We start from the raw sequence: 57,671 nt of genomic DNA on the forward strand, positions 1-57,671 counted from the left end.
TGCCTGCGAAGGGAGGAAGGTACGCCACAACTGGCAGGCGGAAGCCTGGCTGCAGGTTTGAAGACGTGACCTTCACGAAGAGACGGTCATTGGCGAGTGCGAGGCCGAACTCCAGAAAGCAGTCTTCGCCGCTCGTCACCCAATCGCATCGGATGCGCAGGGTGTAGCCATCCGGATCGCTCGACTCCTTCTGCGTCTTGAGATTGGTCCATAAATGCTTCAGGGACGGAACGGCTACAGGGCTGAACTCGTCGCCGCCAACGCCCAGTCCCTGCCTATTGCTGGACGCGAGAAATGTCTCGGCGCCCCGTTCCATCTCTATGGCGGTGCGGCAGAACTCCCATACCGCCAATGCGTGAAGCAAGCTCGACTTGCCGGAGTTGTTACCTCCTGCAATCAGAGTTATTCCTACGGGCAAGAGGTCAACGGTCTCCTCCCTGAACTGTTTGAATCGCCGCAGTGTTACACGGCGGATCATTCTTGCTCCCCAAGCATGTGCGCACCATAGGTCAAGCCGACAACAGATGCCTCACCTTGAGAGCTGACTGGCGCGATCATGCGGCGGCGTTGGCGTCGAGCGAAGCAGTCTTGCAACTGCATCCGTCTGTACGTGATCGATCCAATAGTCGGCGTGACCCCTCACGCGAAGGTCAGGGGAGGCGGGATCGTCTGGATCTGATGCCCAGGCACGTTGGTCGAGATCGGGTGACGACACGATCTGAGGTGTAGGTGGGTGAAGGCCTCCCCGGGTGTGGAGTGGAGCTGTTGAGGAAACCGCTCCGCCACCAAAGGAGGCCTTCATGTCCCACGCTACCCACACCAACGCCGCGCTGACGCCTCGTGCCCGGCTCAAGATGGCCAGACTTATCGTCGAGAAGGACTGGCCGCCAGCTCGCGCTGCGGAGCGGTTCGAGGTGTCGTGGAAGACCGCGAAGAAGTGGGCTGATCGCTACGAGGCCGAAGGCCCGGCCGGGATGCTCGACCGGTCCTCGCGCCCGCACCACCAGCCCAACCGCACCCCGCAGCCGGTGGTGCGCAAGATCGTGCACCTGCGGTGTAAGCGGCGACTCGGACCGGTCGAGATCGCCGACCGGCTCGGTATGCAGTCCTCGACCGTGTACGCGGTCCTGGTCCGGTGCCGGCTCAACCGCCTGACCCACATCGACCGCGCGACCGGCGCGCCGATTCGTCGCTACGAGCACGAGCACCCCGGTGTCCTGATCCACGTGGATGTGAAGAAGCTCGGCCGCGTCCCCGACGGCGGCGGTTGGCGCTACGTCGGACGACAGCAAGGCGAGAAGAACCGCGCCGCCACGGCCCTGCGAACGGCTGCACCCAAGAGCAAGTACCGCCAGCCGCTGGTCGGGACCTGGTACCTGCACACCGTCATCGACGACCACTCGCGCGTCGCCTACGTCGAGGCCCACGACGACGGAACCAAGGAGACCGCCGTGGCCGTGCTGCGCAACGCCGTGGACTGGTTCGCCGCACGTGGCGTGACGGTGCAGCGGGTGCTGTCCGACAACGGCGGTGCCTACCGCTCCCACCTGTGGCGCGATACCTGCACGGAACTTCAGATCACTCCGAAGCGGACCCGCCTCTACCGTCCCCAGACCAACGGCAAGATCGAGCGCTTCCACCGCACTCTTGTCGAGGGCTGGGCGTTCAAGAAGTTCTACAACTCCGAATCCGCACGGCTCGCTGCTCTGCCAGCATGGGTTCACGAGTACAACCAACACCTGACCCACTCAGCAATCGGGAAGGCCGCACCCATCACCAGGTTGGACAACCTGGCTGGGCATCACACCTAGCACTACTTGCGGGACAGCACAGCCCGGCCGCCCCTCATTCGAGCCGTACTGTGCCTTTCCAGCCGCGCAACCACACGAACGGCACGGTGGCGGTGGCCCGTCGGGTCGCCTGACCGAGCTCGTTGGGGTCGCGGAAGTGCACCACCGGGACCTCGTAGATGCTGACCTTCGGGTAGACGTAGAGGGCCTGCGTTCGGCCGCGCGGCGCGCCCGGGATTGTGCCGGTGACGTTGAACGTGCGGGTCTGGCCCTCGGTGAAGGTCCGTGACTGCGAAGCCGTGGTGCTGAGCTGACGGGCCAGCGACTCGCTCCATTTCATCCCTGTAGTCACCGAGGTGCCGAGCTTCTGCCCGAGACTGAACTGCTTATCGATCCCGAATCCGATCGAGAGCTCGGAGGTGTTGGTGGTGGACTGCGCCTTCTCGGTGGCACGCGTCAACGTCGTACTGGACTGGACCTGCAGCGCGCTAGCGCGAGCGTCGCTCACCGACGTCTGCATGCTGACCTGGTAGGTCACTGGAGTCGGCTGACTGTTCCCCCACAAGAAGTGCCAGTACTCGCGGTACTTCGTGTGGTCGGACAGGGAACGCTGCTCCGTTTCACGGGCGCGGCTCAGGAGGGGCTCGACCGGATCCATCAGACAGAAGCCGAGACTGGTGGTGTTGTAGAACCAGACGTCTCCGGTCTCCCGCCAGTGGTACTCGACGTCGAGCCAGCGCAACGGCTGGTCGGGCGAGTGGGCCTTCCCACGGGTCTCCACGTCTAGGTAGAGCTCGATGAGGCGGGAGGACTCGTCGGGAAGCTCCGCGCTGCGAAAGCTTCTCCATGCTGCCTGGCCCTGACCGGCCAGCGGAATGGTCACTGACTGGCCCGGCCCGGTCCGGGCCCGCAACCTGACCTTGACCACTGGGTCCTGGAAGTTCAGGTGGTCGTTAGTATTTGTCACCCGGAGCCGGAACTTCGACGGCCCCCCGCCGGGGCGGTCCGGACGTGAGGTAGTACAGGTGCGGCCGTCCATCACCGCCCGGCACCAGATTCAGCTCCTGCCACTCCAGCCGCGCAGCGGTGCTGCGCATGGGCGTCGTCGCCTCGGTGAGTTCGTCCTCACCATCCCACTTGACCACCTCGTCGCCTTCGTCCCACTCGGCAATGCCGTCCCCCTCGTGCACGTCTTTCGCGTCCATGGGTGCCCGGTGCCCCTCCGGGGTCCACACCTCGGCGGTCTTGCCGGAGACATCGAACCCGAGGAGTAGGTCCTCCTTCGCGAGGGTTCCGGCCTTGGGTACGTGCCAGCGCCACGACTTCCCCGGGGTGCCGCCGACGGTCCTCAGTCCGAACACGGCACCCTGTAGGTGTACCCGACTCTCCCGCGCTACGTCGCTTTGGTCCGCGGAATAGTCTTGGCCGTAGTAGCCGCCCTCGAGGAAGCTGAGCACGTTCGCGAACACCCATCCGCGGTAGCTTGGCGCCCCGGCCAGCGCCGGGTCGGACAGTTGCCGTTCTACGTCACGAAGTGCATCACCGAGCACGCCGGCATACACCGAGGGCGACACGCTGCTACCCCGGTCCTCCTCGTCTCGTCGTCCGCGGGACCCTCCACGGCTCTCGGCGCCCAGGTCGCCAGTGCTGCCGTAAGCAGTCATGGTGGCGGTGACGAAGTAGTGGTACCAGTCGCCGGGATCGTGGGTGCCGAACGTCTTCGCGTCGAACAAGAGGTAGAAGATCGAGGTAACGGTCTTCTTCTTGCCTTGGTGGTAGTAGGTCAGCCGTCCGGCTGGGTGGATGAGCTTGGCGATGTGCGTCTTCTGGCCATCGGTGTACTCCCCCTCCTTGCCAGCGCCCTTCCAAAACACGGCGGTTCCCTCGCGGACGAACGCTTTGGTGACGTTGTGGCACAGCAGGGCCGCGTTGCCCGCATCCCCGGCGAGCTCGAAGGCCATTTCGTAGAGCCTCATCGGGGTCAGCGGCGACCGACCCCCGCGCCAGCTGCCAAGCACCCGGTCCCGCAGGGACCGGCCCGCGCCGACCAGCGCAGGATCGGTGAGGAATCGCTTGGTCACATCTGCGGCGACCCGCTGGTCGTTCTCGTACTGGCTGAGGAAGGTCGCTAGTTCCACGGGGTCGACCTTGCCCTGCGGAAGGCGGCGCCGGATCGCCGCGCGGACCTCGCCGTCTCGGATCGCTTGCCATTCTCGAGCTAGCGCGGTGCCGGGCCGCAGCACGGCGCCGGTGCTCTTCGGGTGGCGGGCGTAGAAGACCGCGTTTGTGATCTGGTTCTCAGAGAGCCCGGCGTTGACCATCGGTGTGATCTCATCGGACTCCGCTGGCTCCCACTCACCGAATCTCAGCTCCGCGGCGCCGGACAGCGGTCGGAGCAGCAGTTGGCCGGCGGGCATCCTGGCCCGCTGATCAAGTACCCGACATACCATCGAGACACCCGGCCCTCGCCCATCGAGGGGCAGCGCGGTGGCGTAGTAGCCCGCTTTGCGGGGCCTGGCCCGCCCGCCGCCGGCGAGCGTGAGGTGACCGGCGAGCATGGCGTCGGACAGCAGTGCGATCCGGCCATGGCCAGGCACTCCTAGCACGACCCGGACGAGTCGGTCGCCCGGCTGCGGCCGGGAACGCGGCAGTTCCCCTGGAAGCGCGACCAGGTCGTAGCCAGGGACGACGGTGCCGGGGTCGGCGCCAGCGTAGGCGAGGGCCTCGTAGACGCTGTCTGCGTCCCAGGCTTCGGTGCTGGGCATGCGGTCGGTGGTCATGACGGGCCCTCCTTGAGCGGTTTGGTGGGAGTGCGACGGCCCGGTGACTGCCGCGAGCAGCGCCGGCAGGTCGAGGCGACCGGCGCCGTACTGATAGGGATCGGCGTCGCTGGTGGCGACCGCCATGGCCGTGTCCAGGACGAGCGCGCGCATCTGAGCCGCGGACAGCGGCACCGGAGACGCCTGTGCGCAGAGCGCGACCGCACCTGCGACGAAGGGGCTGGCCATGCTCGTGCCGGATTTGCGCAGGCACCCAGTCGGGGCCCGTGCGCCGAGCACATCAATTCCCGGAGCGACGAGGTCCGGCTTGACCCTGCCGTCACGGGTCGGTCCACGGCTGCTGAACCGGGCGGCCGCGCCGTCGGCCGTGTGCCCGTCGTACGCCCCGACAACCAGCGGCAGCCGGCTCGACGCCATCGTGCCAAGGGTGACGTCCCGGCTCAGGCCCCTACCTGTGAACCTAGCCTGGCAGTGCCCACAGGCCTCGTCCCGCTCGACCCAGGCGTGGAACACGCCATCGCTGACCCGAACGCCGCGGAGCTCGATCGTCCACGGGCCGGCGGGTGCCCACGGGTCGAGAAAAAGCTCGATGTGCATGTCGCTATTGGCGGGTTCTCGGCGGTGGTACAGCCGACCGACCGACGCACCGTCGACGTCCAGGCTGGTCCGACGCTCGGGCGCCAGCCACTTCGAGCCCCAACCGTCCGGGCTCAGCACTCGGACCTCGAACACGTCCGCACCGGAGTACCACACCTCGAACTCGTTAATAGTCGAGTCGTCCTCGTGCGTGCATGCCGTCACCGCGACTCGTCCGGCAGGAGGCACCCGGTCAGTGACGTGCACGGACTTGTCGGCGTAGTTTCCGCAGGACTGGACGATGTACGCGTTCGGCGCCGCGCTCAGCACATTGTCGAAAGCACGCTCGACCAAGGTGGAGCCGTCGTGCGGGCCGCCGTGCCTGCCAACACTGAGGTTGACCACCCACGGCCTTCCGGCGGCGGTCCGGCGGATGAAGTCCACGCCCTCCAGAATCCGCACCGAGTCGCCGAGGTTGTTCAGCCCGCCAGTCTCCCGATCTGCGACGTGCACGAACGCTAGGTCTGCCTCCGGCGCGACCCCGGTGGGGCAATCGGCGCCGGTTCCAGCCGCGATGCTTAGAACGTGGGTTCCGTGGCCGGCCCCCCGGGGCCGGTAGTCGAGCTCCGCGTATGGGTCGCGCTCCCGCAGGGCCCTGTCGATCCGGGCCGCCGGGAAGCACCGACCATACCCGTACGGCCCTGGCGAGTCGGTCGTGCGATGGCCGCGCTGATCCCACAACGCCAACAGGCGGGTGTGCCGCGCACCGTCCGCGCCGCCTTTCGGCACGAGCAGGTCTGGGTGCGCGAACGCGCAGTCCCAGTCCACGACGCCAATCAGGATGCCGGCGCCCGTGGGGACGGTTCCTGCCGGGCGGCGCGCGTCGGAGACCCGTTCCTCGCGAGCTGTGGCGGCGATCTCGGACCAGGCTGGCTCGGGTCCCAGCGGCCGCGGCGCCTTCAGGCTCACGCAGCCTGGGTCGGCGCGCACGCGGCCCACCGCCGCCGCAGGTAGCCGGCAGGTGACCACGTCGCCGAAGCGGGCGACCACGCGCACGCCGGGCACCGTGACGCCCGGGTGCGCGAGCCGCATGATCGCCTCGACCTCGCTGTCGCGCCGCCTGCCGGAGCGGAGCAGCTCCCACAAGCCGGGATCCATGGCTACCCGACGTTGATAACGTAGGAGGCCGACTTGCCGCCGGCGGACGCGGTGAATGTCGCGGTGGTGTTCGCAGCTCCGAGCGTGAACGTGCCGTTGCCCGCGTCGTTGGCGCCAGTGGCCGCGATCGTCGGCGTGATGGTGCGCAGTACCTGGCCGCGCCAGCCCAGCGCCTCAGCCTTGAACGCGACCGTGTTGCCGGACTTGTCCCCGGTGCCCTGCTGGGTAATCCGGACGTCGTAGACGTCCCCGGGGCCGAAGACCTCCTTGCCGGCGAAGATGCCCGCTACCAGCACCGGCGTAACGACCTGAGGGTTCCTCCAGAGCGCCCCGCCGCGCGGCCGGCGCAGGAACAACAGCGGGGTCAATGGCAGCCCGATCTTGGCCACCGTGTTGTTCAAGGGCCCGGTTGTTCCGAACGCGTTCTGTAATTGGGTCACCACGATGCTCGCGGCCATCGCGTTCTCCGCGCCGGCCGAGCGTCGGCTCCCCGCCCGGATGGCGTCGGCGACCGAGTCCGACTGCACCTTATTGCGCAGGTCGACCTCGCGTACGGCGGCCTGGGTCTGCTGCACTGCGGTCGAGACGCTCTTTGGCCCGGTGGTGCGCCCCGCCCCCGTTCGTCGGCCGCGCCTCAACGCCTCGAGCTTGCGACGGCGCGCGGCCGCGCGACGGTCTCGCTCCCGCGACTGCCGGCTCTCGCTGTCTTCGTACTCACTTGAGTCGTCGAAGAAATCGTCACCCTCGTCGAAGTCGAGGTCGGACTCACCGTCGAGGCTGAAGTCCATGTCCGCGCCGTAGTCCTCGGTGGACATACTTGTCATCTCATGCTCCCTTCATCGCTTCCAGTGCCGGCGCGACGAAGACGTCGAACGCGGCGGGGTCGGGGGGCCGCCAACCGGAGAGGCCCGCGCCGGAGCAAACCGGACAGGCCGGGTCGTCGCCCCAGCAATCACACGCGCCCAGCGCTGCGGCGAGCAGCAGGCTGCGCTCCAGCGCGAGTTCGTACTTCGCATCTTCGAGGGCAGTGCCGTTGAACGCGCCGAGTACCTTCACGATGAGGGCTCGAGTGTCCGCATCGTCGCCAAGAACGAGGACGGCCGCCTGCTCAAGCAGGCCGGAGACGGCTGCGCCGGGATCATCGATGAGCTCGCCGACGACCGCACGAAGGTCAAGCTGTTCGGTCATGACCAGACCTCCTCGAGGTCGAGGGCCTCGGCGGCGACCAGGGACGCGTACACCGCGTCGTCGGGTTCCGTCCACGCGTCAAGCTCCTCCGCGTCGGCGATGTAGCCGGCACCCGGCCCGGGGTCGGATCCCGAGGACCTGGCGAGCTGGTCCGCCTCGGCGGCTGCCTGCCCGTAGAGCGAACTCAGGGTGTTCAGCAACGCGGCGACCGGGACACCGTTGACCGCCTGCCGACCTGCTGGGCCCAGGGCCGCGGCCAGCAACCCATTGAGCACCGCGTTGTTGTGAGTCAGTGTCAGGGCCTTCAGCGCTGCTGTCGGCTGAGGCGAGGTCACGGCCGTCGGCCCCACCGGCTGCTGCGGAGCCGAGCCCGGCGACGCCTGTGCTGGAGCTGGCAGCCGGCTCGCAGGCTGGCTCGTGGATGGCTGGAGAGCCGCCGGCACCGGTGGCGCAGGCTTCGGCGCACCCCGCAGGTTGGCCGCGGCGGCGCCACCGAGCTTGGAGCCGACTGTGGCGCCGATTGGCCCACCTACCATGGTGCCCGCGGCCCCGCCAGCGATCGGAAGCGCCACCTGCGCGATCTCACGTACGGTCGGGTCCGACAACGCTGCCGACGCACCCTTGGCAGCGGAGCCGAGGGCCTTGCCGAGGCTAAAGGACTCGCCGGACGTCAACGGGTCCAGGAGCGTCAACAGGGTCTCGTCCACCAAGTCGTCGCTCGCCGACTCCGCGAGGTCTTCGCGCATGGCTTCGATCAGTGGCGACTCCCACCCCAAGTCCGGCAATTCAGGACCGACGCCCTCGTGGCCGGATCTGTCGCGAGTCCTGCGCATCTCTGCCTCCGATCACCTTTCGAGGTACCGAGGATTTACCAACGGCGACCGCCTGCTGTCCGTCTCGCCGTCTGCTAGCCGTCACGGCGGCGTCAACGCGACCTCGGTCAGCCATAAACGAACCAGCTCCGCGACCGCGGTCGGACTGGCGGCGGTGCCGAGCAGGCGGTCCTCCCCCGAGCCGTGACCGACCTCCAGCACAGTCACCAGCAGCCCGCTTCCGAACGCCCCAACATGAACCCGCACCACCGCGACGCGGTAGTCCTCCCCGTGGTGGTCGATCTGCACCCAGCGAGGATCGGTCCTCTTCATCAACGCGGAGTCACGGCGCCATCACGTTGGAGTCCGGCGCCGATCAACGGCGCGACCAGTCGGGTCATCGCCGGCGACGGGGCGAGACCGAACTCGCGGGCGAGCATCGACTCGTACTGGCGGTACCCGCGGACCACCTCCGCGAGGTTTCCCTGCTCGAGCTGGGCCACCATGACGAGGCGGCGGGCCGACTCACGGAGCGGCTCCGAGAGCACGACCGCGCTGACCACAACGAGCGCGTCGGCGATGCGGTGCTGCTCGAGCAACTTGGTTGCCGCGCTCTCCAGCGCCTCCATCCGCAACAGCCTGTAGCGCTCGCGGTCGACCACCACCCACTCGTCCTCCCAGTCGGGGAGCACTTCGTCGCGCTCGAGCAGTGCAGGCAGCATCTCGAGCGCTTCATCTGAGACGGGCTCGCGGACCAACCGATGGGCCAGCCGGGACAGTTCGCTCACGTCTACAGACACCTCGGGTGTGAGCCCGACCCGGTCATCCTGCGCGGTCACGATGTCGCCGAACCGGTGCAGACGCCACAGTGCGGTGCGCAGGCTCTTGGCCGCCTGCGGTCTCAGGCTGTCGCACCAAAGCGTTCCGGCGAGCCGGGACCGTGTGACAGGTCTGCCCACTAGGGCTAGGAACGCCGCCACCCGCTCGACGCTGTGCGGGACCGCGACCGGTCGTCCGGACACCTGCAGCTCGAACGCTCCGGTCAGCCGTAGCGCCACGGTGTCCAGTTCGCTGGCGTGGCCCGAGCCAAGTCCTGAGTTCACGGGGCCTCCATAGCCTGCTTGTCGAAAACTGAACGTCCCGGCAAGCCACAACCATGGCGTCGGGGAATCAACGCACCGTCACGCCAGCGCCACCGTCGGGACCGGGCGCGTCGGGGTCATCAACTTGACGGGGAGAATCAGCGCTTGGAAGCCACTTTGATAGAGGCGGGGCCCCTTGAGGCCACCGGTCCCAAGTGCACGGGAGCCTCCTGCCCGGGCGGCCGATCGCAACCTCAGGACTTTGGGCGCCGGTGGCGGCAGCCCGTCGTCCGGGTTGCCGTTGGCGCCGGCCCACGCCCGGTGCGTTGAACGCGATGGCGATGGCGTCCCAGGACGATCGCTCGATTCTGGTGCACGGACATCGCGGCCGAATGAACGTGAGCCGGTGCTTGCGGATCATCCCGTGCCCCATCCCCGTTCGGTCCCCCGCCCGACGTGAGTAGGGCTGGGCCTCCCATCGTCTGGGACCTAGCCGAATCCGAACCTCAAACCGAGAATCCTGCGCAGCGGCTCGACTGTCAAGTGAACCGCCCCGGCGTGTCCGGAGACTCTGTGGCCTGCCCCGAGTTCCGCGAAGTCGAGATTCCTGGATCCTCATGCCGCGATGAGTGCGGCTTTGCGCCGCGAGGCGGTGCCGTTCCCACTCATCGGATCCTCGACGCCACTGACACGGCACCCCTCGCGCTCTAGTCTGATCGGGTGCTCACAAACCGTTCGGCACCGCACGCGCGAGTGACTCCGGTACTCATCGTGGCCGACGTCAGATCAGCCGTCGCCTGGTACACCGAGGTCTTCGGCTTCGTCGAGCACGTCCGCATAGGCGAGGGGCATCGCTCGCAGCTCGGCTTGCCGGAGGGACCGCCGGCCGAGCTGGTGATCGCAGAGGTTCGGCCGGGACGGCGAACGCCCGAGCGCCAACGCTCGCACCAAGTGATGTTGAAGGTCGCCGACGTGGCGAAGGTTGTGGCGGCTGCGGTGGCCAGGGGCGCTCAGCTGGTCGATGAGATCCAAGACTGGGAGTACGGCGAGCGGCAGGCCGCCATCGATGACCCGTTCGGCCACCAGTGGGTCCTCAACCAGACGCTGAACGACGTCGAACCCGAGCAGTGGGGCGGGAACACCGTGACTCCACGGTCGCCGTACCGGTAAGTGGCTGCGTCAAACCGCCGCGGATGACCAGGACCCTCAGCTTGCGTGGTGCTGAACGACGTTGAGCACGTTGCCATCGGGAGCGCGGACGAAGAAGCGAGTCACGCCCCATGCCTCGGTTGTCAGGGGGTGCACGATGTCGTACCCGCGCTCCTGTGCTTGGCGGTAGGCGGCTTCGACGTCGTCGACCATGATCGAGACCACGGGGTCCACGGGCGCGGTGGCATCGCTGGTCATCACCTGGAGCGTCGCCCTGGATGCCGGCGAGGTGTGGCGGGCCACCCAGCCCAGGTTGAACTCCTCTTCGGCCAACCCGAGGTAGTCGCTGTAGAAGCTCCTGGAGGCGGGGAGGTCGGGTACGTGGAGGTCGGCGATGATCTGCGTGACGCGGATGCGCGACGTGGCGGCTCTCCCAGTTGGGCCGGTCTCGCCCGACGTCTCCGGCGCGGCGCCCAGGAGGTGGATCCAGCGCGGATCCTGCTGGCCCGACCGGCGCTCAAGCTCGCACACCAGCGGTTGCGGGCGGCTCGCCATCCGGCGCAGGCACTCCTCGACCTGGCCCCGGTCGGCGAATCCGTGCAACCGCTCGGTGCGGGTGCGCAGCTCACCAGGCGACTGGGCGCCGCGGAGCAGCAGCACCGTGAGCAGCGCCCGCTCGTCGGGCTCGAGGGCGAGGCGCTCGTCGAGGATCTGGTGGTACTTCAGTGTCCGGCGCCCGGTGTCGGACCACACGATCCGCAGCAGCCCACGTTCCTTGAGCGACTTCGCGGTCCGCTCGACGGTCTGCTGGTCGAGGTCGGTGACGGGGTCGCGGCTGCTCTTCTGGTTGCACGCCGACACCAGCGCGTTCGCGGAGAGGGGATAGGTGGCCGGCACGGTCGCCTGCTTCTCCAGCAGGCTGCCGAGGATGCGCTGGTCAGTCGCATCGAGGACGGGGAGTTCGCTCACGCCACGACCCTAAGTCTGCCTTGGCACGATGCCGGATCGAACAGCGTCCTTTCGCCGCGAGGTGGTCTATGCAGCACAAGTTTCTGGGCCGGTTGAACTAGACAAGCTCCCAGTGTTTTCACCCATGCTCGGTGGCATGACGGACACTTGGACGATGCTCGAGTTGCAACATGCGCTGCGCGAGTTCGAGAGCGATCTACGACGAGCCGGGAAGAGCGATAGCACGGTGCACACTTACGTCGATCGCGCCGACCGATTCCTACGCTACCTATGCGGCGACTATCGACCCGAGTGAGCGGGAGCGGAGGGCCTTCCCTAAATGACCGGGTGGCTACGAGCTCGAGCGCGTTGCGCACCCCGGATTGCACCCAATGTCTGGCGGAACGGGGAATCGTTGTTCTGATCCAAGTTCAGGGGAAAACGTACTGCTGGAGCAGCTCATGCTCGAGGAGCCAGGGTTCGGGAGTCTCCAGCCAGCACACACGGGCGTGCCGACCCATCCAGCTGGAGAGTTCGGCTTCGCCGGATGCGAAGGTAAGGCGGTTTCCGCTTCCGACAAGCCGGAGCTCGATACCAAGGTCGTCGGCTAGTAGCGAGCCGAGTGTGAGGCGCAGGGTCGATCCGTAGGCGTTCCCTCGGTAGTGATAGCGCAGACGAGAACGCACCGTCTGACGGCTGGGTCCGCGGCCGTTGGCTGAGGGCTTGGCCGGCGAGATGCCGACATAGAGCAAGGTGTGGATCGCCGTGCTTCACAGCACCGTCGGCGGGCACACCTGCAGGGACCTTGTCGAAGTACCACGCGTAAACGCCGGGTGCGGCCGGGACCGGACAGGGGCGCGCAAGCACCTCATCACGAGTGAACAGACGATCTGGTCGCAGCAACATCGCAGTTGCTTCCTGAGGCGGGTTCGCGTCCATTCGCGAACCATCCCACGGAGACGGTCGAGCCGTCTTCCGTGCCCCATTCCGCCGCCTGACGGCGCCCTCGCAAACACCCCGGTCATGCGATGTCCGGACGACATAAGGCAGGTCTCAATGCCTTCGGCGGCTTCGATCTGGGCCTCCCGTCTGCCGAGCCACCGCGACCACGTTCTCGGCGGCAGTTCCTTGCGAAGATGCTCGGAGCCGCCGCCGCGATATCGTCGTCACAAGGTCATGCGCCTACTCAGGTTCGTCCTGCTGCCTGTGTTCGTCTTCGCGGCCATGCTGGTGACTGTGGGCCCAGGGCCGGCGTACGCGTGTTCATGCGCGTACCAGCACACCGCCGACTTCGTGGAAGGTGCTGACGAGATCTTCGCGGGCACCCTGGTCAGCATGGCGGACCCACCGGAGCACGACGTCAGGAGCAGCGCCGACCCGATCACCTACACCGTGGCAGTCGACGCGGTCTATCAAGGCGATGTCGCCTCTACCACCCTGTTCGAGTCACCCATATCCGGTGCTTCGTGCGGTCTGGAGGGAATGGTTGTCGACCGTCGCTACCTAGTTTTCGTGAGCACGGATGGCTCGGGCCGGACTGCGAGCCTTTGTGGCGGCACGGCGCCTGCTACGCCTGGACGGGTGAACGCCGTCGAACGGCTGACCGGAGCACCCGCGCAACCCGCGGTCGGGATGGGCGATGCAGCAGCGGCGTCGGGAGGTGTGGCTGGAGCCACCGATGACGATGAGCCGGCACAGCCGGCCATCTCGCGGTGGACCATCAGCACCGCCGGCATCATCGGGGTTGCTGCGCTGCTGGGCGCAGGTCTCCAACTGCGTCGCCGCGCGACCCAAGGCGGAGCGCGCCAACGCTGATGCCCTGGGTTGGGCCCAGCGGGCGGGGGTCATGGACTTGCGAATCTCCCGCGACGATTGCGTCTTATCGCCGTCTGTACCGGTGGTTCTCTGCGTCTGGGCGACATCACGACTCGAGGACAGAAGCGGGTCTAATCGAGGGACTCCCACAGGCCGTTCTCGACCTCGCCACGGGAAACGACTCTGCCCAACCCGCCCGGTGCGCGGCGTTGGCCTGGAACCGAGCCGGCAACTGGTTCTGCAGGTTGTACACGTCGCCCCTGGCGAAGATGTCGTCCGCGGCCGCGTTGACCTCCGAGCTCGTGCCCGTCAGGGCCGTCAAGAAGCCCTTGGGCTGGCCAGTGCCGGACCCGGTGGACGCGGTCGCCTGCAGCTGGTCGGCGGCGTCTCGCAGGACGGCTGACAGCTCTTCGGTGAACCGGGCCGGGTCCATGCCGACTTCGAAGCTGTAGGGCACGAACACGTCACCGAAGTGCACCGGGATCGGCTGGTCGTCGATCGTCGGGGATTCGTCCGCGGCTGGGCGGCCTCGGCCTTCCACTCCGCGGTCGCGCCGGCCGACGTGATGCCCGTCCAGCCCTCGGTCGCGGTCTGCACCACCCGGGCGACCTGCCGCAGCGGGTTGATGCTTCCCGACCAAGGGCCCGGTTCGCGACTACCGGCCTGACGCCGGGCGGGTCCGTCGGCCGTGATCCGCGGGCCTTGACCATGACCTTGAGCTCGGCATGGACCTCTTCATCGTCATTCGTCCGCGACCAGATCGGCGGCGGTGCTTCTAGCTCTGGGTCAGGTGCTTGACGGCGACGCGGATGGAGTCGGCGATGGCGTGCCAGCTCGGACGCAGTGATCGCGTGGAACCTCCAGCGAGCTCCACGGTGTCGATCGCTCCGGCTCGCTCGGCCATGAACCTCGATACGACCTACATCATCCCAGCCTCTTATCCGACCGGACCCCGATTCGCCGCCGCTGCTCAGCTCGCGATCTGAACAGCGGCGGCGACTTCGGCCACAACAGCATCCCGGCGTCAGTCCGAGAGCCGCCCGGCGGCGTGGTTGGCGGCGATGTAGCCAAACACCAGACCTTGGGCGATCGTCGCACCCGGTCCGGGGTAGACCCGGCCGAAGGCGTTGCCGGCCGCGTTGCCGGCGGCGTACAGGCCCTCGATGACCGATCCGTCTGGGCGCAGGGCGCGGGCGAACTCGTCGGCCTTCACGCCGCCGCAGGTGCCCAGGTCGCCAGGGACGACCTTGACCGCGTAGAACGGGCCCTGGTCGATCGGACCCAGGCACGGGTTCGGCTTGACAGCGGGGTCGCCGTAGTAGCGGTCATAGGCGCTGTCGCCGCGGCCGAAGTCGTCATCGTGCCCAGTGGCGCACAGGGTATTGAAGCGTTGGACGCTCTGGGGCAGCGCCGGCATGCCCATCTCCGCGGCCAATTTCTCCAATGAGTCGGCCTTCTTGACAACGCCGGCGTCGTACCACTCCTGCGGGAAGGACTGGCGCGGGAAGATCGAGCCGCCGAAGACGTACCGGTTGCGGTAGCGCTGGTCGAAGACCATCCACACCGGCAGGTCCTGGCGGAGCAGTTCCTTGCCGGCCGACATGTAGTTGACGGCCTCATTCATGAAGCGCTCGCCCGCCTGGTTGACGATGATCTGGCCCGGCAGTGAACGCTCGGCCAGCAGCGTGCCGGGCATGGGGCCGGGAATCGGCACCGCCGGGAACCACCAGGCCTCCTCCATGAAGGCCAGGTCCGCGCCCACATCCTGGGCGGCGATGGTGATCGCGTCGCCGGTGTTCGCCGGGTTGCCCAACGCCCAGTCGGTGTCGAGCTTCTCGGACTGGTACGCGTGTCGCATCGCCTCATTGCGGTCGAAACCGCCCGCCGACAGGATCACGCCGCGCTTCGCCCGGACACTGATGTCCTTGCCGTCACGATGCACCACCACGCCGACGACGCGGTCGTCCTCGACGAGCAGTTCCTTCAGGGGCGAGTCAAGCCACACCGGGATGTTCCGGTCCCGGACCCCGGCGTACAGCCCTGCGGCCAAAGCACCGCCACCGGCGATGTACTCCCGGCGAATGGCCAGGCCGCCGACGCCCATGCCCAGTAGGCGCGCCGCGACGGCGATGCCGCGCGGGGTCCGGGCGACCAGGTTGAGCCACTTGTAACTGCTGCCGGTCACCGGCATCGGGAACGGCGCTTCCAGCGCGGGCGGACGCAACTTGTCACGGTCGGCACCCAGCTTGCGGGCGTTGAAGGGTTTTGGCTCCATGGCCCGCCCGACGGCCGACCCTCCCGGGAGCTCCGGGAAGTAGTCGGCGTAGTTGGCCATGTGGCCGAACTTCAGCGGCGTCAAGCGGCGCAACGCATTCACCGCCTCGGCCCCATGAGACAGGAACGACTTCCAGCGCGCTTCGGGTGCTTCCCCGCCCGTGACCGCAGTGAGGTACTCAGTCGCCTGAGACATCGAGTCCGGCGCTCCGGCCTCGGCCAGCATCGAGTTGCACGGCACCCAGAAACCACCCCCCGACAGGGCAGTCGACCCGCCCACATACTCCGACTTCTCCACGAGCAGCACCGACATGCCTGCCTCGGCCGCCGCCAGCGCGGCGAGCATCCCTGTTCCCGTCCCAACGACCACGATGTCGAACGACTTGTTGTCCATCTCACACTCCCTTGTTTCGCAAATCTAACCACATGGCAGGTTTTCGCAGCGCCGAACCCGCCCTACATCCCGCGAGTGGCGTGGCCGTGAGAGATAGTGGAGCCGTGACGAGGGTGGTGCGCGGGCCGTACAAGGTCGGATTGGCGAAACGAGCCGCGATCCTCGACGCGGCGCTGGAGGAGTTCTCGCGAGCGGGTTTCGAGGTCGCTTCACTACGGGCCATCGCCGCTCGGGTCGGGATCACCCACGCCGGCCTGCAGCACCACTTCGCGTCCAAGGACGACCTTCTGCTGGGCGTGCTCATCGCTCAGGAGGACGCCGACCGCCAGTTCTTCGACGAGGGCGCCCTGCTAGACATTGACGACCTCATCAGTGCGTACGCACGCGTCGCTGAGCGCCGCCGCTCCACCCCTGCCTGGACCCGGCTATGGATCAGCCTCAAGCTGAACGTCGCTGCGCAACCCGACCACGTCGCTGCCGACTTCGTCCGTCAGCGCGTCGCGGCATGGGATCAGGAACTGACCGAAGTGCTGAGTCGGGCTCAGAGCACCGGTGTCATCGCAGCCGACGTCGACTGCGTCGAGGCCGCCCGCGGCCTGCTCACCCTCCACGAGGGCCTGATGATCCGACAGATGCTCGACCCGAGCACCGACGTGGACAGCCCACTGCTCTGGACGCTGACCCAACTCCGCGCAAGCGCCCGTGAGTAGGCGGGTCTGCTGTACGAACCGCTGTCAGCTCGACGAAGGAGCCTGAGTGCCAGCCGTCTGGGGACCGCGACGCCAACATCGGGTGGGTGCGCTCCCCCGCTCAAAGCGCCCCTCAAAGCGGTCGCCGGCCAACATGCAATAGGGAGCGTGCAGGCAACTCGCGCACGCGGCGCCCGCCGGCGCGGTCAACCGGCCCGAGGCAGCCTGTCACCGGATCGCGCAGCAGACCCGAACGGCCGAACGGGCGTCCTCGAACTAGGTGAGTGACTCGGCGACCGCCCCGGTCTGGACGCCATGCAACTGTGCTGATCATGGACCCAGCTCCGAGTCACACCGAGCGCCGCCCGGCACACGGGACCCTTCGCTCGCACAGGACGACGACGGCAAGGACCGGCAGCCAGAGGTAGCCCGGCCAGAACGCCAGCCGCTCGAACAGACCACCGAGCTCGGCGCTGCCGGTGCGCGCCAGAAACGCGACCAGTCCGACGAGCGAGACCGCCCCGGCCACCAGCGCCGACCCCGACACCCCGCGTCGGTGGCGCAGGACGTAGGCGGTGACGAGCAGGGCCAACGACTGCGCCACGAACGCTGGCAGCGCCACGAGACTGTGCAGGTCCAGGTCCTGGTCGAGCGGTACCAGCCCGGTCGCGACCGAGCTGAGCCCCGTGATGACCCACAACCCCACCGAGGTTGTAGCCGCAGCGCCCTTGGGGAGCCACCCTCGCAGCAGCACCGCACCAATAGCGAGCAGCAGGCCGAATACGATGAACGCACCGTTCACCAGCGGGTGCAGCGGTGAGCACACCGGGACGTCGCCGTAGGGGTAGGCGATGGTGGTGCACGTGGTCGCACCGAGGTCACTGATGGTGTTGTCGAGCAGGCTGTATGGAGCCGTGGCGGCCGCGGCGGCGATGAGCTCACAGACCACGTACAGAGGCTGAGGCACCCACATCAGTGCCCCGGCCGGGGCACGAGTCGATGAGGTGGCCGGCATCGTGGGAGTTGCGGTCATGGTGTGCGTCCTCCTGACGGGACGGTCCGATCGGCGCGAAGGACCTGGATGGTCAGCTGGTCGGCGTGCGTCGTCTGCGTCGCCACGCGAGCAGAACGACGAGACCGTAGGTCACCACGCCGGCGGTGACCGCCGCAACGACCCATCCGATCTCCGACGCAGACCCGGTTCATGTCCGCACTCGCGCGTGAGGCGTTCCCCTCAGCGGGGGGGCGCCACTGCTAGCCCAGGAGGACGGTTGGGCCAGCAGTGGAGAAGGCGCGCACCGAGCGCACGTCCGCACAACCGTTGAACGGGGCACGGGCACAGGGCGCAGGTGTGAGTGACGACCATGGTCGGACCCGAGATGTGCCCCGGCACGTATGTCGGGACGCCGAGCGTGTCACCGCGGGGGCGCATAACGGCGGACGCCTAGACGGTATGGATTGACCGGCTCGTCCTGAGTTGGTCGTTGAACGCAGCCGGGATCCGCCGCGAGGTCGTGGCGCCGTCGAAGCTGCAACGGCCCAGCGGCGACAGGGTCAAGACCGACGCCAAGGACATCACCGCGGTGAGCGTTCCCAGCGTCGGCCAAGAGGCCGCACGTGACCTGGTCCGCGCCCGCGAGGACGCCCGGGGTGACCTGATGCCGGCCCGGCACCGGTCGTCGAAGCTCTTGCTGCGCCAGGGTTACGTCTACTCCGGCGCGAAGGCGTGAACCGGCGCCCACGACGTGTGGCTGCGCCGCGCCGGCGCCCAACTGGACTCCGCCGCGACCAGGCTGACCTTCGAGTCCGACTACGACGCCGTGCTCCACGTGAAGGCATGCCGCGACCGCCTCGACGACGCGATCACCACCACGGCCGCAGACTGCGAAGCTCACCCCGGTGCTGCGGCGGCTGGGCTGCCTGCGCGGAATCGGGCCCCTGACCGGGCTCGCGTTGGCGGGCGAGGTCGGCGACTGGGACCGATTCACCGGCAAGACCATCGGCTCGTTCATCGGGCTGGTGCCCAGCGAGTACTCCTCGGGCCAGTCACGGGTCCAGGGGTCGATCACCAAGACCGGCAACACCCACCTGCGGCGCCTGCTGGTCGAAGCCGCGTGGCACCACCGGCCCGCCTACCGCATCGGCAAGACCATGCGGGACCGGTGGGAGCTTGCCGGGCCTGCTGCTCGCGCCCGCTGCGACGAGGGCAACCGGCGACTCCACCACCGCTGGAGCACCATGCGCGCACGACCCAAGAGGCACACGATCGCCAACGTCGCGATCGCCCGCGAGCTGGCCGGCTGGTGCTGGTCGCTGGCCGTCCTCGAAGAATGAGGACCGATCCCTGAACTGCTTCGTCGACCCAGGCCCGCTGGCAGCAGCGCGAGGAGCGACCCGCGACACAGCTATGAGCAGCACCGAGAGCCACACCAGTGATCGGCGCGACGCTCGACCCTAGACACGCGATCCGCTCCAGCCGAACAGCCCGTCCTGCGGTAACCAACCCGCGCATATCAGCCTGACCGTGCGTCGCCAACGACACGCGACCAGCCGCCACACCCCGACGAAGCACGAGGCGCCCGCCCCACCATCAGTGGGACGGGCGCCTCAACCTGCCCTTGACAAGAGGTGCCTACATATCAGCTGACCGCCTGCCTTGCATTGGCCCCTGCGCGTGCGGGTGCCTACCTCTGGGTGCTGCACGTCACCCAGGATGCCGCAAGACGCGAGCGGAGGTGCTGGCACCGACGGTGTCAGCTCGGGACGAGTCAAGCGCTTGGCGTCTTGGAACGTAGGAACGAGGTCCGCGGTAGCCCGTCCGAGCCCCGAGTCGGGTATTCGCAGACCGGCGCACTCCCGAGGATCGTCGTCCTGCCAGCGCCGCTGGGTCCAATGATGCCGAAGATCTCCCTTCGTCAACGGTGAAGGAGACGTCGTTGACGGCAACGTGCTGTCCGTACAGCTTGTACAGATTTCGGACTTCCAAATGCCATCATGCGCGAAGTTGAGGGCCACCGAACCCCGTCACATCGACTGCAGCCTCTGAGCTTGGGTTGGTTCGTGCCTCCACCGTTCGGTGGGTGGGGCTGCATCGCAGTCCCGGGTCATCTCTTAGGCGAGCAGGGCGTAAAGCGCTGCGCGGTGGGCCCGGTAGGCACGATCGCCTGGGCGCGTCATGGTGTACGTCGTGGCCGAGCCCGGTCCGCGCCCGCGCTTGTTGACTTTGACGTAACCAGCCGACTCCAGCGCAGACATTTGTTTGGACAGGTCCGAGTCGGTCAGGTCGAGTTGTTCTTTGAGGAACCGGAATGTGGCGTACTCGGTGTTCGCCAGCACGGCCATCGCTATGAGCCGCTTCGGTGCGTGTAAGACAGGGTCGAGGTCGCCCAGGCTCATGGCAGCCGCTCCCGCACGACGGCCGCCGCACGCTCATAGCGGGCTTGGAACAGCCGCAGGCCCACGGTCACCAGAGCGAACGCGGCACCGGACGCTGCCGGGACCCCGGCCAACCACATCACGCCCGCCACAAGGACGGCGATGCCCACCGCTCCGATGGCGTAGCACCGGTACTCCCGCCGGATCTCCGGCGGAGGAGTGCCACGACCGGGCATGGGGAAGGCATCGTACCGCCGGGCACACCACCCCACGAACGCGCCGACGCCGGCGGCGAGCGTGATCATCGCCAAAACGAAGGCGAACTCGCTCTCGCTCCAGAACGCGAATGCTCCCACATAGGCGGCGAACCACACGCCAAAGAGTGGTGGCACCCACCAAGGCGAAGGCCGCATCCGGATGTAGGGCGCCGCCTCGCCGCGCTCCAGCTCACGGATGCGCTCGAACGGCCCCAAAGAACTTTCCATAGGCGCAAGCATAAGAGAAGTTGCCATTTATGCAAGTAACATTCCGGGAGTCGCCCCCGGATGCGAGGGCGAGCCCGGGGGCGCGGCTAGCAGCTCAGCGCTCCGCTGGGTCTTGCTGTCACCAGAGGATGCAGCAGTCCCTCCGGCCTACTACCGGCGGTTCGGTTTCGTGCCGGCGAGTGAACTTGGACTGGCCCCCCAGACGTCGGCTACGGCGACGAGTTCCAGGTCGGTCCTCAAATGGGGCCTACATCCGCGGGCGCTCCCAGTTCACGGCCCCCCGCTCGCCTCTAATGACCAACGGTGCCGCCGGTCATCGAGTCGCTGGTCGCGCCGCGGTCCGCGACGGGTCGGGCGCGCGCGCGGGGCCTTCAATGTGCGTTGCTCCTGAACGGGCCGCATGCGCCGAGCCAACGTGGGCGGCTCCGCACCGTGACGCTGCGGCCGAGCGTCCCGGTCGGGAGGCGCTGGTGACAAGAAGTTCGGCTGTTGTTGCATACACCGCACACCCGGGGGGTACCCCCCGCTGTCCCCAACAGCCCAGCAACGGCGATCACGGGGCATCCAAATCAGGACACCAACATGTCGCACCACGTCTCCTTGTTCCATTTCGCCGGTCCCGATCACCTCATCGCACCCGCTGAGCTGGACCTAGCCGCTGTCCCCGACCTCGTGCGCTCCGTCCAGCAGGCGCATCGCAACGCCACCGGTCGGTGCCTGACCGTAGATCTGTCCGGGGTCGTGCGGATGGACCCACGCCTGGTCCGCTCGCTCACCTGGGCCAGCCGATTCACACGATGCCACGGAGGACGGATGCGGATCGTCCCACCCCGAACCGGTGTCCTGACCCCGCTTGCAACACTGGCGTTGCTACGCCACTGCGCGCCCACAGTCGTACCTCGGCACGCCCAGGTGCTCGACGTCGCTTAGCGCGTCACGCGGACCAGACAGCACAGACTGGCGAAGAGGCTTGACTGACCTCTTCGGAGTGCTTCCTCCGCTTGAAGAACGGCTTCTCCCTGAGCCTGGTGACCACCGAGTCCGGCCACCCATACATTGACCCCCCATAGGGCGCCGAGGCGACCGTGGCGGCACGACGAGCATCGCCCATGCGGCAACTCCGAAGATCGATCCTGCTGATACCGCCGCGAGTCGGCTCGACGGTTCAAGGCGCGGGTCTTCCTCGACGCAGGTCCCGGGGAATCACGGACCGATCCGTTGCAATCGCGTGCATGTGCTGTGCCAGCGCCGGGGTCAACGGTCGCGTAGTCTGGAGTCAGAACCGCCCACGGACCCGAGACCGTGGGCGGTTCTTTCATGCCCGGCGGAGAACTTCAGCATCCGTCCAGCACAGCGCCGCTTCAGGCAGGGCATCAGCTGTGCTCAGGGCACGCAGCGCCTCCCGCGACGCATCGGCAGGTGCGTCCTCACACCGCCGCCTTCGAGCTACTCGGCGGACGGCGCCGTGACCTATACCCGAGCCGCACGCGCTGGCACCTTGTCCCGCGGTCATACACCCACGCAGGTTGCAGCTCGAGCCCCAGTGCAGACCGACGCCTGACGGACCAACGGCGAGTAACGATGTCGATCTGGGCGCCGCCCGTTCGACGTACGGGTGACACCACTCTGGAGGAGCCATGCGCGACGTGACCCTGTACGCCCTGCTGTCCTTGGACGGAGTCGCGGAGGAGCCGGGCGACTGGATGTTCGAGGCGGACGAGACCGTGTTCCGCAACCTCGCTGACGTCATCGGGGTCCAGGACGACGTCGTCCTCGGTCGCGGTACGTACGACTACTGGGCCGACTACTGGCCGACGTCGGACGTGCAACCGTTCGCAGACTTCATCAACACGACCACCAAGCACGTCGTGACCTCACATCCCCTGGACAAGGGCTGGGAGCAGTCGGTCGTCGTCGACTCCCCGCTCCCGTCCTACTTCAGACGGCTGAAGGCAGGGTCGGGAGGCGACATCGGCGTCCATGGCAGCATCGCCGTCGCCCAGACTCTGCTGGCCGAGGACCTGGTGGATCGTCTCGAGCTCGTCGTCGTCCCGACGTTGGCCGGCACTGGGCGGCGTCTCTTCGAGGACGGCTCAGATCCCCTCAGACTGACCCTGACGCGGGCTGAATCGTCGCCGACCGGTTCCGTGTTCCTGAGCTACCGGCGTCCTTCGTCCGATTGAGCTCAGACGCGCTACCGGGAGATCACGACCTTCAGCGCCTTGGTCTCCGCCGCCCGGCCGAAGGTGTCGTAGGCGTCCATCATCTCGTCGAGCGTGAAGTGGTGGGTCGCGAACTTCTCGACCGCCAGCTTGTGCTGGGCCACCAGCTTCAGGAGCATCGGCGTGGTCGAGGTGCTGACCAGGCCCGTGGTGATGGTGAGGTCCATGATCCACAGGTCCTGCAGCTGCAGCTCCACGGGTGATCCGTGCACGCCCACGTTGGCGATGGAGCCACCGGGTCGGACGATCGTGGTGCAGGCGTCGAACGTCGCCGGGATGCCGACGGCCTCGATCGCCACGTCGACGCCGAGCCCGTCGGTCATCGCGAGCACCTGCTCACGCCAGTCCGCGCTGCCGCTGTCGACGGTGTCGGTCGCCCCGAAGCCCAACGCCTGTTCCAGCCGGTTGGCGTCGAGGTCGAGCGCGATGATCCGGGCCGCGCCGTAGAGCGTGGCGGTCATCATCGCGGCCAGGCCGATCGGCCCGGAGCCGACCACCGCGACCACGTCGCCGGGCTTCACCCGGCCATACCTGACACCGATCTCGAACGAGGTCGGGATGATGTCGGACAGCATGACCGCGGCCTCGTCGCTCACCCCGTCGGGCAGCTTGTAGACGGAGTTGTCCGCGAACGGCACCCGGACCAGCTCGGCCTGGGTGCCGTCGATCAGGTGACCGAAGATCCAACCGATGCCGCTGGCGCCCTCCTCGGCCAGGCAGTGCGCGTAGAGGCCCTGGTGACAGTACGAGCAGGCGCCGCACGCGCTGACGCACGAGAGCAGCACGCGGTCGCCGACGGCCACCGTGGACACCGCCGAGCCCACCTCGGTGACGGTGCCGACGCCCTCGTGGCCGAGGATCCGACCGTCGGTCACCGCCGGCACGTCCCCCTTGAGGATGTGCAGGTCCGTGCCGCAGATCGTGGTCGTGTCGATCCGCACGATGATGTCGGTGGGTTGCTGGATCTGGGGATCGGGAACGTCCTCCCAAGCCTTGTTGCCCGGACCGTGGTAGACCAGTGCCTTCATCTGTCCTCCTGATGTGCGTCGGCTGCCCGGTGGCGATCGCGAGCTCAGCTGCTCGATCCACGGGTGGTCGCTCCACTGGGGGCAGATCGCGGGGCTTCCGGCGATCGAGCGTGGATTTCGACGGTACGCCGCACCCGGACTCCGCGCACGAGGCGTATGGCCCCGGTCTTCCGCGCGCCGCCGCCGAGCCCTACCGGGTCAGCCCTCGCAGCGACTCCCTACGCGGACGGCGCGTCGGCGACCTCACGCGCTCCTCGACCCTGCCGCTCGGCGCGCCGCTGCGCGCGGCGCTCCTTGCGCCGCTCGACGAGCACGTAGAGGGCCGGCACCAGGAGGAGGGTCAGGAACGTCGAGGACAGCAGGCCGCCGATGACCACGACCGCGAGCGGCTGGGAGATGAAGGCGCTGCCGCCGGTGACGCCGAACGCCATCGGCGTGAGGGCGAGGATCGTGGCGAGCGCGGTCATCACGATGGGACGTACGCGCTTCCCGCCGCCGTCGGCCAGCGCCTCGGCGATGCTGGCCCCAGCCTCGCGGCGCTGGTTGACGAGGTCGATGAGCACGATGGCGTTGGTGACCACGATGCCCACCAGCATGAGCGCGCCGATGAGCGACGGGACGCCGAGCGGGATGCCCGTGAGGACCAGCAGCAGCATCGCACCGGTGGCCGCGAACGGCACCGAGACGAGCAGGATCAGCGGCTGCACGAGCGACTTGAAGGTCGCCACCATGACGACGTAGACGATCGCGATGGCGATGAGGAGCGCGAGGCCGAGCTGGCCGAACGCCTCGGCCTGGTCCTCCGACACGCCGCCGATGGAGACGTCGGTGCCCTCGGGGAGGTCGAGGTCGTCGACCAGGGCCTGGACGTCGGCCGTCACCGAGCCGAGGTCGTCGGCCGCGGGCTCGGCGGTGATGGTGACCGTGCGCTCGCCGTCGGAGCGGGTGATCGCGGTCGCGACGTCCTGCTCGACCAGCTCGGCGACCTGTCCCAGCGAGGTGCCGTCGCCGACGGGCAGCTGCCGCAGCTCGGCGATCGAGCTCGGCCGCGGGCCGCCGACCACGACGACGTCGAGCTGCTCGCCGTCGATGGTGGCCTGGCCGACGGGCGGCTGCGACAGGGCCTGGGCCAGCACGCCACCGAGGAACCCTGAGGTGAGGCCGGCGGCCTCGGCCTCGGGGCGGGCCCGGACCGACAGCACCGGCTGGGCCGCTGCGGCGTCCGAGGTCACCGTGCCGATGCCGTCGACGCCCTCCAGCTCGGTGGCCACGATCTCGGCGGCCTCGCCGAGTCGGGACTGGTCGGTCGCGGTCACCACGAGCTCGAGCGCCGAGGCGAAGCCGGCGTCGCCGGCGGTGACGGTGACGTCGCCGGTGGCGTCGGCCAGGGCCGCCTCGATCCGCTCAGCGGCCGCCTCGCTGTCGGCGTCCTCCGCCAGCGTGAGGGCGAAGGTCGTCGCGCCGCCGCCGAAGATGGCGGCCACGCCCTCCCCGGTGCCGACGGTGCTCTGGACCGTCTCGACCTCGTCGTCCTCGACGAGGACCGACTCGACCTCTCGCGCTGCGGCGTCCTGCCGGTCGAGCGTGGCGCCGGGCTCGAGCTCCTGGGTCACCGTGAGGGTGTTCTGGCCGCTGCTGCCCAGGAAGTTGGTCTTGATGAAGGGGGTCAGCCCCAGCGTCGCCACCAGGACGACGACGGCGACACCGACGGTGCGCCACGGGCGGCGGACCACCCAGCGCACGGTGGGGTCGTACGCGCGGCGCAGCCACGAGCGCTCCTCCTTGGCCTCGGCGTCCGCCTGCACCCGTGCCGGGTCGACGACCGTGTCGGGGCTCTTGAGGAACCAGTAGGCCAGCACCGGGATGATCGTGAGCGACACCAGGAGCGAGGCCAGCAGGGCGAGCGCCACGGTGACGGCGAAGGGGCGGAACAGCTCGCCGACCTGGCCGCCGACGACGCCGATCGGCAGGAACACCGCGGCCGTGGCGATCGTCGAGGAGGTGATGGCACCGCCGACCTCGCGCACCGCGGTGGTGATCGCGGCGACCTTGGACTCCCCGTAGGACAGGTGTCGCTTGATGTTCTCGATCACCACGATCGAGTCGTCGACCACGCGGCCGATCGCGACGGTCAGCGCGCCGAGGGTGAGGATGTTGAGCGTGTAGCCGCCCAGCCGCAGGCCGATCAGCGTCACCAGGAGCGACAGCGGGATCGACAGGGCCGTGACGAGCGTGGAGCGGACGGAGAAGAGGAACAGCAGGATCACCAGGACCGCGAAGAAGAGCCCGAGGGCGCCCTCGGTGGTCAGGTCCTCCACCGACTTCTCGATGAAGGGTGCTTGGTCGAAGGCGACGGAGAACTCGGCACCGTCGCCCAGGTCGTCCTCGAGCTCGGGGATGAGCTCGGCGACCGCGTGGGAGATGTCGACGGTGTTGCCGTCGGGCGTCTTGGTGATCGCGACGGCGAGGCTCGTCTCGCCGTTGGTGCGGGAGTACGACGTCGGCGTCGCCTGCGCGGTGCGCACCTCGGCCACCTCGCCGAGCGGTCGCGTACCGCCCTCGGGCAGCGACACCGGCACCCGGCGCAGCTCGGCGAGGGTCGTCGGCGTGGCGCCGACCTGGACCGACAGGCTCGACCCGGCGTCGTCGACGGTGCCGGCAGGCACGAGCGAGGCGTTGGTCGACAGCGCGTCGGACACGTCCGCGGCGCTCACTCCGAGCTGGCGGGCCCCGGGCGTCAGGGTGACCTCGACGCGGTCGGTGGGGGCACCGGTGACGTCGACCTGGCGGACGCCCTCGACGTCCTCGAGGGACGGCACGACGAGGCGGTCGATGCGCTCGGCGAGCTGCGCGGGGTCGGCGTCGGAGGTGACCGCGAGCTGCACCACGGGGAACTGGTCGAAGCTGCCGGCGAAGACGACCGGCTCGACGGACTCCGGCAGGCCCTGCGCACTGCTCATCGCGCTCTCGGCCTGCTGCTGGGCGCGCTGGAGGTCGGTGCCGTACTCGAGGGTGAGCAGGACCAGCGAGACGCCGCTCGACGACGTGGAGTCGACCTGCTCGAGCCCGTCGACCCCGGAGAGTGCCTGCTCGGCGGGCGCCGTGACCTCCTGCTCGACCGCCTCCGGGGAGGCGCCGGCGTAGGGCAGGACCACGCCAACGGCCGGGAACTCCAGGTTGGGGATCAGCTCCTGCTTCAGCGCCCCCGCGGACAGCACGCCGAAGATCGCCACCATGACCGTGGAGAGGGCGATGAGGGCTCGGTTGCGAAGCGAGAAGGACGCGAGATGACCCACGGGGTGCGGCTCCTGTGTCAGGGCGGACCGGAGGTCCACGAAATCGTTAGCGCGATGCTAACGATATGGTGGTGACCGTGAGCAATCGGGACGAGGACGTCCGCGAGGTGGAGGCGCTCTCCTGCCGGCTGCAGGAGGCCTTCGCCCACGTCCGGGTCGACGAGGTCGTCGCCACCGAGCTGTCGGTCCAGCAGCTCAAGGTGCTCATGCTCGTGCAGTACCGCGCCCCGATGACGGCCCATGCCGTCGCCGACGCCCTCTGCGTCAGCGCGGCGACCGTGTCGGGCCTCGTCTCGCGACTCGTGGCGGGCGGGTTCCTCGTCCAGGAGCCGGCCCCGGACGACCGGCGCGCCCTGCTCCTGCGTACGACCGCGGCGGGCAGCGAGGCGCTCGAGGACGTCGCCGCCATGCAGCTGCGGCACTGGCGCGACGTCGTGCCCGGGCTCACCGACGCCGAGGTCGCCGGCCTCCGGCTCGGGCTCGCCGGCATCGAGCGCGTGATGCGCGGCACCCCAGGCGGCACGCGCGAGGGGTGACGACCTCCTGACCGCGGGGACGCGTGCGTCAGGATGCGCCGCCTCGACCCCGAATGGGCGTCAGAACGCGCCGCCTCGACCCCCAAAGGCTGTCAGGACGCGCCGCCTCGACCCCTAAGAGGCGTCAGGACGCGCCGCCTCGCGGCGGCGGCGGACGAGCACCCAGCCGCCCACCCCGACCAGCACGATCAGGAGCAGGACGTCGGCCGCGAGCCCGATCTCGTGCTCGAGCGCGCGGTAGGACGCGCCGACCAGGTAGCCCCCGACCGCGACCGCGCTCGCCCAGAGGACGCCACCGACGACGTTGAAGACGGTGAACCTGAGCCGCGCCATCCCGATCGCGCCGGCGGCACCGGGCAGCAGCGCGCGCACGACCGCGATCCAGCGTCCCAGCGCCACCGCCAGGCCCCCGCGACGCCGGAGCAGGTCGTAGGTGCGGTCGATGTCCTCGGGCCGGACGACGTGGCCCAGCAGGCGTCCCGCGAGCCGACCACCGTGGCGCCGGCCGAGCTCGTACCCGGCCTGGTCGCCGATCAACGCGCCCGACGACGCGGTGAGGATCACCGCCCACAGCGGCAGCTCGCCCTCGTGGGCGACGACACCGCCGATGAGCACGGCGATCTCCCCCGGGATGAAGACCCCGACCATCAGACCGGCCTCCGCAGCGGGGAGCGCGAAGACCACGAGCAGCACCAGCCACGGCGGCAGTGCGACCAGTGCGTCGACGATGCCCGTCACGAGCCCCTCTCCCCTCACCCTGGCGCGAGGTCCGCGCGACCGCCGGGTACCGGGCACGCTACGAGCACCCCTGCCCCTCGGACAGTGCCGAAGGACCAGTGGGTTCCGGGGCCGGTGTGCTCCGCCGGCCGGCCCCCGCAGCGACGAGCATGGCGGTGTGCCGGCCCTGACCCCTCGCACCGCCTGGGCGATCGCCGTCGTGTCGGTGGCCTGCCGCCTGGCGCTGCGGGGCACCCACGGCGACCTCGTGCCCGACGTCATCGACCTCGCCGTCTACCGCGCCGAGGGCATGGCGCTCCGGCACGGGTGGGACCTCTACGGCGCCCTGCCGGGGGTGCGCGGCCTGATGACCTACCCGCCGTTCGCCGCGATCGTCTTCTCCCCGGTGAGCCTCCTGCCGATGGGCGTCCTCGCCCCGGCGTCCGTGCTGGCCAACGTGGCGCTGCTGGCGGTGGTGGGCCACCTCTCGCTCCGTCTCGCCGGCACCGCGGGCTACCGGCTGAGCACGGGCACGGCCGTCGTGACCGCGGTCGCCGTGTGGTGCGAGCCGGTGCAGTCCACGATCGCGCTCGGCCAGGTCGACCTGCTGGTCGTCGCCCTCGTCCTGGCCGACCTGACCGTGCTGCGCGGCACCCGGTGGGCCGGGGTGGGCACCGGCCTGGCCGCCGGGCTCAAGGTGACCCCCGCGATCGTCGTCGGCTACCTGCTGCTGGCCGGCCCCCGGCGGACCGGGGCGAGAGCCGCCGTGACGGCGCTCGGCACGGTGGCGCTCTCCGCGATCGTGGACCGGCAGGCGACGTGGGACTACTGGACGCGCCACCTCTACGACGACCGACGGGTCGGGAGTCCGGAGAGGATCACCAACCAGTCGGTCCGAGGATGGCTGGTCCGTGCCTTCGGTGAGCGCGATCTCGCGGGTTGGCAGCTCGCCACGACGATGGTGGCCGTCCTCGCCGTGCTGCTGGTCGGGACGTACGTGGCCGTCCGGGCCGGGCGCGCCGGCGACGACCTGGGCGGCCTGGTGGCCATCGCCGCCACCGGGCTGATGGTCTCGCCGATCTCGTGGACCCATCACTGGGTCTGGTGCGTGCCGATGCTGGTGCTGGGCTGGCAGCGCTCCCGGCTGCTGCTCGTCACCGTGCTGGCGACCACCGCGACGTACGTCGTCCGACGGATCGACGACGACCGACCGGAGCTGTCGTGGGACGCGCTCCAGGTGGCGGCCTCCGGTCCCTACGTCGTGCTCGGGCTCGTGGCCCTGGCCGTCGTCGCGCGGGGCGTGCCGCTGGCCCGTCGTACGGCCGGGACCTCGCCGGCTCGCGCGGCCTGACGTCGCCTCAGCCGGGCAGGACCGACCGGGCCGCGGTCACGCCGCGCCCGCCGCGACGGGGAGCCCGGACGTACGCCACTCCAGCATCCCGTCCTCGAGGCGCCGTGCCTCGACGCCGGCCCCGCCCAGGATGCGGACGGCGTCGTGCGCCATCACGCAGAAGCTGCCGCGGCAGTAGGCCACCACCGGCGGCGCGTGCCGCAAGGCGTCCGTCTCGCCGTCCAGCGTCTCGAGCGGCATGCTCCGGGCGCCCGGGATGTGGCCGGCGAGGTACTCCTCGGCGGGACGCACGTCGAGGAGGGTGACCTCGCCGGACGCCAGCAGCTGCTCGAGCTCGTCGCGCGTCACCAGGCCCACCTCCCCCGAGCCGGGCAGGTCGAGGTAGGCCTCGAGGGCCCGGCCGACGTCGGCGGAGCGGTCGCGGGCGACGGCGCGCATCGCGGCGTAGAGGTCGGCCACGTCGTCGCCCGCGAGGCGGTAGAACACCTTGGTCCCCTCGCGCCGGGTCAGCACCAGGTGGGCGAGCTTGAGGACCTGCAGGTGCGCCGAGACCGTGCTCACCCCCATCCCCGCGGCCCGGGCCAGCCCGTCGACCGTGCGCTCGCCCTGGGCGAGCAGGTCGACCAGCTCGAGCCGCTTGGCGCTGCCGAAGGCCTTGCCGACGACGGCGAGCTCGTCGAACAGGTGGTGGCGACGCTCTTCGTTCATCGTTCCTCCAATGATCTTTGGAAGATCGTAGGTTGTCTTGCTACGGTCCTCCCATACCCCCCAGGGTATCCATCGGACCTAGGAGGCCCCCATGCCCATCCCCGTCACCGTCGTCCCGATCGACACCCCCGGCCTCGGCGACCGCACGTACGTGGCCCACGACGGCGCCGTCGCGCTCGTCGTCGACCCGCAGCGCGACATCGACCGCGTCCTGGCCGCCGCCGACGAGGCGGGCGTGCGGATCACCCACGTCTTCGAGACCCACATCCACAACGACTACGTCACGGGCGGGCTGGCCCTGGCCGAGGCGGTCGGCGCCGCCTACCTCGTCAACGTCGACGACCCGGTCGCCTTCGAGCGCACCCCCGTCCGCGACGGCGACGTCGTCGCCGTCGGCGACACCATGCGGGTGCGCGTGGTCCACACCCCCGGCCACACCCACACCCACCTGTCCTTTGCGCTCTCGGCCGGCGACGAGCCCGTCGCGGTGTTCACCGGCGGGTCGCTGCTCCACGGCTCCACCGGCCGTCCCGACCTGCTCGGCCCCGACCACACCGGCGCCCTGGTCCACGCGCAGTGGCACTCCGCCCAACGCCTCGCCGACGAGCTGCCCGACGACACGTCGGTCTTCCCGACCCACGGCTTCGGCAGCTTCTGCTCGGCCACCCAGTCCGACGCGACCGCGAGCACCATCGGCGACGAGAAGCGGACCAACCCGGCACTGACCAAGGACGAGGCGGACTACGTCGACGGCCTGCTCGCGGGCCTCGAGGAGTTCCCCGCCTACTACGCCGAGATGGGCCCCGCGAACACCGCCGGCCCGCGGGCGGCCGACCTGTCCGACCCCGAGCTCGCCGACCCGGCCGAGCTGCGCCGCCGCATCGACGCCGGCGAGTGGGTCGTGGACCTGCGGACCCGGTCGGCGTTCGCCGCCGGTCACCTCAGCGGCAGCGTCAACTTCGGCCTCGACGGCCAGTTCGTCACCTACCTGGGCTGGATCCTCCCCTACGACGCGACCATCACGCTGCTCGGCGAGACCCCCGAGCAGGTGGCCGAGGCGCAGCGCGAGATGGTCCGCATCGGCATGGACCCGGCCGCGATGGCCACCGGCACGCCCGAGGACTGGGCCGACGGCGCCCCGCTCGGCAGCTTCCCGGTCACCGACTTCGCCGGGCTCGCCGCGGAGATCCGCGAGGACCCTGCCGGCGAGCGCGTGGTCCTCGACGTGCGCCGCCCGGCGGAGTACGACGCCGGCCACATCGCCGGCGCCGTCAACGTCCCCGTCCACGCCGTCCTGGCCCACCTCGAGTCGATCCCGCAGCAGAGGCTCTGGATCCACTGTGCCGGCGGCTACCGCGCCGGCGTCGTCGCCTCGGTCCTCGCCGCGCGCGGCCACGACGTCGTCGCCATCGACGACTCGTACGACGAGAGCGCTGCCGAGGCCGGGCTCACGCTCGTCTGAACCTCGCACTCCCCCACCCCCCGATCGGGAGACACCTGCCATGACCAGCACCCCCACCGAGGCCCGCACCCTCGACGCCCACACCCTCCAGGAGCGCCTCGCCGACGGCGAGCCGCCGCGCATCCTGGACGTCCGGACCCCGGCGGAGTTCGACACCTCACACATCCCCGGCGCCTACAACGTCCCGCTCGACACGCTCCGCGAGCACCGCGACGAGCTGCGCCGCCACCTCGACGAGGACGTCGTCCTGGTCTGCCGCTCGGGCGCCCGGGCGACGCAGGCCGAGGGCGCGCTGCGCGAGTCCGGGCTCCCCGGCGTCCGGGTGCTCGACGGCGGCATGACCAGCTGGGAGGCTATCGGCGCCCCGGTCAACCGTGGCCGTCAGACCTGGGAGCTCGAGCGCCAGGTCCGCCTCGTGGCGGGCACCATCGTCGCCGGCAGCGTCCTCGCGAGCACCGCCGTCCCGCGGCTCAAGTGGGTCGCCGCGGCCATCGGCACCGGACTCACCGGCGCGACGCTGACCAACACCTGCGCCATGGGCGTCGCGCTGTCGAAGATGCCGTGGAACCGCACCGCCGACTCGTGCGACATCGACGAGATCGTCGCCGCGCTCTCCGGGGACGACGCCGCATGAGCCCCACCGTCGCCGTCGTCGTGGTGCTGGCCGTGCTCGTCGGCGTCTCGCTCGGGATGCTCGGCGGCGGCGGCTCGATCCTGACCGTCCCGCTGCTCGTGTACGTCGCCGGACTGGACGCCAAGGTCGCCATCGCGGCCTCGCTCTTCGTCGTCGGCGTCACCTCCCTGGCGGGCCTGGTCAGCCACGCCCGCCACGGGCGGGTCAAGTGGCGCACCGGCCTGATCTTCGGACTGGCCGGCATGATCGGCGCCTACTCCGCCGGTCTCGTCGGCGGGCACCTGCCCGGCAACGTGCTGCTCATCGCGTTCGCGGCGATGATGGTCGCGACCTCGCTGGCCATGCTCCGTGGGCGCAAGAACCCGCCGGCCCACGCGTCGGACGGCGAGCTGCCGGTCAGGCGGATCGTCGTCGACGGCCTCGTGGTCGGCGTGGCCACCGGCCTGGTCGGAGCCGGCGGCGGGTTCCTCGTCGTGCCGGCCCTGGTCCTGCTCGGCGGGCTGCCCATGTCGGTCGCGGTCGGCACGTCGCTGCTGGTCATCTCGATGAAGTCGTTCGCCGGGCTGGCCGGCTACCTCAGCTCGGTCGAGCTGCCGTGGGGACTCGTCCTCAGCGTCACCGCCGCCGCGGTCGTCGGCAGCGTTCTCGGCGGCCGGCTCGCGGGCCGGGTGCCCGAGGCCCGGCTCCGGCGGGCGTTCGGCTGGTTCGTGCTCGTCATGGGCGGCTTCGTCCTGGTGCAGCAGGGCCCGGCCTGGGCCGCCCCCGCCGCGCTGACGGTCATCGTCACGGCAGGGCTCGCCGCCGGCGCGTGCTGGCAGTTCGTCCGGGCCTGCCCGCTGCGCCGCGTGGTCGCCGGATAGCTCCGGTCGGTCAGTCCTGCCGTCCGGAGCGGTGCGGGTGGTCGTCGTGGCGCGGGTCCTGCTCGGGATAGCCCGCCTTGGGCTCGACGCCCTCCGGCTGCGGCTCCTCACCGCCCGGGCTCTGCTCGGGAGGTGCGTCGACCGGGGACCCCTGGGCCGAGGTGTCGCGGAGGCCGTCGGCCCCCTGCTGTCCCGGGCCGGTGTGACCGACCCACTCGCTGCTCGAGCCCATGCCGCCCGCGGCACCGTCGGGCCCCGAGCTGTTGGGGGTCGACTCCCGCTCGACCTGTTCCGGCTTGTCGTTTGTCATCGGCGCCTCTTCCTGTCGCGACGACCGGTCCGGGTCGTGCGTACGCGTGACGCCCGGACGCGGCCTGCCACCGGCGGTGGTGGTGACGCCCGGTACCCCCGCTCCCCCCTCGCATGTGCGGGCGCGTCGCCGATCCGGAGAGTCCACGGGGTCACGCCAGGGCCGAACGGCGCACGCCGGAACCGTGCACGTCGCACGCCCCGGACGTGCCACCCGAGCCGGCCGGGTTGCAGCCCCCGGCCGGCTCGGGAGCTCAGGTGGCCATGTCGAAGACCAGGCGCGCCGGGACCGCTCCCGACAGCACCTCCTCGAAGCAGGCGTTGACGTCCTCGAGGCGACGCGGCTCGGCGACCACGCGGGTGCGCCCGTTGGCGTGGAGGGCGAAGCAGTCGGCGAGGTCGTTGCGGGTGCCGACCAGCGACCCCGTCACCGAGATCCCCTTGAGCACCGTCTCGAACACCGGGAGCTCGAGCCGGTTGTCGGCGGGCAGGCCGACCAGCACCAGGCGGCCGTTGGGGTTGAGCGAGGCGTGGGCGGCACGCATCGCGGCGGGCGACGGGACGGTGACGACCGCGATGTCCACCCCGCCGAGGGCCTCGAGCTCCACGGCCTGGTTGCCCCGCCCGTCCACGACGTGGTCGGCGCCGAGCTTCTTGGCCAGGTCGAGCTTGGCGTCCTCGACGTCGACGGCCACCGTGGTGGTGCCGAACACCTTGGCGTACTGCAGCGCGAGGTGGCCCAGGCCGCCGATGCCGACGACCATCGCGGTCTCGTTGGGCTGCGGGTGCGCCACCTTGAGCGCCTTGTAGGTGGTGACTCCCGCACAGGTGAGCGGCGCGGCGTCGAAGGCCGACACGCCGTCGGGCACCGGCACGGCGTGGCTGGCGTAGCCGATCGCGTACTCGGCGTAGGAGCCGTCGATCGTGTAGCCGGTGAACTCCGGGGTCACGCAGTAGGTCTCCCACCCACTGACGCAGTAGCGGCACCGACCGCAGGCACGACCGAGCCACGGCAGGGCGACCCGCGTGCCGACGACGGGCGTGTCCACGTCCGGGCCGACCGCGACGACCTTGCCGACGCCCTCGTGACCCGGGATGAGCGGCATCTTGGGCTTGACCGGCCACTCGCCGCGCGCGGCGTGGATGTCGGTGTGGCACAGGCCGCTCGCCTCGATCTTGACCAGCACCTGCCCGGGGCCGGGCTCCGGCGTCGGGATGTCGCGGATCTCCAGCGGCGCGCCCATCTCCGGGACTACTGCTGCTCGCATGTCGTTCTCCTCAGGTCGGTGCTGCGTGGGTGCTGCGTGGGCGCTACGGCGGTGCTGCGGGTGCTACTTGTTGAGCTCTCCTGCGTCCTCCAGGACCAGGTCGGCGGTCGACAGCCCGCGGTCGGCCGGCACGATCCGCACCGGGCAGTGCGCATTGGCCATCACGGCGCGCGCGGTCGGGCCCAGGTGCAGGGCGGCCGCGACCCCGCGCGGCCTGCGGACCAGCACGATCTCGTCGACCCGCTCCGAGGCGCTCACCAGGGCGTGGGCCGGCTGGTCGTGGACGACGCGCACCTCGACCTCGACGTCGGGGTAGACCGCCCGCCACTGCTCGAGCTCGCGGTCGACCTCCTCGTGGGCGCGCTCGGCCCAGTCGGTCTCGGCGACGCGGTGGGCCACCACGTCCTCGTAGAAGCTGGGCAGTCGCCACGCGTGCAGGACCACCAGCCGGGCTCCGCGGGCCTGCGCGGTGGCGAACGCCTCGGCCAGGAGCTCGGGCGAGCCGTCGGGCCGCTTGATGCCGACCAGGACGGTCCCGGTGGGCTCGCCCCCGGGCCACGTCTCGGGCACCGTGACGACGGGGGCCCGCGAGCTCGCCGCGACGGCGGTCGACACGTTGCCGGTGAAGATGCGGGCGGCCACCGGACGACGGTCGGCGCCGAGCACCACGAGCGGGGCGTCCTCGCTGACCGCCAGCAGCGCCGGCACCGCGCCCTCGCGGGAGAGGCTCGTCGCGAGCCGGGTCGACTCCGGGGCCCGGGCCTCGTCCACCGTCCTCTGCACCACGGCCTGTCCGGCGGTGGTCAGGTCATCGACCGGCAGGGGGTACATCGGCGTCATCGGCACGAAGATCGGCACGGCGTGCACGACGTGCACGCCCGCCCCGAGGCGCGCAGCCTCGGCGACGGCGTAGCGCAACGCCTGGACGCCTGCCCGGGACCCGTCGACGCCCACCACCACGTCGCCGTCCCCTGCAGCCGACCTCCGGTCCTTCGACATCTCCACGCCTCCTCGTCCCGGCGGGCACCTCCCGCCACCACCATCCTTTCGGTGGACCGCGGCCGTTGGGGAGGGCCGACGGCCCGTCAGGACATGGGACCTTGTGCCCGGACGCCCTCAGCGGAGCGGGTCGAACGCGACGAGCTCGGCCGGCGTGGCTCCGGTCGCGATGCGCCGGGCGAGCAGCCTCCCGGTGAGCGGCCCGAGGGCGATGCCCCACATGCCGTGTCCCCCGGCGACGAAGACGTCCGGCGCGTCGGTCGCACCGATCAGCGGGAGCCCGTCCGGGGTGCACGGACGGGCGCCCACCCACTCGTCGCGCCGGTCGTCGAGGTCGATGCCGTCGAGCAGCGGGCGGGTCGCCTCGACGATCGCCTCGATCCGGCGCGGGTCGAGGGGGGCGTCGGTGTCGCGGAACTCCATCATCCCCGCGACCCTCAGCCGGGGCCCGTCGGCGGTGGGCAGCGGCGTGCACGCGACGCGCTGGGCTGGGAAGTAGACCGGCGTCTCGGGCAGCCGGTCACCGCCGACGCTGAACGAGTAGCCGCGGCCCGCCTGCACCGGCTGGCGCACGCCGAACCGGCGGGCCAGGGTGCCGATCCACGCGCCATTGGCCAGCACGACGGCGTCGTAGCGCAGCGGTCCGGCAGCGGGGTCGTCGGTGGTGACCAAGGCGCCCCCAGCGGTCTGGCGCACGTCCGTCACGGCGCTCGACTCGCGGATCTCGCCGCCTCGCGCGACGAACGAGTCGGCGAGGGCCGCCAGGAACGCCGGCGGGTCGAGGTAGCGCTGCCCGTGCAGGACGACGGCGCCGCCGATGGCTGCGGTCAGCGACGGCTCCAGCGCGCGGGCCTCGCTGCCCGACAGGACGTCGTACGTCACGTCCTGTCCGGCGCTGCGCACGTGCTCGAGCTCCTCGACGAGCACCGCCCGCTCCTCGGCGGTGCGGAAACAGGCGAGGAACGGGTCCGCGAGGCGCGTGGTCGCCTCCACTCCCCCGGTGGCCAGCTCGTCGAACGCCGCCAGCGCCTGGCGGTTCATCGGGGCGTAGGCGCGCATGCCGATGCCCCACCGGCGCGCCGTGCTGTGGCGGACGAACCCGGCGAGGAAGCGCGCGAGCCGCGGGTCGAGCCGCGGCGGCAGGTAGACCGGCGAGGACGGGCTGAGGACGGCCCGCACCCCGTAGGTGAGCACGGCCGGCTCGGGCAGGGGCGCGGTCAGGGAGGGGGTGAGCCAGCCGGCGTTGCCCCAGGAGGAGCCGCCGGCGACGTGGCGGCGTTCGTGGACGGTGACGTGGAAGCCGTGCTCCTGGAGGAACCAGCCGGTGGACAGGCCCACCATCCCGGCTCCGACGATGGCGACGCGCTTGGTCATGGCTCTGCTTTCTGCAAGGGGAGGTCGGGAGGAACGCCGACGGGGCCGTCGTCGTCACGGGGTCGGCGGGACGAGCGGCCGGGGCAGCGCGGCGCGACCCGGTGCGGGCGCGCGAGGGCCGCGTGCGGCGGGTGGGCGCGACGGTGGGCGCACCCGGGGCGGTCAGGTCAGCGGGGCCGGAGGGGCGCGGTCGACACTGCGCCGCAGGACGTCGAGGCCGCGGACGCCGCGGGCCTCCTCGCTGAGCTCGAGCGCCAGCAGCGCGGCGCCCGACGGCACCCGCGACGGCCGGTGGACGCGGTCGGCCGACGCCGCCGCCACACCCGTGCCGTCCACCATGGGGCGACCCTAGCGGGAGGGCCCGGTCGGCCCGCACCGGCCCGGGAGGGCGCGGCGACGGGCCGACGTGGTGGGACTGCGCGGCTCAGCGCCGGACGGTGAACCGCCACCTCTCCACGGTCCGGTTGCCCAGCGCGTCCTCGGCGACGAGACGCACGGTGTGACGCCCGGGAGACAGCGCCCGCCTGGGCGTCCAGCTCATCCGCCCGCTCCGCGCGTCGTAGCGCACCCCGCCGACCTTGGTGCCGTCGACGAAGAGGGTCAGGTCGTCGGCGCGCACCCGGGAGTGCCGGTCCGAGACGACCGCGCCCACGGTGGGCGTCCGGTCGCGCGTGGTGCCGGTCGGGGTCAGCTTCCGTACCGTAGGCCCCGTGCGGTCGACCGTCCAGGTGGCCGTCGCCGGCGTGGCGTCGGTGCCGCCCGCTCCCACCGCCCGGACCCGCACCCGGTGCCGCCCGTCGTCGAGGTCGCGGTAGGTCTTCGGCGACGTGCACGCCCGCCAGGCCGACCCGTCGAGGGAGCACTCGAACCTCGCTCCCCCGGCGCCGGGACCGGTGGCGGTGAACCGGATGGTCGCCGTCCGCGCCCGGGTGGCGTCACGCGGGGCGCCCGTGATCCTCGTGTCCGGGACCGGCTGCTCGGCCCTGGTGACCGTCACCGTCACGGTGCCGGTGTCGGTGTCGGTGCCGTCGGTCACGACGTAGTCGAACGTGTCGGTCCCGAAGTGGCCGGCGTCGGGGGTGTAGGTCACCGTGCCGTCGGCTGCCGCGACGGCCGTGCCGTGTGCGGGCTTGGTCACCGACTGCACCGAGAGCTCGTCGCCCTCGTCGGCGTCGGTGTCGTTGGCCAGCACGGCGACCCTGACAGCGGTGCCCTGCGGAGTGGTCGCCGTGTCGTCGACCGCCTTCGGGGCGGCGTTGCCCGGGTCGACCGGGTCCTCGCCGTCGACGAGGAAGGTGTCGAAGGAGACCTCGTCACCCTCCTGCAGCACGCCCGCGGCGAACACACCGAACCGCGGGCCGGTCATCGGGTTGACGACCGCCCGGGGCATCTCCACCCAGGTCGCGCCCCCATCGAAGGACGCCTCCCCGGTGTAGGACGTGCCGGCCTTGGTGAGCCGGAACCGCATGTCGCTCAGGTCGGTGCCGTCGGGGATGGCGAGCTCGGGCTGCGGGTCGCCACCCACGATCCGGTCGTCGACCTCCGAGCGCAGCTCGACGCGGTTGGGCGCCGTCCGGCCATCGTCGGAGATCACTACGAGCTTCACGTAGTTGGCATCGTCGCCGTAGGCCATCAGGCCGGCCTGGCTGTAGCCGCCGTCGAGTCCCTCCACGTCGGCGTGTGCCTCGAGCGTCCAGTCGTCACCGGCGTGGTCGGGCGACTGCAGGATCAGGTTGGACTTGCCGGTGCCGCCCTGGTAGATCTCGCCCCGCGTCGTGGTGAGGAACAGCCGCCCGTCGGCCACCCGGCGCGTGGCCGGATCGTCGGCGACGATCGCGTCCCACCGGCAGGTGTCGAGCGCGTCCCCGTCGAACGTGTCGTCGGGGGTGTCGGTCTCACAGGTCTCGGCGACCGTGACGGTGACGGTGCCCGTGTCGGTGCCGCCGTTGCCGTCGCTGACCACGTAGTCGAACGTGTCGGTCCCGGAGTAGCCGGCCTCGGGCGTGTAGCGGACAGTGCCGTCGGTGTTGATCCTCGCCGTGCCGTGGGCGGGCGTGCTGACGGACTCGACGGTGAGGTCGTCGCCGTCGGGGTCGGTGTCACCGGCGAGCACCGAGATGGTGACCTCCCGCCCGGCCGTGGTGACGGCGGTGTCGTCGTCGGCGACGGGCGGACGGTTCTCCGCCGCTGCCGGGGTGAGCCGGAAGTAGTCGAACGACGCGGTCCGGCCCGGTTGCTGCACGCCGAGGGCGAACAGGCCGAGGTCCAGGTCGGCCGTGGGGTGGGTGACGGTGCCCACGGCCTGCCACTCGCCGCCGTCGACGGCGACCTCACCGGTGTAGCTCGACCCGTCCTTGGTCAGCCGCAGGCGGTACGACGTCACGTTGGCCGGCAGGTCGACCTGCGGCTGCGGGTCCTGGATGGCCCCACCCAGCTCGGAGCGCAGCTCGACCCGGTTGATCCGGCCCTGCCCGGTGTCGGAGATGACGTCGAGCTTGACGTAGTTGTCGTCGTCGCCGTAGGCGAGCAGGCCGCCCTGGGCGTAGCCGTCGGTGAACGTCGCCGACAGCCTGGTCTCCGCGACGTAGTCCGTCGGGAGGTTGGCGGCCGACTGCAGCACGAAGTTGGTCGCCCCCGCCGCGTTGGGCGTCTGGTAGATGTCACCCTCCGTGGTGGTGATGGTGAGCTCGCCGTCGGCCACCTCGTAGGTGGTCGGGTCCTCGCGGACGATGGCGTTCCAGCGGCACTCGTCGAGGGAGGTGCCGGTGAACTCGTCGCTCGGGTCGGTGGCGCCGCTCGTGCCGTCGGGCTCGAAGCGGATCCAGTCGAACGTCGCGGTCGGGCTCGTCGTCGCGCCGCCCGACACCGCGGCCGGACCGATCCGCGGCGTGGCGAACGTGCTCATCGGCGCGGGCCGCCCGACCGGGGAGAACGTCTCGCCGTCGGCGGAGTAGGACGCCCGAAGGTCGGTGCCGTCGGAGGTCAGCCGCACGTAGTAGGTCGACGGGAACCCGGCAGGCACGCCGCCGAGCTTGTCGGCCGCCTCGTTGCGCGGTGCGCCCTGCGCCTCGTAGATGAACTCCACGTCGCGGTTGCCGCCGGCGGAGATGAGGTGGACCGAGGCCCAGTTCTCGTCGTCGGAGTAGAGCCGCAGCCCGGCCTGGTGGTAGTTCTCGGTCACCTCGGCGGTGACCTTCGCGGTCACCTCGAACGCGCCGTCGGGCGCCTCCTGCACGATGATGTCCTTGGCGTTGCCGCCGATGCCGTAGAGGCTCCCGGTGTCGATCGGCAGCTGGAGACCGCCGTCGGCCACGCTCCAGGTGCCGCTGTCGCGGATGACGTCCCACTTGCCGTCGAGCGAGGTGCCGTCGAACTCGTCGGACTGCTGGACCCCGCAGGCGTTGAGCACCCGGATCGGGACCGTGGCCGAGCCCGACGCGCCGGACGGGTCGGTGGCGGTCAGCCGCGCGGTGTAGGAGCCCGGCTCGGTGTAGGTGTACTGGGCGTCGAGGCTGGTGGCCGTGTCGGCGTCACCCGGCACGCCGAAGTCCCAGCGGTAGGTCAGCTCGTCACCGTCGAAGTCGGACGCGGAGCCCTCGAAGTCGACGGTCAGCGGCGCGGTGCCCTGGCTGGGGGTGCCCTGCGCGCCCACCTGCGGACGTGAGTTGACCGAGACGCCCTTGCCGGCGGCGTCGAAGAAGTTGACGTTGAACAGCCCCGTGGCGGCGGGGTCGTCGTTGGTGAAGACCAGGAACAGCTCGTGCGAGCCCTCCCGCGCCGACTCGGCGATGTCCATGTCGACGAACTGCCACTGCTGCCAGCCCCCGGTCACCGGGACGTCGACCGAGCCGGCCAGCGGCCCGGTGGGGCTGTCGAGGTGGGCCTCGATGGTGCCTCCGACGCCTCCCGACGCGACCCGGAAGCGCAGGCGCGGCACCTGGTGGAGGCTGATCGGCGCGTAGGACACGTGGTCGCCCGCGTCGATGTTGGACAGGTTGCGCGAGCCGCCGAGGGGATCGGTCGTCGCCTCGGTGGCGACTCCCTGCTGGGTGTCGAAGTGCTCGGCCTGCTTGCGCTTGGGCTGCAGGACGACCTCGTCCTCACCGGTCAGCGTGCGGACGCCGCCCCCTCCCTCGTCGGTGTAGCTGGCGTTGATCACCCCGAAGATGTCGGCGGAGGCGTCGTGGCCCTCGTCGCGGACGGTCGGCAGGACGACGTCGCAGCCGGTGCGCGAGCTGAGCGGGTGGCCGTGGGAGTCGTGGCCGAGGATGTAGTCGATCTCGACCCGGTCGCAGTCGATCTCCCCGTCCTCGGGGTCGGTCACGGTGACCTTGACCCGCACGGAGTCGCCGAACTCGAAGAACGCGCCGTCGGGCGGCATCTCGATCTCGACCGTGGGCCGGGTGTTGCCGACCGTCACGACCGCGGTGGCCACGCCGGTGCGACCGGTGGTGTCGGTGACGGTCAGACGGGCGTCGTAGACGCCGTTCTCGGTGTAGACGAACGTCGGGTCGGCCTCCCTGGAGTCGACGGTGCCGTCGTTCTGGAAGTCCCAGGCGTAGGACACGATCGAGTCGCCCTCGTCGGGGTCGCTCGATCCGGCGCTGGAGAACCGCACGGTCAGCGGGGCGGTGCCCGAGTCGGGCGTCGCGGTGGCCGACGCCGACGGCGAGCGGGCGCCCTCGTTGATGGCGTTGATCTTGTAGACGGCCGAGTTCTCGTTGCCGGTGAAGTAGCCGCCGTTGCCGTAGTCGAGGACGTAGAGCGAGCCGTCGGGTCCGAACTCCATGTCCATCGCGGCGTAGAGGGTCGAGGAGTCGAAGAACGGGTCGATGCCGGCCACGTCGCCCTCGGCGTCCATGGCGATGTCGCGGATCCAGCCGCGGGTCCACTCGCCGGCGAAGAAGTGGTTGTCGAAGTACTCGGGGAACTTCACGTCGGAGTCGAGGTCGGGGTCGTAGTTGTAGACGGGGCCCGCCATCGGGCCCTCGCCACCGCCGCCGAACTCGTTGGTGGTGACGCCGCCGTAGGTGACGCTCCCCCCGTCGTACTTGATCCAGGCGGGCTGGGCCGGCGGGAGGTTGGTCAGGCCGGTGTTGTGCGGGCTGTTGTTGACCGGCGCCGTGCAGTCGAACTTGGGGCCGGTGGTGTTGGTCGCGAAGTCCCACTCGTTGTAGGTCTCGGCCGGGGTGTTGGTGCCGGTGCAGTAGGGCCAGCCGAAGTTGCCGGCCTCGCGGATCTGGTTGAACTCCACGATGCCCCCGGGGCCACGGTTGGGGTTGGCGCCGCCGGCGTCGGGTCCGTACTCACCGAGGTAGACGTAGCCGGTGCGCTTGTCGACCGTCATCCGGAACGGGTTGCGGAAGCCCATCGCGTAGATCTCCGGGCGGGTCTTGCCCTGGGCGTCGTCGGCCTCCGGGAACAGGTTGCCGTCGGGCACCGTGTAGCTCGCGGCGGTCGGGTCGGGCGTGATGCGCAGCACCTTGCCCCGCAGGTCGTTGGTGTTGGCCGAGCTGCGCTGCGCGTCGTAGGCCGGGTTGCGGGTGGCGCGCTCGTCGAGCGGCGCGTAGCCGTCGGAGGCGAACGGGTTGGAGTCGTCGCCGGTGGAGAGGTAGAGGTTGCCGTCGGCGTCGAAGTCGATCGCTCCGCCGGCGTGGCAGCAGATGCCGCGGTTGGCGTCGACGCGCAGCAGCTCCTGCTCGGTGGAGGGGTCGAGGTCGTCGTCGACCATCTTCATCCGGGTCAGGACGTTGTAGCCCTGCCACGTCGCGAACTGCTCGGCGGTGCCCTCGTTGGGGGCGTCGCCGGCCGGCGTGGCGAGCGGCGGTGCGTAGTAGAGGTAGACCCAGCCGTCGTCCTCGAAGTCGGGACTGACGGTGAGGCTCTGCAGGCCGTCCTCGTCGTGGGAGTAGATCGGGACGTCGTGGAGGAGGGTGGTGTTGCCCTCGAGGTCGGTGAGGAAGATGCGGCCGTCGCGCGCGTTGTGCAGCACGCGGCCGTCTGGCAGCACCGAGATGCTCATCGGCTCGCCGACCTTGTCGACGCCCTTGGCCAGGGTGACCTGCTCGAACGACGCGTCGGTGGGCGGCGGCGCCGTGCAGCCGTCGGGTGCCTCGCCCGCGGCGTACTGGATGCCGCCGAGCAGGTGCAGACGGAAGAGGGGCTCGGAGAAGGACGCGTCGGTGTGGCCGCCACCGGTGTAGAAGCTGCGGCCGCCGTCGAACTCCTGGTACCAGGCGATCGGGTGGTCGTCGTCGCCCGGAGCGCCGTCGTTCTCGTCGTAGGTCGACTCGTCGAGCGAGGCGATGACGTTGATGTCGCTGTTGGTGCGGGGGCTGTAGTCGGCGCCCCCGCCGTTGACGACGGGGTCGGTCGGCGACTGGAAGTTGTACCACTCGTCGGTGCGCGTCCACCGTGCCGGCAGCGCGCAGGACGACGGCGTGCTCCGGTCCTCGACGTTGATGGTGGCGGTGGGAGTGCCGGCGGGGTGGCTCTGGAAGTAGGCGCCGACGAGCCGGCCGTACCAGGGCCAGGTGTACTCGGTGTCGGAGGCCGCGTGGATGCCGACGTAGCCGCCGCCGGCACGGATGTAGGCCTCGAACGCCGCCTGCTGGGCGTCGTCGAGCACGTCGCTGGTGGTGGACAGCCACACCACCGCCTCGTACTTCGCGAGGTTGGCCTCGGTGAACTGGGCGGGGTCCTCGGTGGCGTCGACGGTGAAGCCGTACTGCGCCCCGAGCCGCCTGACGGCCCGGACGCCCGCCGGGATCGAGTCGTGGCGGAACCCGGTGGTCCTGCTGAAGACGAGGACGTCGAAGGTCGGCTCCACCGCGGCGGCCACCGCAGCCGTGGGCGCCGCCGTCCGCTGGGTGGTGCCGGCCAGCGGTGGCGGGGCGTCGGCCGCGGCGGGGGCGGTGGCGATGCCCCCGGCGGCGACGGCCACCGCCACCAGTCCCGCGAGGGATGTCCTGACACGTGCCGCGGGTGAACGGAAGCTGCGCATGCTGTCCTGCCTTCTCATGGCCGTGCGGGGTTGCTGGCGCCGCTCGGGGACCGGGCGGTGAGGCCGGCTGCGAGGGCAGCGGCGCGGGAACGGGGCCGGAACGGGAGCCGCGACGAGCGCGGCGAGGACCCGGGGCGGGGCAGAGGGGAACTCGCCATGGCGACCGTGGCCCCTCTCCCGACGCGGGTGGCCGAGAGTCACCCGTGATGCTCGTCACACTAAGGACCCCATTTCGCCGGAGTCAACACACAAGTGCCCCCACTTCTCGCGATCGGCCGCCAGAACCCTCCCGACATCCGGCGGATCGGGGCGCGCGCAGGACGAGCCGGACGTCGGCCCGGTGAGGACCGACGCCCGGCTCGGCGTGGTGATCGACCCGGTCAGGGCAGGGGCGTCGGGTCGGTCGGGTCCGGCGGCACCGGCACCGATCCGCGGATCTGGTTCTGCGCCTGGCAGTGGCTGGTGCAGTTGGTGGCGCCGGCCGAGAGCTCGATGGCGTCCTCGCCGAGGACCCCGCCGAGCCGACCACCCGGCGCGACCGACCACCGGGTCGTGCGGCCGTCCTGGAACAGCTTCGTGGCGGCCTGGGGGCTGTCCTTGCCGAGCAGCATCTGGTGCGACCCCGGACCGGACGTCACCGCGTCGACGCCGTTGCCGAAGTTGATCTTCCCGGTGTAGCTGTTGACGAAGTAGAACAGGCCCGGGCCGAGCGTGTGCACGAGCTCGACGTTGCCGGCGAACTCCGGCTCCATCTGGAGGATCCCGCCCTGGGGAGCGTCCTTGGCCTGGACCTTGAGCTTGCCCGCGGCGGTGCTGAAGATCGCCTCGAACCGGTCGTCGCGGACCTCGAGCCGTTTGAGCACGGGCGCGCGGAGCTGCGCCGGCGTCAGCACCGGGACCTTGGAGGCGAAGACCACCGTCGGCTCCGTGACCATCCGCTCCGGCGACGCAGCGCCGGTGAGGGTGTAGTCCCGGACGCCGAACGTCGCCGCGTCGAGGGTGAACCGCGTGTGGGTGCCGACGACCGTCACGACGCCCGAGACCGGGAGGTCGCGCAGCCGGACGTCGCGCCCGGGAGCCGGGTCGTAGGTGCGGCCGTTGACGGTGACGGCGTAGTTGCCGGACGACGAGCCGCCGTGGTCGCGATCGTCGTCGCCCCCGTCGCCACCGCCCTTGGCGTGGGCGATGCCGGTGGTGGGGACGAGGAGCACGGCGCTCGCGAGGGCGGCAGTGGCGAGTCGGAGCTTGTTCATGGTGGCGGTTCCTCCCGGGACGTGCCGACCCGGTGGTCGGCTGGTGACCCCAGTCAAGGCCCGGCCGGGTCCCGGTCGACAGATGTCCGATGGTGCTAGTACCGCCTCGCCCGGGCGCGGATCAGCGCCGGCGACCTCGGGCCGCCAGGCCTACTCCCCGCCGGACGCGTCCTGCTCGCCGACGACGGCGAGCGCCTGCCGGGCGATCTCCCACTCCTCGTTGGTCGGCACCACCAGGACCGCGACGTCGGAGCCGTCGGCCGACACCGTGGCGGCCTCCTTGCGCCCCACGGCGGCGTTGCGCTCGGGGTCGAGGACGATGCCGAGCCGATCGAGGCCGCCGAGGGCCGCGGCCCTCACGTCGGGGCTGTACTGGCCGACCCCGCCGGTGCAGACGACGGCGTGCACCTCGCCGAGCGCGGCGTAGTAGGCGCCGACGTACTTGCGCACCCGGTAGGCGAAGACGTCAAAGGCCAGCGCCGCAGCGGCATCGCCGTCCTCGCGGCGCTGCTCGAGCACGCGGAAGTCGTTGACGCCGGAGAGGCCGAGGACGCCCGACTCGCGGGTCAGCGCGCGGTCGATGTCCTCCAGCGACCAGCCGAGCGTGCGCTGCAGGTGGCCGAGGATCGCCGGGTCGATGTCACCGGAGCGGGTGCCCATCACCAGGCCCTCGAGCGGGGTGAACCCCATCGAGGTGTCGATCGAGCGACCGCCCCGGATCGCGGCGGCCGACGCCCCGTTGCCGAGGTGCAGCACGATGAGGTTGGTGTCCTCGACCGTGCGGCCCAGCATCTCGGCGGCACGACGGGAGACGAAGGCGTACGACGTGCCGTGGAAGCCGTAGCGCCGGACGCGGTGCTCGTCGCGCCAGGCCACCGGCACCGCGTAGGTGTAGGCGTGCTCGGGCATCGTCTGGTGGAAGGCGGTGTCGAAGACCGCGACCTGCGGCACGTCGGGGAAGAGCTCGCGCGCGACCCGTAGTCCCTCCAGGTTGGCGGGGTTGTGCAGCGGCGCGAGCGGCACCAGGTCCTCGAGGGTCGCGAGCACGCGGTCGTCGACCACCGCCGGCTCCGAGAAGGAGCTGCCGCCGTGCACCACCCGGTGGCCGACCGCGGCCAGCGCGTCGCGGTCGATGGCGGGCCCGTGCTGGCGGAAGGCCTCGACGGTCGAGCGGAGCGCGTCCTCGAAGTCGGCGACAGGCCGCTCCTCGACGTGGGCCCGGCCGTCGACGGAGTGGGTGAGCCGGCCGGACTCCTCCCCGATCCGCTCCACCGACCCGGTCGCCTCGGCCACACCGGTGATGCCGTCGAGGAGGCGGTACTTCAGCGAGGAAGAGCCGGCGTTGAGCACCAGCACCTGGGTGGTCATGAGAGCTCCTGTGCCTGGATGGCGGTGATCGCGACGGTGTTGACGATGTCGCGGACCAGCGCGCCGCGCGAGAGGTCGTTGACGGGTTTGCGCAGGCCCTGCAGCACCGGCCCCACCGCCAGCGCCCCGGCCGAGCGCTGCACGGCCTTGTAGGTGTTGTTGCCCGTGTTGAGGTCGGGGAAGACGAAGACGGTGGCCCGCCCGGCGACGGCGGAGTCGGGCAGCTTGGTGCGGGCGACGGCGGCGTCGATCGCGGCGTCGTACTGGATCGGGCCCTCGACGAGCAGGTCGGGCGCCCGCTCACGCACCCGCGCCGTGGCCTCGGTGACCTTGACGACGTCGGTGCCGCTCCCCGACGTGCCGGTCGAGTAGGACAGCATCGCCACCCGCGGCTCGATCCCGAACGCGGCGGCGGTGCGGGCGGAGGCGATCGCGATGTCGGCGAGCTGCTCGGCCGTGGGGTCGGGGTTGACGGCGCAGTCGCCGTAGACGAGCACCTGGTCGCGCAGGCACATGAAGAACACCGACGACACCACCGAGACCTCCGGCACCGTGCGGATCACCTCGAGCGCCGGGCGGATCGTGTGGGCCGTGGTGTGCACCGACCCCGAGACCATCCCGTCGGCCAGGCCGAGCTCGACCATCATCGTGCCGAAGTAGGAGACGTCGACCACGATGTCGCGTGCCGCCTCGAGCGTCACGCCCTTGTGCGCGCGCCGCTGGTGGTACTCCTGGGCGAACCTCTCGCGCAGCTCCTCGTCGTAGGGGCTGAGCAGCCGGGCGCCCGAGACGTCGATGCCGAGGTGGGCCGCCTTGGCCCGCACCGACATCGGGTCGCCGAGCAGGGTCAGGTCGGCGACGTTGCGCCGCAGCAGGACGTCGGCGGCGCGCAGGATGCGCTCCTCCTCCCCCTCCGGCAGCACGATGTGGCGCCGGTCGGCGATCGCATCGTCGAGGACCTGGTGCTCGAACATCAGCGGCGTGACGACCGACGTGCGGGCCACCTCCAGGCCGCTCATCAGCTCCTCGCCGTCGACGTGGTCGGCGAACATGGTCAGCGCGGTCGCGATCTTGCGCGGGGAGTCCTTGTCGAGGCGGCCGCGCCGGTTGGTCAGCGCGGTCGAGGTGGCGTGGGTGCCGAGGTCGGTGGCCACGATCGGCAGCGCCACGTCGATCCCGTCGAGCAGCCGGTCGATCTGCTCGGGCAGCGGCAACCCGCCGTTGAGCACGATGCCCGAGATCTGCGGGAAGCTGGCCGACTGGTGCGCGCTCAGCACGCCGAGCACCACCTCGGGCCGGTCGCCGGGGGTGACCACGAGGGCGCCGTCGAAGAGCCGGTCCAGCACGTTGGGCAGCGTCATCGCCGCGACCACGAGGCCCGGCACCTCGCGCGCCAGCTGCTCCTCCTCGCCCCGCACGAGGCGCCCGTCGCAGGCCGCCATCAGGTCGGCCACCGAGGGGGCGCTCAGCAGCGGCTGCTCGGGCAGCGCGAACGCCGGCACGCCGTCTTGGCGCAGGGCCGTCGCCGTGCGGTCGAGGGCGGCGGGGTCGACGCGGTTGGCGATGACCGCGAAGAGCGTCGCGTGGTTGGCCGCGAGCTCGGCCTGGGCCATCGCGGCCGCCGTGCGCAGCTGCTCGACGCCCCGCTCGTGGCCGTTGAGCACCAGCAGCACCGGGGACCCGAGGTTGGCCGCGACCCGCGCGTTGAACGCGAACTCGGCCGGGGCGCCGACGTCGGTGTAGTCGCTGCCGACGACGACGACGGCGTCGCTCTTCTCCGCGACCTGGTGGTAGCGCGCGACGATGCGCTCCATCGCCGCGTCGGGGTCGGCGTGCACGTCGTCGTAGCTGACCCCCGCGCACTCGTCGTACGTCAGCGCGACGGCGTCGTGCGAGACGAGCAGGTCCAGGACGTAGTCGTGGACCTCGCCGGCCGACGCCTCGGCACGGACCACGGGCCGGAAGACCGCGACCCGCGCCACCCGCCGCGAGAGCTGTTCGAGAACGCCGAGCGCCACCGCCGACTTGCCCGTGAATCCCTCGACCCCCGCCACGTACACGCTGCGTGCCATGTGTCGAGACTAGACCGCTCGCCGGTGGGCTCTCCGGGGGGTAGGAGAGCCCGACCGCCCGCGCCGCTCGGACGGAGGCGGCGGGGTGGCTCCGGACCCGCGCTGTGATCTTGTACACGGTCTGTCCATGGTTTTCGCTTTTCGGCTGTTGGGCAGACCGTGGGCACGTCAGGATTCTGGGAGCTCGTACCCGAGCCACGACGCCGACAGACACCCCCGCCGGAAGGAGAACTCGTGGCCACCCTCACGACGCCCCCGCGTCTTGCGCAGGTCACCGTCCAGCCCACCACGATCGAACGTGAGGAGCGCGCGCGCCGCACGGCGTCGATCGTCGACGACCTCCGCCGTGCGAGCACCGAGGCCGAGCGCCAGGAGCTCGTCCACGAGCTGATCGAGGCCAACCTCGCTGTGGCCCGCTCGATGGCCGCCCGCTACCGCAACCGCGGGATCGACCTCGACGACCTCGAGCAGGTCGCCCTCGTGGGGCTCACCAAGGCGGCCCGCCGCTTCGACCCGGCCGCCGGCCACGACTTCCTGTCCTACGCCGTGCCCACCGTGCGAGGAGAGCTGCGCCGGCACTTCCGCGACTCCGGCTGGATGATCCGGGTGCCGCGACGCATCCAGGAGCTCCAGGCGCGCATCGGCGCGGTCCAGCACGAGCTCGAGGCCGAGCTCGGACGTTCCCCGCGCCCCTCCGAGGTGGCGACGCACCTCGGCGTCGACCTCGACGACGTGGTCGAGGCCCTGTCGGCCGACGGCTGCTTCCGCCCCACCTCCATCGACAGCAGCGACGACGAGGGCGCCGGGCCCATCGCCGACGTCCTCGGCTTCGAGGACCGCGGGTTCGCCTCGCTGGAGGCCCGGCTCGTGCTCGACTCGGCGGTCAGCCGGCTGCCCGAGCGCGACCGCAGGATCATCCACTGGCGCTTCGTCGACGAACGCACCCAGCAGGAGATCGCCGACCTCGTCGGGCTGACCCAGGCCCAGGTGTCACGGATCCTGGCCAAGGCCCTCGAGCGCCTGCGCGGCGACCTGTCCGACCTGGCCCCGGCCGCCTGAGCCACCGCGACGGGGCGGGCAGCCGGGCTACCAGGCGACCTGCTCGACGTCGGTGACGAGCGCCGCGCCCTCGCGCCTCAGGTCGTCGGGCGCGGCGTGCTCGCGCAGGCTCGCGAACGCGAGCCCGGTGCGCTGCTCGAGCAGGTCGAGCGGCACGAGGTAGGTGTCGAACTCGTCGAGGAAGTCGGGCACCGCGCGCTCGAGCCCGCTGAGGTCCTGGGTGAGCACGAACGCCTTGGCCCGCAGCTGGTCGTCGGCGACGTAGACGACCACCTTCCAGTACTCGACGGGCAGCCGGACGCCCCGGTAGAGCGGGTCGGTCGGCGCCAGCACCGGCCCGGCGAACAGGCTCAACCGGCGGCCCTGGAGCCCGTCGAGGGCGAGCACGGCGTTCTCGAGCAGGCCCCACACCCCGCCGCGACCGGACTGGTTGAAGTCCTGGTGCTGCGGGGTGATGTTGGTGAAGAAGAACGAGTCGGAGTTGGCCTGCCGGGCCTCCGCGAGGGTGCCCCACAGCAGGTCGGAGCGGCGCGCCACGTGGCCGCGGTCGAGGTCGTTGTCGGCGTACGCCGCCTCGCCGACCTGGGCGTCGGCGGGCAGGCGCGGGTCGAGCCGGAAGCGCTCGCCCGAGCGGCTGATGCTCTCCCCCGGGAACAGGCGCAGGCCGTCGATGTTCCACGCCACCCACCAGGCGAGCCTGCGCTCGGGATGCATCCGGACGGTGAAGTGCGTGTAGTCCAGCGGGGACGCCGCCACGGGGTCGTCGTCCTCGCCCGGCGCGGGCGCCGTGGGCGGGGCGAGCTCCGCCCCCGCGCCGGGATCGGCGTCGGGGTCGGGCCGCAGGAACCGCGCGTCGTACCCCAGTGCCATGGGTGCCGTGTCGCGCAGTCCGGGCGGTCGTGGCGGCGGCCGGCCCGCTCCCCGCGTCAGTCGGCCTCCCAGTAGGGCCCGGGCAGGTAGCGGTCGGGCTCGACCGTGGTGACCGGGCGGCGCACGGTGCGCCACACCGTGCGGGTGGTGCCGTCCGGGTCGACCACCGTGCGACGGACCCGGAAGTTGGCGTAGGTCGTGGTGTAGGCGTTGCGGGTGTTGCGCTTGTTGTTCCACTGGTAGTTGAAGTTCCTGAGGTACTTCTTCGCCACCTTCGCGCCCCGGATGGTGAACCACACCTCGTCGTTGGCCGTGCTCAGGCTGGACCAGTTGACCGAGCCGGTGAGCACCATCGAGGTGTTGGGCACGCCGTTGTAGGTGCCCTGGATGACGAGGTACTTCTGGTGGCTGTAGTAGTCGAGGATCAGGTCGTCCACGCCGTCGTTGTTGAGGTCGAAGTTGTCCTCGGTGTTGTAGTCCATCCCGGTGGAGCGCAGCGGGATCCGGCCCCGCCTGGTCGGGGCGCCGATGATGCCCTTGGTGCGATAGCCGATGAGCCCGTAGCTCACCCGCACGTCGCAGCCCTGGATCCACTTCTGGCGGATGGCCTCGGCCAGGTAGTCGCCGCGACTGCCGCGCATGGTGTGCATCGACAGGGCCAGGCGGGTGCGGGTGACCTTCCCGGTGACGGGGTCGACGTTGCGGCACCCGACCCGGTTGAGCAGGGTGACGACCAGGTCGTCCTTGAGGGGCGCGACCCGCGGGAAGGCGACGACGGTGTGCTTGTCGACGGAGTCGTCGCACACCGGCCCGACCGGGGTGCCGCAGAACGAGATCGGCGGCTGGCGGGTGTCGTAGTCGCGGCGCATGTCGTTGAAGAGGCCGACGAACTGGCGGTACAGCTCGTGGTCGCCCGAGGTGAAGTAGAGGTCGTTCCACTGGTGGATGGCGGCGTTGCGCGTCATGTTGGCCGAGCCCACCGCGATCACGTCCTCGCTCGCGCCGGCCTGGCTGAAGAGGTAGAACTTCGAGTGCAGGTTGTTGAACTCGTTGGCCGTCCCGCGGCAGCTCTGCTTGCACTTGTAGATGAAGCTGTTGCGACGCGGGTTCTTGCCGACCTCGGCCCGGATCAGCTTCATCGCCCTGGTCTCCCAGTGGTCGTTGAGCAGCATCTGGACCCGTACGCCGCGGCGGTGCGCCGCGACCAGCGCCTGGGCGACCGGCACCCGGTCGAGCGAGTAGATCGCGATCCGGATCGTCGACCCCTTCGGCGTGTGGTTGATCGTCTCGATCACCCGTCGCTCGATCTGGAAGTGCCCCTTGCGCAGGTGGGGGTCGTTGAAGAAGGGGCCCTTGAAGGCCTCCCAGCGCGCCGGTCTGGCCGACGTGCCGGCACTCGGACCGGCCTGGGCCGCGACCGTCCCTCCGGGCACTGCCCGACCGGGGGCGACCGGACCCAGCATCGCCACCACCAGGCCGACCAGCACCAGGCAGAGGCTCCCCACGAACCTCGACTTCATCGACACGACCCCCACCTCTCGACGCGCTGTGCCCTTCAGGATAAGCAGACCGGCCCGGCTCTGGGGGCCTCTGCGGCCACGTCCTCGGACCGCTTCTAGCACCTCGCCCGCAAGTCCGGCAGGGCAGGTCGACTGGCTTGACTCGTTCGAACGCCTGTTCGATCATGAGGGCATGTCGTCCGCCCGCTCCGTCGCCCTCGACCCGGGTCGCTCCGTGGTCGAGCAGCTGCGCGAGCGGGTGGCGGCCATGGAGAGCAGGATGGAGATCAAGGCGGCCGGGGAGCCCGTCCCCACCCTCCCCGGGCTGGCCGGCCTGATGTCCCTGCACGCGGGGGCAACCTACGCCGTCGACTCGGCGTCCCTGGCGCTGGCCCTCGCCGCCGGGGCCTCCCGGGCCGGGGAGTGGGTCGGCTTCGCCGGCTGGCCCGACTTCGGCGCCGAGGCCGCCGCCGAGCTCGGGATCGAGCTGTCCCGCACGGTGCTGGTGCCCGATCCCGGCGAGCACTGGCTCGAGGTGACGGCGGCGCTGGTCGACGTGCTCCGGGTCGTGGTGCTGCGCCCGCCGGCCACCGTCGACGAGCGCACGGCGGCGGTCCTCGACTCGCGGCTGCGCACCCGGTCGGCGGTGCTGGTCGTGCAGGGCGACTGGCCGCGCGTCGAGGCGCGGCTGAGCCTCGAGGGGTCGACGTGGAGCGGTCCCGCCGCGGGCGCCGGGCAGCTGGAGCAGCGCCGCGCGCACGTCGTCGTCCGCCGCGGGGCGCGGCCGGCCCGGCGTGTCGAGCTGGCCTGGCCGGGTGTGCGGCCGGTCGCCCCTGATGTCCCGCGGCGGGTGCGGGAGATCCACCGGGCCTCCGGATGAGCTCGCGGGTGGGGTCGCAGGTGAGGTCGCGGGTGGTGTCGCGGTGAGGGTGATGGTCGTGTGGTGCCCCGACTGGTCGGTGGTGGCCGCGCTCGACGAGGCGGGCAGGTCGCTGCGCTCCCCCGCTGCCGTGCTGGCGGCCAATGCCGTCGAGGTGTGCAACGGTCCGGCGCGCGCCGAGGGCGTACGCCGCGGGCAGCGCCGGCGCGACGCGCAGGCCAGGTGCCCGGAGCTGGTGCTGCTGCCGGCCAACCCCGACCGCGACGCCCGCGCCTTCGAGCCGGTGCTGGCCACCGTGGAGGACCTGCGTCCCGGGGTCGCGGCCCTGCGCCCCGGACTGCTGGCCGTCCGCGCCCCCGGCAGCTGGTACGGCAGCGAGACGGCCGCGGCGGCCACCGCCTGCCAGGCCATCGTGGAGGGCGGCGTGTGGGACGTGCGGGTGGGCATCGCCGACGACCTCTTCACCGCCGAGCAGGCCGCCCGCACGGCCGACGTGCAGGCGTGGACGGTCGTGCCGGCCGGCGGGTCGGCGGCGTTCCTGCGCGACCTGCCCGTGCAGGTGCTGGCCGACGACGGGGCGCGCGGGCGCGAGCTCGTCGGGCTGCTGCAGCGGCTCGGGCTGCCCACGCTCGGCGACCTCGCCGACCTGCCCGGCGACGCCGTCGAGCACCGGCTCGGCGCCTACGGGGCGAGCGTGCGCCGCCGGGCACGCGGCGAGGACCCCGCGCTGTTCGCCGCCCGGACGCCGCCCCCCGACCTCGACGCGGAGGTGGCGTTCGAGCCCGCCCTCGACTCGGTGGAGGCGATCACGTTCAGCGTGCGCACCACCGCCGAGCGCTTCGTCTCCCAGCTGGCGCACCACCAGCTGCTCGCGACGGGGGTGCGGGTCGAGGCAGAGTCCGACGGCGCCGTCTGCTCGTCGCGCACCTGGCTGCACCCCCGCCACTTCACCGCGCGCGACCTCGTCGACCGCGTGCACTGGCAGCTGCAGTCGGCGACCGTGGGCGGCTCGCTGCGGGCTCGCAAGCACGCCGGTGTCGTACACGCGCCCATCGACCGGGTCAGGTTCGTGCCCGACGTGGTCGAGCCCGCGGCGGCGCACGGCGAGGCGCTGTGGGGCAGCGCCTCCGACGACCTCGTCGAGCGCGGCGTGGCCAGGGTCCAGGGGATGGTCGGCTTCGACGCGGTGCGCCGACCGGTGCTCCAGGGCGGGCGCACCCCCGCCGCACGCCAGGCCCTGGTGCCGTGGGGCGAGCGGGCCGTCGACCTCCGACCCGTCGACCGGCCGTGGCCGGGCCGGGTGCCGGGGCCGGCGCCGGTGCGGGTCTTCGCCGCTCCCCCGGCGGCCGAGGTCGTCGACGAGGCGGGCCGCGAGGTGCGGGTCACCGACCGGGGCGTCGTCACCGGCGAGCCGCGACGCTTCCGGGTCGGCGGTGGCGTGCTGCCCTGGCAGCCGGTGACCGCGTGGGCCGGGCCGTGGCCGGTCGACGAGGGCTGGTGGTCGGGCGCGTCCGGGCCCACCGCCCGCTTCCAGGTCGTCGGGGCAGACGGCCGCGCCTGGCTGCTGGTGCGCGCCCCGGACGGGTGGGCCCTGGAGGCCGGCTATGACTGAGCGCCACGTGCACCACGTGCACCACGGCAGGCGTCGGCTCGGTCGTGGGTGTGGGACCGGAGGCGTGCGCTGATGGGCTGGAACAACCCCGCCATGCGGTGGAAGGAGCTCGAGCGCCGGCTGAGCGGGCTGCCGGGCGCCGACGACGCCCCCGTGTCGCGACGCAAGCGCGCCACCCCCGAGGCGCGGGCGATCGAGCGACCCGCCACGGTGACGCCCTACGCCGAGCTGCACTGCCACAGCCACTTCAGCTTCCTCGACGGCGCCAGCTCGCCGGCGGAGCTCGTCGAGGAGGCCGTGCGGCTGGGCCTGTCCGCGCTGGCGATCACCGACCACGACGGCTTCTACGGGGCCCCGATGCTGGCCGAGGCCGCCGCGGCCTACGACCTGCCCACCGTCTTCGGCGCCGAGCTGTCGCTCGGGCTGAGCGGTCCGCAGAACGGCGTTCCCGACCCCGAGGGCAGCCACCTGCTCGTGCTGGCGCGGGGCGTGGAGGGCTACCACCGCCTCGCCGCGGCCATGACCGACGCGCACCTGCGCGGCGATGAGAAGGGCCGGCCCGTCTACGACCTCGACGAGCTCGGCGAGCGCGGGCGCGGGCACTGGGTGGTGCTGACCGGCTGCCGCAAGGGCACCGTGCGGCAGGCGCTGGCCGCCGGCGGCGAGCCCGCGGCGGCCGCGGCGCTCGACCGGCTGACGTCGCTCTTCGGCCTCGACGACGTGCTCGTCGAGCTCTCCCCGCGACCGGGGTCCGACGCCACCAACGCCGCGCTCGCCGGGCTCGCGGCCGTCCACGGGCTCGACGTCGTCGCCGCCGGCAACGTCCACCACGCCACCCCCCAACGGCACCGGCTGGCCTCGGCGATGGCGGCGGTGCGGGCCCGCCGCAGCCTCGCCGAGCTCGACGGCTGGCTCGACCTGTCGGGCTCGGCCCACCTGCGCAGCGGCGCCGAGACCGCCGCCGCGCTGGCGTCCCACCCCGGGGCGGTCGAGCGCAGCGTCTCCCTGGCCGAGGAGCTGGCCTTCGACCTGCGCAAGGCCTCCCCCGCCCTGCCCAAGCGGCAGATCCCGGAGGGCCACACGGCCGACTCCTGGCTGCGGGTGCTCGCCGAGCGCGGCTTCGCCGAGCGCTACGCCGGGGTGCCCCACGAGCGCGAGGCCCGCGAGCGGCTCGAGCACGAGCTCCGGGTCATCGCCGAGAAGGACTTCGCCGGCTACTTCGTCATCGTCCACGACATCGTCGCCTTCGCCCGCGAGCGGCGCATCCTGTGCCAGGGCCGCGGCTCGGCCGCGAGCTCGGCGGTCTGCTACGCCCTGGGCATCACCGCCGTCGACGCGGTCTTCTACAAGCTGCCCTTCGAGCGCTTCATCTCCGCCCACCGCGACGAGGAGCCCGACATCGACGTCGACTTCGACTCCGACCGCCGCGAGGAGGTCATCCAGTGGGTCTACGACACCTACGGGCGGCGCAACGCCGCGCAGGTGGCCAACGTCATCGCCTACCGCCCCCGCATGGCCGTGCGCGACGCCGCCAAGGCGCTCGGCTTCTCCCCCGGCCAGCAGGACGCGTGGTCCAAGCAGATCGACGGGTGGAGCTCGGTCGTGTCCGGCGACCTGGGCGACCCGGCGGCCCACGACGTGCCCCCGGCGGTGGTCGCGCTCGCCGACGAGCTGATGGGCGCGCCGCGCCACCTCGGCATCCACTCCGGCGGCATGGTCCTCACCGAACGCCCGATCGGCGAGGTGTGCCCCATCGAGCGGGCCCGGATGGACCGGCGCACCGTGCTGCAGTGGGACAAGGACGCCTGCGAGTCGATGGGGCTGGTGAAGTTCGACCTGCTGGGCCTGGGCATGCTCGGCGCGCTCGACCACATGATGCGCCTGGTGGGCGAGCACCTCGGCGAGCACTGGGACCTCGCCACCATGCCCAAGGAGGAGCCGGCGGTCTACGACATGCTGTGCCGCGCCGACTCGATCGGGGTCTTCCAGGTGGAGAGCCGGGCCCAGATCGGCACGCTGCCCCGGCTGCGCCCGCGCGAGTTCTACGACCTCGCCATCGAGATCGCCCTCATCCGTCCCGGTCCGATCCAGGGTGGTGCCGTCCACCCCTACGTGCGCCGGGCCACCGGGCAGGAGCCGGTGACCTACGACCACCCCGAGCTGGTGCCGGTGCTCGAGCGCACCAAGGGCGTGCCGCTGTTCCAGGAGCAGCTGATGGCGATGGCGGTGACCCTCGGCGACTGCAGCCGCGACGACGCCGACCTGCTGCGCCGCGCCATGGGCTCCAAGCGCGGCGTCGAGCGCATCGAGTCGGTCAAGGCCAAGCTCTACGCCGGCATGCGGCGCCGCGGCATCACCGGCGAGCTCGCCGACTCGATCTACGTCAAGATCCTCTCCTTCGCCAACTTCGGCTTCGCCGAGTCGCACGCCCTGTCCTTCGCCCTGCTGGTCTACGCCTCGTCCTGGTTCAAGCTGCACTACCCCGCGGCGTTCCTCGCCGGCCTGCTGCGCAACCAGCCGATGGGCTTCTACTCCCCGCAGTCGCTGGTCCACGACGCCCGGCGCCACGACGTCGACGTACGCCGTCCCGACGTCACGCGCTCGGCCGCCCAGGCCGACCTCGAGCCCCTCGAGCCCCTCGAGCCCCTCGAGCCCACCGAGTCCACCGGTGCCGGGCCGGTGGCCGCGACCGGGCTCGACGCGTGCCGCCGGCCGCGCTTCGAGCGGGTCGAGTGGGTGCCCGGCACGCCCGACCCGGTGCCCGCCCACCGGCGCG

46 protein-coding genes (2 of these 46 running past the window's edge) are annotated in these 57,671 nt (G+C 71.0%); 16 read left to right on the forward strand and 30 right to left on the reverse strand.

Annotated features, from left to right (window positions below):
- On the reverse strand, positions 1 to 478 hold the 5' portion of the coding sequence (locus AC54T2_RS15765; protein WP_496666643.1) for an ATP-dependent nuclease. Its footprint begins 1,022 nt before the window's first position; the window shows 478 of its 1,500 coding nt (coding positions 1–478); it begins with the start codon at positions 476 to 478; its stop codon lies off the left edge, out of view.
- 322 nt (positions 479 to 800) lie between these two features.
- On the opposite strand from AC54T2_RS15765, the gene AC54T2_RS15770 reads away from it, so the two are divergent.
- Positions 801 to 1,811 carry an IS481 family transposase gene (locus tag AC54T2_RS15770; protein WP_496666644.1) on the forward strand — a complete coding sequence of 337 codons (1,011 nt, stop codon included), beginning with the start codon at positions 801 to 803 and terminating at the stop codon, positions 1,809 to 1,811.
- A gap of 34 nt (positions 1,812 to 1,845) precedes the next feature.
- Here the strand turns inward: AC54T2_RS15770 and AC54T2_RS15775 are convergent, their stop codons facing one another.
- The 7 genes from AC54T2_RS15775 to AC54T2_RS15805 all read right to left on the reverse strand — a co-directional run bounded on the left by AC54T2_RS15775 (position 1,846) and on the right by AC54T2_RS15805 (position 9,407).
- Positions 1,846 to 2,673, reverse strand: a complete 828-nt coding sequence (locus AC54T2_RS15775) for a hypothetical protein (RefSeq protein WP_496666645.1) — start codon at positions 2,671 to 2,673, stop codon at positions 1,846 to 1,848.
- Positions 2,674 to 2,743: 70 nt separating this feature from the next.
- The gene (locus AC54T2_RS15780) at positions 2,744 to 6,292 is read right to left on the reverse strand and encodes a S8 family serine peptidase (RefSeq protein WP_496666646.1); all 3,549 of its coding nucleotides are present in this window, start codon (positions 6,290 to 6,292) and stop codon (positions 2,744 to 2,746) included.
- Positions 6,293 to 6,306: 14 nt separating this feature from the next.
- Positions 6,307 to 7,119: a hypothetical protein gene (locus AC54T2_RS15785; protein ID WP_496666647.1), complete on the reverse strand. Its 813-nt coding sequence runs from the start codon at positions 7,117 to 7,119 to the stop codon at positions 6,307 to 6,309.
- A 10-nt stretch (positions 7,120 to 7,129) separates the two neighbouring features.
- Positions 7,130 to 7,492 carry a hypothetical protein gene (locus AC54T2_RS15790; protein ID WP_496666648.1) on the reverse strand — a complete coding sequence of 121 codons (363 nt, stop codon included), beginning with the start codon at positions 7,490 to 7,492 and terminating at the stop codon, positions 7,130 to 7,132.
- Entirely contained in the window at positions 7,489 to 8,238 is a 750-nt protein-coding gene (locus AC54T2_RS15795) for a hypothetical protein (protein WP_496666649.1), read from the reverse strand. Before AC54T2_RS15795 ends, AC54T2_RS15790 begins: the two co-directional genes overlap by 4 nt.
- Positions 8,239 to 8,406: 168 nt before the next feature.
- A complete protein-coding gene (locus AC54T2_RS15800; protein ID WP_496666650.1) occupies positions 8,407 to 8,613 on the reverse strand; it encodes a hypothetical protein in 207 nt (68 codons plus the stop codon).
- A gap of 23 nt (positions 8,614 to 8,636) precedes the next feature.
- On the reverse strand, positions 8,637 to 9,407 hold the full coding sequence (locus AC54T2_RS15805; RefSeq protein ID WP_496666651.1) for an AfsR/SARP family transcriptional regulator: 771 nt from the start codon (positions 9,405 to 9,407) through the stop codon (positions 8,637 to 8,639).
- A 750-nt stretch (positions 9,408 to 10,157) separates the two neighbouring features.
- Here AC54T2_RS15805 and AC54T2_RS15810 point away from each other — a divergent pair.
- Positions 10,158 to 10,556: a VOC family protein gene (locus AC54T2_RS15810; protein WP_496666652.1), complete on the forward strand. Its 399-nt coding sequence runs from the start codon at positions 10,158 to 10,160 to the stop codon at positions 10,554 to 10,556.
- Positions 10,557 to 10,592: 36 nt separating this feature from the next.
- Here the strand turns inward: AC54T2_RS15810 and AC54T2_RS15815 are convergent, their stop codons facing one another.
- Positions 10,593 to 11,504 (reverse strand): DUF480 domain-containing protein, encoded by a 912-nt coding sequence (locus AC54T2_RS15815; RefSeq protein ID WP_496666653.1) that lies wholly within the window; start codon positions 11,502 to 11,504, stop codon positions 10,593 to 10,595.
- Between the two features lie 410 nt (positions 11,505 to 11,914).
- On the reverse strand, positions 11,915 to 12,235 hold the full coding sequence (locus tag AC54T2_RS15820) for a GIY-YIG nuclease family protein (RefSeq protein ID WP_496666654.1): 321 nt from the start codon (positions 12,233 to 12,235) through the stop codon (positions 11,915 to 11,917).
- A 454-nt stretch (positions 12,236 to 12,689) separates the two neighbouring features.
- Here AC54T2_RS15820 and AC54T2_RS15825 point away from each other — a divergent pair, with 454 nt between their 5' ends.
- Positions 12,690 to 13,298, forward strand: a complete 609-nt coding sequence (locus AC54T2_RS15825) for a hypothetical protein (protein WP_496666655.1) — start codon at positions 12,690 to 12,692, stop codon at positions 13,296 to 13,298.
- Between the two features lie 106 nt (positions 13,299 to 13,404).
- Here the strand turns inward: AC54T2_RS15825 and AC54T2_RS15830 are convergent, their stop codons facing one another.
- On the reverse strand, positions 13,405 to 13,839 hold the full coding sequence (locus AC54T2_RS15830; protein ID WP_496666656.1) for a phage major capsid protein: 435 nt from the start codon (positions 13,837 to 13,839) through the stop codon (positions 13,405 to 13,407).
- Positions 13,840 to 14,322: 483 nt separating this feature from the next.
- The gene (locus AC54T2_RS15835; protein WP_496666657.1) at positions 14,323 to 15,966 is read right to left on the reverse strand and encodes an FAD-binding protein; all 1,644 of its coding nucleotides are present in this window, start codon (positions 15,964 to 15,966) and stop codon (positions 14,323 to 14,325) included.
- A 104-nt stretch (positions 15,967 to 16,070) separates the two neighbouring features.
- Here AC54T2_RS15835 and AC54T2_RS15840 point away from each other — a divergent pair, with 104 nt between their 5' ends.
- Positions 16,071 to 16,676, forward strand: a complete 606-nt coding sequence (locus AC54T2_RS15840) for a TetR/AcrR family transcriptional regulator (RefSeq protein WP_186341896.1) — start codon at positions 16,071 to 16,073, stop codon at positions 16,674 to 16,676.
- Positions 16,677 to 17,004: 328 nt separating this feature from the next.
- On the opposite strand, the gene AC54T2_RS15845 is transcribed toward AC54T2_RS15840, so the two are convergent.
- Positions 17,005 to 17,688, reverse strand: coding sequence for a DUF998 domain-containing protein (locus AC54T2_RS15845; RefSeq protein ID WP_496666658.1), 684 nt, complete (start codon positions 17,686 to 17,688; stop codon positions 17,005 to 17,007).
- Positions 17,689 to 18,139: 451 nt separating this feature from the next.
- Here AC54T2_RS15845 and AC54T2_RS15850 point away from each other — a divergent pair, with 451 nt between their 5' ends.
- Together AC54T2_RS15850 and AC54T2_RS15855 are read left to right on the forward strand one after the other, a co-directional pair.
- The gene (locus AC54T2_RS15850; RefSeq protein ID WP_206054556.1) at positions 18,140 to 18,385 is read left to right on the forward strand and encodes a hypothetical protein; all 246 of its coding nucleotides are present in this window, start codon (positions 18,140 to 18,142) and stop codon (positions 18,383 to 18,385) included.
- 169 nt (positions 18,386 to 18,554) lie between these two features.
- Positions 18,555 to 18,989, forward strand: a complete 435-nt coding sequence (locus tag AC54T2_RS15855; protein WP_206054555.1) for a transposase — start codon at positions 18,555 to 18,557, stop codon at positions 18,987 to 18,989.
- A gap of 777 nt (positions 18,990 to 19,766) precedes the next feature.
- Here the strand turns inward: AC54T2_RS15855 and AC54T2_RS15860 are convergent.
- Entirely contained in the window at positions 19,767 to 20,051 is a 285-nt protein-coding gene (locus AC54T2_RS15860; RefSeq protein ID WP_186341894.1) for a transcriptional regulator, read from the reverse strand.
- Positions 20,048 to 20,515, reverse strand: a complete 468-nt coding sequence (locus AC54T2_RS15865; RefSeq protein WP_489976168.1) for a UbiA prenyltransferase family protein — start codon at positions 20,513 to 20,515, stop codon at positions 20,048 to 20,050. The genes AC54T2_RS15860 and AC54T2_RS15865 overlap by 4 nt, the downstream gene beginning before the upstream one ends.
- 1,637 nt (positions 20,516 to 22,152) lie before the next feature.
- On the opposite strand from AC54T2_RS15865, the gene AC54T2_RS15870 reads away from it, so the two are divergent.
- Entirely contained in the window at positions 22,153 to 22,698 is a 546-nt protein-coding gene (locus AC54T2_RS15870) for a dihydrofolate reductase family protein (RefSeq protein ID WP_496666659.1), read from the forward strand.
- An 11-nt stretch (positions 22,699 to 22,709) separates the two neighbouring features.
- Here AC54T2_RS15870 and AC54T2_RS15875 read toward each other — a convergent pair whose 3' ends face one another.
- Complete coding sequence (locus AC54T2_RS15875) at positions 22,710 to 23,765, reverse strand: zinc-dependent alcohol dehydrogenase family protein (protein WP_186341890.1); 1,056 nt, start codon at positions 23,763 to 23,765, stop codon at positions 22,710 to 22,712.
- 218 nt (positions 23,766 to 23,983) lie between these two features.
- Positions 23,984 to 27,061 (reverse strand): efflux RND transporter permease subunit, encoded by a 3,078-nt coding sequence (locus AC54T2_RS15880; protein WP_496666660.1) that lies wholly within the window; start codon positions 27,059 to 27,061, stop codon positions 23,984 to 23,986.
- 77 nt (positions 27,062 to 27,138) lie between these two features.
- On the opposite strand from AC54T2_RS15880, the gene AC54T2_RS15885 reads away from it, so the two are divergent.
- Positions 27,139 to 27,597: a MarR family winged helix-turn-helix transcriptional regulator gene (locus tag AC54T2_RS15885; RefSeq protein WP_186341888.1), complete on the forward strand. Its 459-nt coding sequence runs from the start codon at positions 27,139 to 27,141 to the stop codon at positions 27,595 to 27,597.
- A 114-nt stretch (positions 27,598 to 27,711) separates the two neighbouring features.
- Here the strand turns inward: AC54T2_RS15885 and AC54T2_RS15890 are convergent, their stop codons facing one another.
- Entirely contained in the window at positions 27,712 to 28,335 is a 624-nt protein-coding gene (locus AC54T2_RS15890) for a DedA family protein (protein ID WP_496666661.1), read from the reverse strand.
- A gap of 157 nt (positions 28,336 to 28,492) precedes the next feature.
- On the opposite strand from AC54T2_RS15890, the gene AC54T2_RS15895 reads away from it, so the two are divergent.
- Entirely contained in the window at positions 28,493 to 29,665 is a 1,173-nt protein-coding gene (locus AC54T2_RS15895) for a glycosyltransferase 87 family protein (RefSeq protein WP_496666662.1), read from the forward strand.
- Positions 29,666 to 29,701: 36 nt separating this feature from the next.
- On the opposite strand, the gene AC54T2_RS15900 is transcribed toward AC54T2_RS15895, so the two are convergent.
- Positions 29,702 to 30,373, reverse strand: coding sequence for an ArsR/SmtB family transcription factor (locus tag AC54T2_RS15900; protein ID WP_186341886.1), 672 nt, complete (start codon positions 30,371 to 30,373; stop codon positions 29,702 to 29,704).
- A gap of 91 nt (positions 30,374 to 30,464) precedes the next feature.
- Here AC54T2_RS15900 and AC54T2_RS15905 point away from each other — a divergent pair, with 91 nt between their 5' ends.
- Genes AC54T2_RS15905 through AC54T2_RS15915 form a run of 3 tightly spaced genes read left to right on the forward strand, consistent with a single transcriptional unit; the run spans position 30,465 to position 33,329 of the window.
- A complete protein-coding gene (locus AC54T2_RS15905) occupies positions 30,465 to 31,835 on the forward strand; it encodes an MBL fold metallo-hydrolase (protein ID WP_496666663.1) in 1,371 nt (456 codons plus the stop codon).
- Positions 31,836 to 31,875: 40 nt separating this feature from the next.
- Positions 31,876 to 32,469 (forward strand): rhodanese-like domain-containing protein, encoded by a 594-nt coding sequence (locus AC54T2_RS15910; protein ID WP_496666664.1) that lies wholly within the window; start codon positions 31,876 to 31,878, stop codon positions 32,467 to 32,469.
- The gene (locus tag AC54T2_RS15915; protein ID WP_496666665.1) at positions 32,466 to 33,329 is read left to right on the forward strand and encodes a sulfite exporter TauE/SafE family protein; all 864 of its coding nucleotides are present in this window, start codon (positions 32,466 to 32,468) and stop codon (positions 33,327 to 33,329) included. The genes AC54T2_RS15910 and AC54T2_RS15915 overlap by 4 nt, the downstream gene beginning before the upstream one ends.
- Positions 33,330 to 33,339: 10 nt before the next feature.
- Here the strand turns inward: AC54T2_RS15915 and AC54T2_RS15920 are convergent, their stop codons facing one another.
- The 9 genes from AC54T2_RS15920 to pta form a co-directional block, all read right to left on the reverse strand.
- Positions 33,340 to 33,639, reverse strand: coding sequence for a hypothetical protein (locus AC54T2_RS15920; protein WP_186341882.1), 300 nt, complete (start codon positions 33,637 to 33,639; stop codon positions 33,340 to 33,342).
- Between the two features lie 253 nt (positions 33,640 to 33,892).
- Positions 33,893 to 34,906, reverse strand: coding sequence for a zinc-dependent alcohol dehydrogenase (locus tag AC54T2_RS15925; protein ID WP_496666666.1), 1,014 nt, complete (start codon positions 34,904 to 34,906; stop codon positions 33,893 to 33,895).
- A gap of 63 nt (positions 34,907 to 34,969) precedes the next feature.
- Positions 34,970 to 35,905: a universal stress protein gene (locus tag AC54T2_RS15930; RefSeq protein WP_496666667.1), complete on the reverse strand. Its 936-nt coding sequence runs from the start codon at positions 35,903 to 35,905 to the stop codon at positions 34,970 to 34,972.
- A 117-nt stretch (positions 35,906 to 36,022) separates the two neighbouring features.
- The gene (locus tag AC54T2_RS15935) at positions 36,023 to 37,279 is read right to left on the reverse strand and encodes an NAD(P)/FAD-dependent oxidoreductase (RefSeq protein WP_496666668.1); all 1,257 of its coding nucleotides are present in this window, start codon (positions 37,277 to 37,279) and stop codon (positions 36,023 to 36,025) included.
- A gap of 162 nt (positions 37,280 to 37,441) precedes the next feature.
- Positions 37,442 to 37,618, reverse strand: a complete 177-nt coding sequence (locus AC54T2_RS15940; RefSeq protein WP_186341878.1) for a hypothetical protein — start codon at positions 37,616 to 37,618, stop codon at positions 37,442 to 37,444.
- Positions 37,619 to 37,703: 85 nt separating this feature from the next.
- Positions 37,704 to 44,282 (reverse strand): ThuA domain-containing protein, encoded by a 6,579-nt coding sequence (locus tag AC54T2_RS15945; RefSeq protein WP_496666669.1) that lies wholly within the window; start codon positions 44,280 to 44,282, stop codon positions 37,704 to 37,706.
- A 380-nt stretch (positions 44,283 to 44,662) separates the two neighbouring features.
- The gene (locus AC54T2_RS15950) at positions 44,663 to 45,535 is read right to left on the reverse strand and encodes a hypothetical protein (protein ID WP_186341876.1); all 873 of its coding nucleotides are present in this window, start codon (positions 45,533 to 45,535) and stop codon (positions 44,663 to 44,665) included.
- A gap of 150 nt (positions 45,536 to 45,685) precedes the next feature.
- Positions 45,686 to 46,903, reverse strand: coding sequence for an acetate/propionate family kinase (locus AC54T2_RS15955; RefSeq protein ID WP_489976179.1), 1,218 nt, complete (start codon positions 46,901 to 46,903; stop codon positions 45,686 to 45,688).
- Positions 46,900 to 48,975 carry a phosphate acetyltransferase gene (pta, locus tag AC54T2_RS15960; RefSeq protein WP_186341874.1) on the reverse strand — a complete coding sequence of 692 codons (2,076 nt, stop codon included), beginning with the start codon at positions 48,973 to 48,975 and terminating at the stop codon, positions 46,900 to 46,902. Before pta ends, AC54T2_RS15955 begins: the two co-directional genes overlap by 4 nt.
- Positions 48,976 to 49,209: 234 nt before the next feature.
- Between pta and AC54T2_RS15965 the strand changes: the two genes are divergently transcribed.
- Positions 49,210 to 50,034 (forward strand): SigB/SigF/SigG family RNA polymerase sigma factor, encoded by an 825-nt coding sequence (locus AC54T2_RS15965; RefSeq protein ID WP_241005381.1) that lies wholly within the window; start codon positions 49,210 to 49,212, stop codon positions 50,032 to 50,034.
- Positions 50,035 to 50,061: 27 nt separating this feature from the next.
- On the opposite strand, the gene AC54T2_RS15970 is transcribed toward AC54T2_RS15965, so the two are convergent.
- Positions 50,062 to 50,904 carry a DNA/RNA non-specific endonuclease gene (locus AC54T2_RS15970; protein ID WP_496666670.1) on the reverse strand — a complete coding sequence of 281 codons (843 nt, stop codon included), beginning with the start codon at positions 50,902 to 50,904 and terminating at the stop codon, positions 50,062 to 50,064.
- A gap of 56 nt (positions 50,905 to 50,960) precedes the next feature.
- Positions 50,961 to 52,424, reverse strand: coding sequence for a phospholipase D-like domain-containing protein (locus AC54T2_RS15975; protein ID WP_241005435.1), 1,464 nt, complete (start codon positions 52,422 to 52,424; stop codon positions 50,961 to 50,963).
- Between the two features lie 172 nt (positions 52,425 to 52,596).
- On the opposite strand from AC54T2_RS15975, the gene imuA' reads away from it, so the two are divergent.
- The 3 genes from imuA' to AC54T2_RS15990 form a co-directional block, all read left to right on the forward strand.
- Positions 52,597 to 53,283 carry a DnaE2-dependent mutagenesis accessory factor ImuA' gene (gene imuA', locus AC54T2_RS15980; RefSeq protein ID WP_186341871.1) on the forward strand — a complete coding sequence of 229 codons (687 nt, stop codon included), beginning with the start codon at positions 52,597 to 52,599 and terminating at the stop codon, positions 53,281 to 53,283.
- Positions 53,284 to 53,335: 52 nt separating this feature from the next.
- Positions 53,336 to 54,895, forward strand: a complete 1,560-nt coding sequence (locus tag AC54T2_RS15985; RefSeq protein ID WP_222129723.1) for a Y-family DNA polymerase — start codon at positions 53,336 to 53,338, stop codon at positions 54,893 to 54,895.
- Between the two features lie 72 nt (positions 54,896 to 54,967).
- Positions 54,968 to 57,671: the 5' portion of an error-prone DNA polymerase gene (locus tag AC54T2_RS15990; protein ID WP_496666671.1), read on the forward strand. Its footprint extends 728 nt past the window's final position; the window shows 2,704 of its 3,432 coding nt (coding positions 1–2,704); its start codon is at positions 54,968 to 54,970; the stop codon falls past the right edge of the window.

The sequence above is a fragment of the Nocardioides sp. Z35_8 genome (assembly GCF_059621125.1).

Excerpts from the sequence above, each read along its gene's own strand:
- AC54T2_RS15770 (WP_496666644.1), top strand. The coding sequence starts at position 801 with ATGTCCCACGCTACCCACACCAACGCCGCGCTGACGCCTCGTGCCCGG.
- AC54T2_RS15785 (WP_496666647.1), bottom strand. The coding sequence starts at position 7,119 with ATGTCCACCGAGGACTACGGCGCGGACATGGACTTCAGCCTCGACGGT.
- AC54T2_RS15790 (WP_496666648.1), bottom strand. The coding sequence starts at position 7,492 with ATGACCGAACAGCTTGACCTTCGTGCGGTCGTCGGCGAGCTCATCGAT.
- AC54T2_RS15795 (WP_496666649.1), bottom strand. The coding sequence starts at position 8,238 with ATGCGCGAAGACCTCGCGGAGTCGGCGAGCGACGACTTGGTGGACGAG.
- AC54T2_RS15835 (WP_496666657.1), bottom strand. The coding sequence starts at position 15,966 with ATGGACAACAAGTCGTTCGACATCGTGGTCGTTGGGACGGGAACAGGG.
- AC54T2_RS15845 (WP_496666658.1), bottom strand. The coding sequence starts at position 17,688 with ATGACCGCAACTCCCACGATGCCGGCCACCTCATCGACTCGTGCCCCG.
- AC54T2_RS15860 (WP_186341894.1), bottom strand. The coding sequence starts at position 20,051 with ATGAGCCTGGGCGACCTCGACCCTGTCTTACACGCACCGAAGCGGCTC.
- AC54T2_RS15865 (WP_489976168.1), bottom strand. The coding sequence starts at position 20,515 with ATGGAAAGTTCTTTGGGGCCGTTCGAGCGCATCCGTGAGCTGGAGCGC.
- AC54T2_RS15870 (WP_496666659.1), top strand. The coding sequence starts at position 22,153 with ATGCGCGACGTGACCCTGTACGCCCTGCTGTCCTTGGACGGAGTCGCG.
- AC54T2_RS15875 (WP_186341890.1), bottom strand. The coding sequence starts at position 23,765 with ATGAAGGCACTGGTCTACCACGGTCCGGGCAACAAGGCTTGGGAGGAC.
- AC54T2_RS15900 (WP_186341886.1), bottom strand. The coding sequence starts at position 30,373 with ATGAACGAAGAGCGTCGCCACCACCTGTTCGACGAGCTCGCCGTCGTC.
- AC54T2_RS15905 (WP_496666663.1), top strand. The coding sequence starts at position 30,465 with ATGCCCATCCCCGTCACCGTCGTCCCGATCGACACCCCCGGCCTCGGC.
- AC54T2_RS15910 (WP_496666664.1), top strand. The coding sequence starts at position 31,876 with ATGACCAGCACCCCCACCGAGGCCCGCACCCTCGACGCCCACACCCTC.
- AC54T2_RS15915 (WP_496666665.1), top strand. The coding sequence starts at position 32,466 with ATGAGCCCCACCGTCGCCGTCGTCGTGGTGCTGGCCGTGCTCGTCGGC.
- AC54T2_RS15920 (WP_186341882.1), bottom strand. The coding sequence starts at position 33,639 with ATGACAAACGACAAGCCGGAACAGGTCGAGCGGGAGTCGACCCCCAAC.
- AC54T2_RS15925 (WP_496666666.1), bottom strand. The coding sequence starts at position 34,906 with ATGCGAGCAGCAGTAGTCCCGGAGATGGGCGCGCCGCTGGAGATCCGC.
- AC54T2_RS15930 (WP_496666667.1), bottom strand. The coding sequence starts at position 35,905 with ATGTCGAAGGACCGGAGGTCGGCTGCAGGGGACGGCGACGTGGTGGTG.
- AC54T2_RS15935 (WP_496666668.1), bottom strand. The coding sequence starts at position 37,279 with ATGACCAAGCGCGTCGCCATCGTCGGAGCCGGGATGGTGGGCCTGTCC.
- AC54T2_RS15940 (WP_186341878.1), bottom strand. The coding sequence starts at position 37,618 with ATGGTGGACGGCACGGGTGTGGCGGCGGCGTCGGCCGACCGCGTCCAC.
- AC54T2_RS15945 (WP_496666669.1), bottom strand. The coding sequence starts at position 44,282 with ATGCGCAGCTTCCGTTCACCCGCGGCACGTGTCAGGACATCCCTCGCG.
- AC54T2_RS15950 (WP_186341876.1), bottom strand. The coding sequence starts at position 45,535 with ATGAACAAGCTCCGACTCGCCACTGCCGCCCTCGCGAGCGCCGTGCTC.
- AC54T2_RS15955 (WP_489976179.1), bottom strand. The coding sequence starts at position 46,903 with ATGACCACCCAGGTGCTGGTGCTCAACGCCGGCTCTTCCTCGCTGAAG.
- pta (WP_186341874.1), bottom strand. The coding sequence starts at position 48,975 with ATGGCACGCAGCGTGTACGTGGCGGGGGTCGAGGGATTCACGGGCAAG.
- AC54T2_RS15970 (WP_496666670.1), bottom strand. The coding sequence starts at position 50,904 with ATGGCACTGGGGTACGACGCGCGGTTCCTGCGGCCCGACCCCGACGCC.
- AC54T2_RS15975 (WP_241005435.1), bottom strand. The coding sequence starts at position 52,424 with ATGAAGTCGAGGTTCGTGGGGAGCCTCTGCCTGGTGCTGGTCGGCCTG.
- imuA' (WP_186341871.1), top strand. The coding sequence starts at position 52,597 with ATGTCGTCCGCCCGCTCCGTCGCCCTCGACCCGGGTCGCTCCGTGGTC.
- AC54T2_RS15985 (WP_222129723.1), top strand. The coding sequence starts at position 53,336 with ATGGTCGTGTGGTGCCCCGACTGGTCGGTGGTGGCCGCGCTCGACGAG.